This is a genomic window from Chitinophaga sp. SVR4-12A, from assembly GCF_056754765.1.
Genome location: NZ_JBPGWP010000001.1, coordinates 3437844 through 3495514 on the forward strand (window position 1 = coordinate 3437844; position 57671 = coordinate 3495514).

Annotated in this window: 49 protein-coding genes and 1 tRNA gene (2 of these 50 cut by a window edge); 29 read left to right on the top strand and 21 right to left on the bottom strand. The window is 48.9% G+C overall.

Annotated features, from left to right (window positions below; translation table 11 throughout):
- The 3 genes from ACR9Y8_RS14000 to ACR9Y8_RS14010 form a co-directional block, all read right to left on the bottom strand.
- Nucleotides 1-514, bottom strand: the 5' portion of a protein-coding gene (locus ACR9Y8_RS14000) for an SIP domain-containing protein (RefSeq protein ID WP_481213861.1). 200 nt of this gene lie to the left of the window's left edge; the window shows 514 of its 714 coding nt (coding positions 1-514); its start codon is at nt 512-514; its stop codon lies off the left edge, out of view.
- 90 nt (nt 515-604) lie between these two features.
- A complete protein-coding gene (locus ACR9Y8_RS14005) occupies nt 605-1462 on the bottom strand; it encodes a helix-turn-helix domain-containing protein (protein WP_481213862.1) in 858 nt (285 codons plus the stop codon).
- A gap of 152 nt (nt 1463-1614) precedes the next feature.
- Nucleotides 1615-2829, bottom strand: coding sequence for a T9SS type A sorting domain-containing protein (locus tag ACR9Y8_RS14010; protein WP_481213863.1), 1215 nt, complete (start codon nt 2827-2829; stop codon nt 1615-1617).
- Nucleotides 2830-2964: 135 nt separating this feature from the next.
- Here ACR9Y8_RS14010 and ACR9Y8_RS14015 point away from each other — a divergent pair, with 135 nt between their 5' ends.
- Genes ACR9Y8_RS14015 through ACR9Y8_RS14030 form a run of 4 tightly spaced genes read left to right on the top strand, consistent with a single transcriptional unit; the run spans nt 2965 to nt 6307 of the window.
- The gene (locus ACR9Y8_RS14015) at nt 2965-3093 is read left to right on the top strand and encodes a hypothetical protein (RefSeq protein WP_481213864.1); all 129 of its coding nucleotides are present in this window, start codon (nt 2965-2967) and stop codon (nt 3091-3093) included.
- Nucleotides 3094-3121: 28 nt separating this feature from the next.
- A complete protein-coding gene (locus ACR9Y8_RS14020; protein ID WP_481213865.1) occupies nt 3122-4612 on the top strand; it encodes a sensor histidine kinase in 1491 nt (496 codons plus the stop codon).
- A gap of 10 nt (nt 4613-4622) precedes the next feature.
- Nucleotides 4623-5603, top strand: a complete 981-nt coding sequence (locus ACR9Y8_RS14025; protein ID WP_481213866.1) for a DUF4407 domain-containing protein — start codon at nt 4623-4625, stop codon at nt 5601-5603.
- Nucleotides 5600-6307 (top strand): LytR/AlgR family response regulator transcription factor, encoded by a 708-nt coding sequence (locus ACR9Y8_RS14030; protein ID WP_481213867.1) that lies wholly within the window; start codon nt 5600-5602, stop codon nt 6305-6307. The genes ACR9Y8_RS14025 and ACR9Y8_RS14030 overlap by 4 nt, the downstream gene beginning before the upstream one ends.
- A 9-nt stretch (nt 6308-6316) precedes the next feature.
- Here ACR9Y8_RS14030 and ACR9Y8_RS14035 read toward each other — a convergent pair whose 3' ends face one another.
- Together ACR9Y8_RS14035 and ACR9Y8_RS14040 are read right to left on the bottom strand one after the other, a co-directional pair.
- Nucleotides 6317-6784, bottom strand: coding sequence for a YbhB/YbcL family Raf kinase inhibitor-like protein (locus ACR9Y8_RS14035; protein ID WP_481213868.1), 468 nt, complete (start codon nt 6782-6784; stop codon nt 6317-6319).
- A 44-nt stretch (nt 6785-6828) separates the two neighbouring features.
- Complete coding sequence (locus ACR9Y8_RS14040) at nt 6829-7077, bottom strand: hypothetical protein (RefSeq protein ID WP_481213869.1); 249 nt, start codon at nt 7075-7077, stop codon at nt 6829-6831.
- A 244-nt stretch (nt 7078-7321) separates the two neighbouring features.
- Between ACR9Y8_RS14040 and ACR9Y8_RS14045 the strand changes: the two genes are divergently transcribed.
- The 11 genes from ACR9Y8_RS14045 (at nt 7322) to ACR9Y8_RS14095 (ending at nt 21560) form a co-directional block, all read left to right on the top strand.
- Nucleotides 7322-7403, top strand: a tRNA-Leu gene (locus ACR9Y8_RS14045).
- A gap of 682 nt (nt 7404-8085) precedes the next feature.
- A complete protein-coding gene (locus ACR9Y8_RS14050) occupies nt 8086-11256 on the top strand; it encodes a sigma-54-dependent Fis family transcriptional regulator (protein ID WP_481213870.1) in 3171 nt (1056 codons plus the stop codon).
- A 202-nt stretch (nt 11257-11458) separates the two neighbouring features.
- Nucleotides 11459-13234: an amidohydrolase gene (locus ACR9Y8_RS14055; protein WP_481213871.1), complete on the top strand. Its 1776-nt coding sequence runs from the start codon at nt 11459-11461 to the stop codon at nt 13232-13234.
- A gap of 23 nt (nt 13235-13257) precedes the next feature.
- Complete coding sequence (locus ACR9Y8_RS14060; RefSeq protein WP_481213872.1) at nt 13258-14124, top strand: VOC family protein; 867 nt, start codon at nt 13258-13260, stop codon at nt 14122-14124.
- Between the two features lie 71 nt (nt 14125-14195).
- Entirely contained in the window at nt 14196-14825 is a 630-nt protein-coding gene (locus ACR9Y8_RS14065; RefSeq protein WP_481213873.1) for a hydrolase, read from the top strand.
- Nucleotides 14826-14846: 21 nt separating this feature from the next.
- A complete protein-coding gene (locus ACR9Y8_RS14070; RefSeq protein WP_481213874.1) occupies nt 14847-16229 on the top strand; it encodes an alginate export family protein in 1383 nt (460 codons plus the stop codon).
- Between the two features lie 19 nt (nt 16230-16248).
- A complete protein-coding gene (locus ACR9Y8_RS14075) occupies nt 16249-16989 on the top strand; it encodes a M17 family peptidase N-terminal domain-containing protein (RefSeq protein WP_481213875.1) in 741 nt (246 codons plus the stop codon).
- Nucleotides 16990-17019: 30 nt separating this feature from the next.
- Complete coding sequence (locus ACR9Y8_RS14080; RefSeq protein WP_481213876.1) at nt 17020-18915, top strand: amidohydrolase; 1896 nt, start codon at nt 17020-17022, stop codon at nt 18913-18915.
- 13 nt (nt 18916-18928) lie between these two features.
- Nucleotides 18929-19363, top strand: coding sequence for a DoxX family protein (locus tag ACR9Y8_RS14085; RefSeq protein WP_481213877.1), 435 nt, complete (start codon nt 18929-18931; stop codon nt 19361-19363).
- 4 nt (nt 19364-19367) lie between these two features.
- The gene (locus ACR9Y8_RS14090; protein WP_481213878.1) at nt 19368-20039 is read left to right on the top strand and encodes a YoaK family protein; all 672 of its coding nucleotides are present in this window, start codon (nt 19368-19370) and stop codon (nt 20037-20039) included.
- A 159-nt stretch (nt 20040-20198) separates the two neighbouring features.
- Nucleotides 20199-21560 carry a glycosyl hydrolase family 18 protein gene (locus ACR9Y8_RS14095; RefSeq protein ID WP_481213879.1) on the top strand — a complete coding sequence of 454 codons (1362 nt, stop codon included), beginning with the start codon at nt 20199-20201 and terminating at the stop codon, nt 21558-21560.
- A gap of 79 nt (nt 21561-21639) precedes the next feature.
- On the opposite strand, the gene ACR9Y8_RS14100 is transcribed toward ACR9Y8_RS14095, so the two are convergent.
- From ACR9Y8_RS14100 to ACR9Y8_RS14125, 6 genes are all read right to left on the bottom strand, one after another.
- Nucleotides 21640-22590 carry a hypothetical protein gene (locus tag ACR9Y8_RS14100; RefSeq protein ID WP_481213880.1) on the bottom strand — a complete coding sequence of 317 codons (951 nt, stop codon included), beginning with the start codon at nt 22588-22590 and terminating at the stop codon, nt 21640-21642.
- A gap of 80 nt (nt 22591-22670) precedes the next feature.
- A complete protein-coding gene (locus ACR9Y8_RS14105; RefSeq protein WP_481213881.1) occupies nt 22671-23612 on the bottom strand; it encodes a hypothetical protein in 942 nt (313 codons plus the stop codon).
- Between the two features lie 44 nt (nt 23613-23656).
- Nucleotides 23657-25693: a kojibiose hydrolase gene (locus ACR9Y8_RS14110; RefSeq protein ID WP_481213882.1), complete on the bottom strand. Its 2037-nt coding sequence runs from the start codon at nt 25691-25693 to the stop codon at nt 23657-23659.
- 111 nt (nt 25694-25804) lie between these two features.
- The gene (locus ACR9Y8_RS14115; RefSeq protein ID WP_481213883.1) at nt 25805-28018 is read right to left on the bottom strand and encodes a trypsin-like peptidase domain-containing protein; all 2214 of its coding nucleotides are present in this window, start codon (nt 28016-28018) and stop codon (nt 25805-25807) included.
- Nucleotides 28019-28522: 504 nt separating this feature from the next.
- On the bottom strand, nt 28523-29434 hold the full coding sequence (locus tag ACR9Y8_RS14120; RefSeq protein WP_481213884.1) for a hypothetical protein: 912 nt from the start codon (nt 29432-29434) through the stop codon (nt 28523-28525).
- Nucleotides 29435-29507: 73 nt separating this feature from the next.
- Complete coding sequence (locus ACR9Y8_RS14125) at nt 29508-30500, bottom strand: tetratricopeptide repeat protein (RefSeq protein ID WP_481213885.1); 993 nt, start codon at nt 30498-30500, stop codon at nt 29508-29510.
- A gap of 416 nt (nt 30501-30916) precedes the next feature.
- Here ACR9Y8_RS14125 and tig point away from each other — a divergent pair, with 416 nt between their 5' ends.
- The 4 genes from tig (at nt 30917) to ACR9Y8_RS14145 (ending at nt 34557) form a co-directional block, all read left to right on the top strand.
- Nucleotides 30917-32302 carry a trigger factor gene (tig, locus tag ACR9Y8_RS14130; protein ID WP_481213886.1) on the top strand — a complete coding sequence of 462 codons (1386 nt, stop codon included), beginning with the start codon at nt 30917-30919 and terminating at the stop codon, nt 32300-32302.
- Entirely contained in the window at nt 32292-32993 is a 702-nt protein-coding gene (gene clpP / locus ACR9Y8_RS14135; protein WP_298740742.1) for an ATP-dependent Clp endopeptidase proteolytic subunit ClpP, read from the top strand. The genes tig and clpP overlap by 11 nt, the downstream gene beginning before the upstream one ends.
- Nucleotides 32994-33119: 126 nt before the next feature.
- Nucleotides 33120-34352, top strand: a complete 1233-nt coding sequence (clpX, locus tag ACR9Y8_RS14140) for an ATP-dependent Clp protease ATP-binding subunit ClpX (RefSeq protein WP_481213887.1) — start codon at nt 33120-33122, stop codon at nt 34350-34352.
- A 1-nt stretch (nt 34353) separates the two neighbouring features.
- Nucleotides 34354-34557 carry a hypothetical protein gene (locus tag ACR9Y8_RS14145; protein WP_481213888.1) on the top strand — a complete coding sequence of 68 codons (204 nt, stop codon included), beginning with the start codon at nt 34354-34356 and terminating at the stop codon, nt 34555-34557.
- 98 nt (nt 34558-34655) lie between these two features.
- Here ACR9Y8_RS14145 and ACR9Y8_RS14150 read toward each other — a convergent pair whose 3' ends face one another.
- The 8 genes from ACR9Y8_RS14150 to ACR9Y8_RS14185 form a co-directional block, all read right to left on the bottom strand.
- Entirely contained in the window at nt 34656-35528 is an 873-nt protein-coding gene (locus ACR9Y8_RS14150) for a c-type cytochrome (RefSeq protein ID WP_481213889.1), read from the bottom strand.
- A 319-nt stretch (nt 35529-35847) separates the two neighbouring features.
- The gene (locus ACR9Y8_RS14155) at nt 35848-37479 is read right to left on the bottom strand and encodes an NADP-dependent glyceraldehyde-3-phosphate dehydrogenase (RefSeq protein WP_481213890.1); all 1632 of its coding nucleotides are present in this window, start codon (nt 37477-37479) and stop codon (nt 35848-35850) included.
- 164 nt (nt 37480-37643) lie between these two features.
- Entirely contained in the window at nt 37644-38765 is a 1122-nt protein-coding gene (locus ACR9Y8_RS14160) for an acyl-CoA dehydrogenase family protein (RefSeq protein ID WP_481213891.1), read from the bottom strand.
- A 125-nt stretch (nt 38766-38890) separates the two neighbouring features.
- A complete protein-coding gene (locus ACR9Y8_RS14165) occupies nt 38891-39601 on the bottom strand; it encodes a ComEA family DNA-binding protein (RefSeq protein ID WP_481213892.1) in 711 nt (236 codons plus the stop codon).
- A gap of 78 nt (nt 39602-39679) precedes the next feature.
- Nucleotides 39680-40444, bottom strand: coding sequence for an MBL fold metallo-hydrolase (locus ACR9Y8_RS14170; protein ID WP_481213893.1), 765 nt, complete (start codon nt 40442-40444; stop codon nt 39680-39682).
- Complete coding sequence (locus ACR9Y8_RS14175; protein ID WP_481213894.1) at nt 40441-40749, bottom strand: hypothetical protein; 309 nt, start codon at nt 40747-40749, stop codon at nt 40441-40443. The genes ACR9Y8_RS14170 and ACR9Y8_RS14175 overlap by 4 nt, the downstream gene beginning before the upstream one ends.
- A gap of 162 nt (nt 40750-40911) precedes the next feature.
- Nucleotides 40912-42465, bottom strand: a complete 1554-nt coding sequence (porX, locus tag ACR9Y8_RS14180) for a T9SS response regulator signal transducer PorX (RefSeq protein WP_481213895.1) — start codon at nt 42463-42465, stop codon at nt 40912-40914.
- Nucleotides 42466-42581: 116 nt separating this feature from the next.
- On the bottom strand, nt 42582-42971 hold the full coding sequence (locus ACR9Y8_RS14185) for a hypothetical protein (RefSeq protein ID WP_481213896.1): 390 nt from the start codon (nt 42969-42971) through the stop codon (nt 42582-42584).
- An 88-nt stretch (nt 42972-43059) separates the two neighbouring features.
- Here ACR9Y8_RS14185 and ACR9Y8_RS14190 point away from each other — a divergent pair, with 88 nt between their 5' ends.
- From ACR9Y8_RS14190 to ACR9Y8_RS14235, 10 genes are all read left to right on the top strand, one after another.
- Nucleotides 43060-44286 (top strand): HD domain-containing protein, encoded by a 1227-nt coding sequence (locus ACR9Y8_RS14190; protein WP_481213897.1) that lies wholly within the window; start codon nt 43060-43062, stop codon nt 44284-44286.
- A 92-nt stretch (nt 44287-44378) separates the two neighbouring features.
- Nucleotides 44379-45428: a UDP-3-O-(3-hydroxymyristoyl)glucosamine N-acyltransferase gene (gene lpxD, locus ACR9Y8_RS14195; protein WP_481213898.1), complete on the top strand. Its 1050-nt coding sequence runs from the start codon at nt 44379-44381 to the stop codon at nt 45426-45428.
- A gap of 29 nt (nt 45429-45457) precedes the next feature.
- Nucleotides 45458-46879 (top strand): bifunctional UDP-3-O-[3-hydroxymyristoyl] N-acetylglucosamine deacetylase/3-hydroxyacyl-ACP dehydratase, encoded by a 1422-nt coding sequence (locus ACR9Y8_RS14200; protein WP_481213899.1) that lies wholly within the window; start codon nt 45458-45460, stop codon nt 46877-46879.
- 4 nt (nt 46880-46883) lie between these two features.
- On the top strand, nt 46884-47684 hold the full coding sequence (lpxA, locus tag ACR9Y8_RS14205; protein WP_481213900.1) for an acyl-ACP--UDP-N-acetylglucosamine O-acyltransferase: 801 nt from the start codon (nt 46884-46886) through the stop codon (nt 47682-47684).
- Nucleotides 47668-48285 (top strand): ABC transporter ATP-binding protein, encoded by a 618-nt coding sequence (locus ACR9Y8_RS14210; RefSeq protein WP_481213901.1) that lies wholly within the window; start codon nt 47668-47670, stop codon nt 48283-48285. The genes lpxA and ACR9Y8_RS14210 overlap by 17 nt, the downstream gene beginning before the upstream one ends.
- Nucleotides 48286-48329: 44 nt before the next feature.
- Nucleotides 48330-49625, top strand: a complete 1296-nt coding sequence (locus ACR9Y8_RS14215) for an MFS transporter (RefSeq protein ID WP_481213902.1) — start codon at nt 48330-48332, stop codon at nt 49623-49625.
- Nucleotides 49626-49791: 166 nt separating this feature from the next.
- Nucleotides 49792-50625 (top strand): MBL fold metallo-hydrolase, encoded by an 834-nt coding sequence (locus ACR9Y8_RS14220; protein ID WP_481213903.1) that lies wholly within the window; start codon nt 49792-49794, stop codon nt 50623-50625.
- Between the two features lie 81 nt (nt 50626-50706).
- Nucleotides 50707-51087 carry a co-chaperone GroES gene (locus ACR9Y8_RS14225; RefSeq protein ID WP_481213904.1) on the top strand — a complete coding sequence of 127 codons (381 nt, stop codon included), beginning with the start codon at nt 50707-50709 and terminating at the stop codon, nt 51085-51087.
- 25 nt (nt 51088-51112) lie between these two features.
- Nucleotides 51113-52663 (top strand): helicase HerA-like domain-containing protein, encoded by a 1551-nt coding sequence (locus ACR9Y8_RS14230; RefSeq protein WP_481213905.1) that lies wholly within the window; start codon nt 51113-51115, stop codon nt 52661-52663.
- A gap of 87 nt (nt 52664-52750) precedes the next feature.
- The gene (locus ACR9Y8_RS14235; RefSeq protein ID WP_481213906.1) at nt 52751-53797 is read left to right on the top strand and encodes a Gfo/Idh/MocA family oxidoreductase; all 1047 of its coding nucleotides are present in this window, start codon (nt 52751-52753) and stop codon (nt 53795-53797) included.
- Between the two features lie 11 nt (nt 53798-53808).
- On the opposite strand, the gene ACR9Y8_RS14240 is transcribed toward ACR9Y8_RS14235, so the two are convergent.
- Nucleotides 53809-55713, bottom strand: coding sequence for a RecQ family ATP-dependent DNA helicase (locus ACR9Y8_RS14240; protein ID WP_481213907.1), 1905 nt, complete (start codon nt 55711-55713; stop codon nt 53809-53811).
- 13 nt (nt 55714-55726) lie between these two features.
- Nucleotides 55727-57671: the 3' portion of a heavy metal translocating P-type ATPase gene (locus ACR9Y8_RS14245; RefSeq protein WP_481213908.1), read on the bottom strand. 161 nt of this gene lie beyond the right edge of the window; only the last 1945 of its 2106 coding nucleotides appear in the window; the start codon falls outside the window, past its right edge — the gene reads right to left on this strand; it ends in the stop codon at nt 55727-55729.

The window sequence follows — 57671 nt, forward strand, 5'->3', positions numbered from 1 at the left end:
AGTCGCAGAAATATTCGGGGAATACCTGCAGGTGCTCAGGCGCTGAAAAAGCAATGGCGCCGGTAAGCGAGAGCGAGCGGTTGGCCAGCTGATGAAGGGCCATGAAATGGCCTACTGCGCTTTCATCCCCCAGGAACACCAGGTGCGCATTGTCTGCTGGTTTTTGCATAGACGAACCAATGCCCACATAAGAAAACAGATCTCCCCGCTGTAAGCCGCGGGCCCACCGCGCCCCTGCCCCATCATGACCGGTATGGATGATCAGCGTACAGGTAGCCGTTTCTGCATCCCATCCACAGGGCGTATAATCACGATATTCGAACTCCGCTACTTTACATTTAATATGCTGCGCCTGTGTCCATTTATGCATGCTGGCTCCGGGCAGGTGCAGATCCACCTCTACGACAGAGTCAGGCTCCCATGCACGTATTGCCAGTACAGTACCTGTTTTGGACATCCGCTGTTCAATCAGGGATATCGCTTTCTGTTTTATCAGCTGAAGAGTAGCTCCCATAAACGATGTTTATCTCTTGTATTGGAATTAATATGCAAAACAACAACATCGCCATCCGCGGGAAAGGGACAAAACATGGCAAAAAGAGGACTATTCGCGGTTCTGCCTGCGGTAGTCTCCGGGACTGAGCCCTACTACTTTTTTGAATAAACGGGAGAAATAGGTAGGGTCTTCATAGCCCAGCTGGTAGGCGATCTCCTTGATGCTTATCTTACTGTAATAAAGCAGGCGCCTGGCTTCCTGCATCGTTTCCTGCTGGATCCAGTAGCTGACCGGGAAGCCCGTATTAGCTTTCACCGTTTCATTCAGGTACGATAGCGAGAGGTTCATCTTACTGGCATAGTCTGCCGGGCTTTTCAGGGTTTTATACTGTGCAGACAACAGCTGGCGGAATGAGACCGTGATAGCGCTGCTACGGAGGAGCTGTTTACAGGCTCCCGCCTGCTCGGCATATAAGCCGGCCACCATACCGGCGAAGGCGCTTACCAGGGAATGCAGAATAGGTTTAAAGTAAGGCACACTGGTATCATTCCGTGCGCTCTCCAGTACTTTCAGGAGGCCGACGAGTGATGCCAGCTGCTCCTGCGTGATGGAAAGCGCCCCCAGGGTGGCTGATTCATGCAGCACCGGCTGGAACAGCTCTCCTATCCACATAGTATCCGCCGCCATGAACCAACCGCTTGCGTCGATAGAACCGATATACTCATGCACCTGGCCAGGCTGCACATACAACAGGCCGGGCGCTTTAAGACATTGCACCTGGAAGTCGACCATTATACGGCTCTCGCCTGTTTCCAGCAGGATAAAAATATAGTGATTGTCCCGGTGAACGCCCAGGCTTTCACCAGGCTTATCCGCGGCCATGCTCACCGAGCGGACCTCGAGCCCCAGGGGGGACATCTCTTCTAATGTATGTACAGGTATGGTTTGCTTATGGCGTAAAGGCATGACTGCAAAACAACAGCTTTTTGTTTATACAGTAGTGGACGAAAAGGGGGATGTCTATATTGTACAGCAAAAGAGAAAATAAAAAAAACCGGCGGGCTCCGCGTCGCAGAACCCGCCGGGACGGTTGCTTATCAGGAACAGTAAGGAACTGTTTATAGAATAAAGATTTTACGGGCAGTCTGTGTTACGTTACTGCTGTTCAGCACCTGTACCACATACAAGCCGCCGGAAATACCGGAACCATAGTTAATGGGAATGGTCTGGCGTTTGGACCCCAGCTTCACCGGCCTGCTTACAATCACCTTACCATCCATATCCACCAGCTGTACTATGTAGTCGCCTTTATCAAGCGAGTTAAAGGCTACATTGAAAGTATTGCCGGTAACCGGAACGGGATTGGGCCATACGGAAATATTGCTGCCATCTACATCCAGCTTTTCAGGAGCAGTAGCGATGTAGTTGTCCTTCTTGTTATCCTGGAAGAGCAGGTTGCCGCTGGCCAGATCTGAAGCGTTGTACACATCTGTGTTCTTCCCGGTAATGGCGCTGGCTGCCAGTGAAGATATATCCAGCAGGTAGTATCCCTTGCCGTAGGTAGAGCAGCTTAAGATCACCTTACCATTGTCATCTACAGCGGCGCCGTTGGTATAGAAGCCCGGCGGCAGGCCCTGTATAGTGCCCATGAAAGTGGCCTCGCGGCTGTTCACGTCTATCTTGAAGACTTTGTTGTAAATGTTGATCAGGTACAGATAACCATATTTATCTGCTACCAGGTCGCCACCCCAGCCGGTGCAGAAAGCGTGGACAGAATTCTGGCCATTGTCCGGCGCATCTTTCAGGCTGCCCAGATCCCTGAACTTCACCTGCTGACCGGTGGTAGCAAATGAGAAGAAGTGCTCTGCATCGTTGGTCAGCGCGTAGCCGTTGCCATCGGCGCCGATCACCATACGGCTGATGTTATTCTCTTCGGGATGGCTGATAAACGGATCATTGACCCGGAGATCGGCCACTTTTATAGGCGCGGCATTATTGCTGTTGAGATTCACGGCATACAGCTCGTTGGTATGCATGGTGGCAAAGAACAGGCGATGCGTGGTAATATCAAATGCAGCTGCAGCTACTTTGCCTGCATTGTTCTTTGCATTCTCTGCGGTGGTGGGAGACGGCGCCTTGCCCAGCTGGTGGATCGCTGATCCGTTGTTGATATCAATGAGGCGCAATACATTCCAGTTCAGACCACCAATAGTGTCTGCTGTAATGGCGTAGGCACTGCTGCCATGCTGCTGTGCGGCAGCACTGTAACAAGTCGCCATGAGGCAAACGGAGCTTAAGAAATAAGGGAATTTGCGTAAAGTTACGGTTTTCATATAAGGTTAATTTGGGTCTATAAAAGTTACGACAAATTTCAATTATTTCGCGGGTCTGTAACAAGCAAATAACATTATTTTTGCCTCGTCCCTAAACTCCTTTGCTAAATCACTAAACCCCAAAATGTTATGAAAATGTGGCATAGACGTAAACTGGCAGAAGCTATACGGATGGATCAGGCCGGTGGCCTGGCCGTGACCCGGCCGGGGTTCCATCCCATTTTCAGGACTGTTCGTCCCATTTTGAATATCGGCTTGCAATAGATCACTATCATTGTTGAAAGTTTCAACAATGATCCCTTTCAAAAAGCTAGAATTCGGCGCCGCTACCGCTATATTCCTGTTACTACTATTTCCGTTGTTGTATCAAAGCGTTACCTATAACGTGTTCGAGATGCAACGAGATTTTGGTTATAAATTCCATCAGTACCACCAGGTATTTGATTACTATATCCATTATCTGCTGCCATTACTGGCGCAGATCACTATTGTATATGCCGCCTTTCTTTTCCTGAATATGCTTGTGATCCCCAGGTTCCTGGAACAACAGCGCTGGCTGCCCGGTCTTTCACTGATCGTGGTAACGCTGGTGCTGGTGTTCCTGGTGATCATGGTGGCCTATTCTTACCGCTACGGGTACCTGCTGGGCGTGTATTCCTCTGTAAAGGGAGCGCATATGTACTTTGCCAAATCGGCATTCATTACGACGGCCTACTATTCCCTTATTTATGTGCTGTATTATGCGGTCAGGGGCATATACTTTCAATATTTCCATGGCAAGAAAAAGGTCCTGAATGAGCCCGTTCTGCTGGGCGTGATCTGGGCCATGCTGCTGGTATTATCATATGGCATGCGCTCCAGGGAATTTTTCGTAATCCTTTTATGCGGGGGGCCTTATTATGCGGCTGTCTTTTATGTTTGGTATTACCGGGTATTTCCGCATTATGATAAAGTACGTCACCGGAAGATTATTCTGTGGAGGAATATTATCCTTACCTCAGTGGCCGCCGGGCTGATCACCTTCTTTATCGGCCTTATTATGTGGCATCACAACCCCGAACCTATTATATTGATGGTGTTCTGCATGCTGCTGGTGCAGTTTGTTGCATTGCTGCCGCTTACCTGGTGGCTCTATACCACCAGCCAGACCCGGAAGAGCACCATGCTGAACCTGCAGATGGCACTGGGACGGTCGGCTGCTGACCTGGATTTTCTCCGGGCGCAGATCAATCCGCATTTCCTGTTCAATGCATTGAACACGCTCTACGGTACTGCCTTACAGGAGAATGCTGTGAATACCAGTGAAGGCATACAGAAACTGGGAGATATGATGCGTTTTATGCTGGATGAAAATCACCTGGAAAAAATTCCGATGCATAAGGAAGTAGCCTACCTGCAAAATTATATCTCGCTGCAACGCCTGCGTACACAAGGCGCTGCGGATATCCAGATCAATGTGAACATCGAAGAGAATTTCTGCGAACACGATATTGCACCTATGCTGCTGATCCCCTTTGTAGAAAATGCTTTTAAATATGGCATCAGTTTACGCAACCGTTCAAGGATCGCCATCTCCCTCTCCTGCGATGCAGAGAAGATCTATTTTGATGTGCATAACACCACTCATACAAGGCCGGAGCAGGATCGGGAAAAAGAAGGCCGTGGCATTGGCCTGAACAATGTGAAGAACCGCCTGGCATTGCTATACCCGGAACGGCATGAACTGAGCATCCGCCAGACGGCCACTGAATATTTTGTACACCTGACGATCCACGTAAAATAAAAATATCAGAATGGAACAGACACAAACGAATACCGCAACAACAACAGACGGGCTTAGTAAATTCCTGTGGTGGATGGCCGCTGCAGATGCAGAAGTATTGAAAGAATGCCGTATAGACCGCGAGCGGTACAGGATCATTGGTATATCCGTACTCGTTACCTGGCTGTTTGCTACCCTTGCCTGGGGATACTTTTTTTCTACCGTAGTAAATGATGAAATAGTTGTAGCAGGGCTGGCGCTTTTCTTTGGTTTCGCCATCCTCTCTATTGACCGTAGCCTGATAGCAGCCATGTCGGGCGCAGGCCGCCGGCAATTTCTACCGGTGGCCTTTCGTTTGCTCCTGGCTTTCACCATTGGCCTGTTCATTTCTCAGCCTATTGTGCTAATGCTTTTTCAGAAAGATATCCAGGCGCAGATGGTCTTGAACCGCCAGGGCAAGCTGGAGAAATTCCGGGAGGAGCTGGCCGTGCTGAATGCCCCGCGTAAAGCAGCGCTTGAAAAAGACCAGCAGCAATGGGAGCAACAGCTGCAGCAGAAAGAAGCACAGGTAAAAACCTACAAAGACGATTATATTAAAGAGACCGATGGCACCGGTGGCACGGGTAAGATCGGTGAATCCAGTATTGCACGCGTAAAGAAAACTGAGTACTTAAAAGCAGAGCAGGAGCTAAGCTCCATGCGCAGCGCACTTGAACCCCAGCTGCGGGAACGTCAACTGCAGCAGGAAGAGATCTGGAAAGAGAACCGCGTGAAAGAACAGGCTTATGTAGCTTCGCTGACAGACGGCTTCCTGGCGCAAACAGAGGCGCTGGGAGAACTGACGGATCAACATCCCGCTTTACGCCTGCGTTATCGCCTGATCGTATTGATCATTACCCTGATAGAAATTATGCCTTTGCTCAGCAAGCTGCTGATGCCTAAAGGAGAGTACGACAAGCTGATGGATCATAATAATGTTTATCTTGGATACCGGAAAAACAATGTGGTATGAAGCTGACCGCTATTGCCATAGATGACGAGCCGGTAGCGCTGTCTGTCATCAGATCGCATGCAGGAAAGGTGCCTTTCCTGGAGATGAAAGGATATTACACCAATGCCTTTGAAGCCGTGGAGCATTTAAGCAGGGAAAGAACAGACCTGCTGTTCCTGGATATCAAGATGCCTGATATTACGGGCATCGATTTCCTGACCAGTTTGTCTAACCCGCCGATGGTGGTGTTTACCACCGCCTATTCAGAACATGCGGTGCAAAGCTTTGAACTGGACGCGATCGATTACCTGCTGAAACCCTTTTCCCTTACACGTTTCCTGAAGGCCTGCAATAAAGCGCATTACCTGCTGCAGATGAAACAACAGCATATTGTCAGCGGTTATGTGCCTGAATACCTTTTCATCAAAAGCGGGTATGAGCAATACAAAATATTGCTGGATGACATCCTGTACCTGGAAAGCGCGGGCAACTATGTCAACTTTGTATTAAAAGACCGCAAGCTGCTTTCGCGGATCTCCATGCAGGAAGCGCTGGCATTATTGCCGGCTGCGCTGTTCACCAGGGTACACCGCTTCTTTATTGTAGCCAATAATAAAGTAGAACGTATTGACCGCAACTACCTGTATATACAACAGATGAGCATCAGCATCGGCGCTGCCTATGCTGATGCCGCGAGTAAAATATGGAACGGTAAGGACAGCTGACTGTAGCGATCAGTGCCCATTCTTCACCGGCTGTTCTGCGGCAGTGCATAATCCCTGTAATGCAGCCATTTCCAATACATGGCCTTGCATAGCCGCCTCTACGGCTTCGCGCTCAGATTCCGGCGGAAGATCAAGCATGATATCCAGCGCGTATAACCTGAACCAGTAATGATGCGTACCTGTGAAGTATTTGGGACAAGGGCCTTCATAGCCGAAGCTGTGGTTATTGGCCAGGCCTTCTACCCCACCCGGCGGGATGGTGTTCTCCGGCACTTCAGCAGTGCCCGGAGGGATGTTGAATACCATCCAGTGTGTCCAGGGTTTGGGCGTTGCGTCTACATCTTCAAAGATGAGCACAAGGCTGCGGGCAGCGGGTGGCACGTTATGGATCTGCAAGGGCGGACTGATGTTTGGTCCCAGGCAGGTATATTGCTGCGGTATGGTTTGCTGATGGTTAAAAACGCTGGTGATATTCATAATGCATGGTTTTACAGGAAAGGCTGTACAAAAAACATGCGGAGTTAGAGAAGAGCGGCCAGCTCATCGGGACTTGAAGATGATTCCATGGCACATTCATCTATTCCATCGCCGGAATTTATGAAATCAAGAAGATATTCATCCTGGAATACCTGCAGTGGGGAGGCTTTGAGTGGGTTGGGCAATGTGTCGTTGAAGTTACTGGCTATTTTGCCCTGGTTGTTGTATAAGTTAGCGGATATGTGATGCTCGAGCAGTGATACGGACCAGTATTGGGAGGCAGCTTGCTGCATGTAAAAGTAGCGTTCTTGTTTTGATCTAATACTTTTGCACCCCATTTTTCAGCAGCTATCTTTTCAGACAACATCTTCCCCACCCTCACATACTGTTATTATCTAAATAAATGGGGCATTTTAAAGATCTATGCTCAAACCTAACTAATTGATAAACAACACATGCTCACTTTTCTGTATAAACGTTGATCTTGCATTTTTTTAATTCCCAAAAAATAATACCTTTGCAGTCCTTCTAAAGTTTGCGGGTGTGGTGAAATTGGTAGACACGCCAGACTTAGGATCTGGTGCTTCACGGCATGGGGGTTCGAGTCCCTCCACCCGCACAGATGGAAATCAATAGTTAGAAAGGTCTCTCTAAGAGGCCTTTTTCTTTTTGGGCAAATCTGCAAATAACTTTATATGACAGCCTGTAGCTAAGGGTATGCCAATAGCTCCGAAGACACGTATATTCATAACCATATTTATTTCGTATCTTGCATAGGAAAGCACTTTATATGTGTGCCCCAAACCGCAGACGAGCTTGAAACTTTATGTTTATTCATGATACTTTGAAGGGTTATTATTAGCAAATCAATGTTGAGCAAAAGCTGTTGTCCCCCTTGTACTTTCTGAACAAAGGGTCTAATAGAAAACAAGGTCTATACTAAGCGGGTTGGCTTTACGGCACCATTCGAAACGGTCATACAATCTCTATGTTCCATGTATTTCATGACGGTAAAGGGATGCTGCAGGTATTTCCTGTCGTTTCTCACCAATCTGAGTGCAAACAGCTCCAAAAACCAATTGTAAGCTAAAAAGATCATCATCGAAAGGATAATACGTGATCTGCCTGGATAACAGTTTGTGCTGGCATTCATTATGGCGCCTTCGGTAGTTTATTAATAAGCCGGCTACAATATGTTAGCGTTGTCCAAATAAATAAAATTAATTTGGATGCCTGATACTGTTATCTGACTTGTCGTCCAGGATTGTTTTCCCCGAGAGCTAAACGAACAATGTATTATTATGGAGAAAACAATTCTCAGCAATGGTTTAACCGATGTGCCGGGGATATCCCTGTCTTTACTTCCCGAATATACCGGATTGCTGCTCCAGATTATCCAGGACATCCCCCTGGCAAAAGATAGAAAACAGATCCTCACCGTCATCAACGATAAGATCAGGCCAATACTGCGTTTTTGTAATCACTGTATACTGACAGTTGAGGGAGACAATGGCATAGAGGGCTTTGATATGGATGCAGACGGCCCTGCTGATCACTGTGAGCGTGAAGATCCTTTCTATGCGAAGCTGTTCCTGGCCTCATTAATACAACGGGGGAGAAAAGAAGGATTACCCTTTATCATTGATTATGCAACCGATGATCTCTGCGGCCACGCTGAAAAGGGATTAGCTATATTGAAAGCAAAGGGCTGCAGAAAAGGAATAGCTGAATTACTCACAACCAGGGGAAAAGTTTTTGGCTGCTTCATACTCAACTTTCAGCATGATGTTGATTTAACGGATCAAAACATACCATTATTCCAGACAATTGTTGCACAGCTGTCTGTTGCCCTTTCCAATAATTTATCCAATGAAAAGGTCCTGCAAAAGGAAAGGGACTTTAATAAACTGCTGCATTTAATAGAGGACCTGGTCAGCATCAGGCAAAGAGATGACCTGGCCAAAGTAATCAAGGATAAAATAAAGCCCATCCTGGACTTTGATGATGCTGTTATTGTAATATTTGATAAAGATAAAAATACCTGCAGGCACTTTTTGAATATTGCTACCGATGAAAGAAAAGCGCATCCCATTTACAGCCAGCTGGTGCAGCAGGAGCTGCCTTTTAAAGGATCTCCTGTCCACCAGATCTCCAGCTATCCTGAAGATATTCATTATTGGGATGTAGCCGGCTATTTACTTCAATACCCGGAATACCCCGCACTTTTACTGATGCAGCAAACGGGCCTGCACCACAGTCTGTCTGTAAAATTATGGTGGGGCGGTAACCTGATTGGCCTGTTTATGCTTCATTTTGGCCGCAGATCTCCGATCGATAAAATAAATCGTCACCTCATTAAAGCAGTAGGCAACCAGGTGGCCGTAGCAGTGGCTAACATACAGGCTACTGAAGAAATACTACAAAGGGAGCAGGAAAAGACAGTGCTGCTTTCTATTAGTGAAGCCATTAATAGTATCCGCAAGAAAGAAGATCTTTTATGGGTCATTTCTGAAAAAATAAAACCACTGTTTACATTCAACGATGTTGTTATTGCCCTGGCTAACCCTGACAAAAAGACGCACAGGGCCTTCCTGCTCCACACCAGCCATAAGAGGCAGGACAGCCTGCATTTTAAACCTACAGCTGACCAGGATTACCCGGTGGAGGATGGCGTCTTTAACCGGGCTTTAAACGCAAGGAAACCGGTGATCTGCGATGTGAAAGAAAGCATGGAAAAATTTCCGGCAGCCAGCTACCTGCAATTTATTTATGTAAATGGCATTAAAGAAATGGTGAGCGTGCCCATTTGCTATGGACCTGATGTAACAGGCATCCTGATCCTGCAATCAGAAAAAACGGGCGCTTTCTTTGAAAAGGATTTCAACCTGCTGCAGTCAATTGCGGATCAGCTGGCAGTTGCCGTGGCAAATATCCTGATCACGGAGGAGATGATCGGGAAGGAAGAGGATAAATCCATTCAGCTCTCCATTATTCAACATCTGACCACTTCTTTTGCCTGGGAGCAACGGTTTGGCCTGATCGCTAAAGAATTACAGAAAAGGATCCCCTTCAGGTTTGCTTATTTCTCATGTGAATACAAAAAAACCGACTGTGGATATGGAGACGGGTATTTACATGTAAGCAAGGACGATTACCAATATGTGAACAAAGATCAATTTTTAAGGCTTTTACACCTGGATGATCACCGCTTCAGGCGGTTAACAACACGTTCCGACAAAGAATTTTCCATACTGAAGTTAATCGCCGAAGGACTAAACCTACACTCCCAGGTATCGTTTACCCATACGTTTGCGGAATACGGGCTTTTTTACATCAGCCTGTTTAACACGGATCAATATGTATATCAACAGAAGGACATAGCATCCTTCCATCACATTTTATCAGGCATCATGCCGACCATAGAGAAGAACCTACATTCTGATGAGATCATACGCTTAAAAGAGAAACTGGAACATGAAAAAATCTACCTGGCGGATGAAATAAAGTCTACACACAACTTTGACGAAATTATCGGCTCCTCGAAAATCATACAGGAAATTTATAAAAGCATCAACCAGGTTGCGAAGACCGACGTGACAGTATTGATCACGGGTGAGACAGGGACGGGTAAGGAATTGCTTGCACGGGCCGTTCATAATTACAGTGATCGCAAGAAAAATGTAATGGTCAAGATCAATTGTGCAGTGCTTCCTCCGCAACTGGTGGAGAGTGAGTTGTTCGGCCATGAAAAGGGCGCCTTTACAGGGGCTATAGAAAGACGGCTTGGAAAGTTTGAGATCGCGAATGGCAGTACCTTATTCCTGGATGAAATCGGCGAATTGCCGCTTGAACTGCAGGCAAAGCTGCTACGGGTGTTGCAGGAAAAGGAATTTGAGCGCCTGGGCAGCAATAAAGTGATCAAAACAGATGTACGTATTGTTGCAGCAACAAACCGCAACCTGGAAAAGGAGGTGATGGAAGGCCGGTTCCGTAGTGATCTGTACTACCGCTTGTCTGTATTCCCGATGGAACTTCCGCCTTTACGTGAGCGAAAGGAAGATATACCGCTGCTTGGAAGGCATTTTATTGATAAATATAATCGCAAGTTCAATAAACAAGTGACAGGTTTCAGCAATGATATGATGAACGAAATGCTGCAATCGCAGTGGCCGGGTAATATCCGCGAAATGGAACACCTTATTGAACGGGCTGTAATGCTTTGCAGCGGGAAAGTCATTACCAGCTTTCATCAGCATAAAAAGCACCTGCACAACCAGTTCGGGTTTCAGCAAACCGGCGTTACGATCAAAAGCCTGGCACAAAGCGAAAAGGAGCATATCCTGAATATGCTTAAAATCGCAAATGGCCGGATACGCGGTGCAGGTGGCGCTGCTGAACTGCTCGATGTCAAACCAACCACCCTGGAAGCCCGGATGAAAAAGCTGGGTATAGAAAAGAAATTTACCGGATAGCATGTAAACCCCTCGTCCAATAAATTGAAATGCAGCCTGTGTACATCTCCAAAATAATGGAGATAGCTCCAATCATTTCTTGTTGCTCCTATTTGTGACAATCTCCCGCAAATTATTAATAATCAAATGATTATTGCGCCGCCATCCTACATTTATGGTACATGGCACTGGCTTTGCCATAAGCATTCATGGGGTCGCAATTATGAAAAGATTACTGGTGAGCTTTTATTGTGCTGCTATCTTTTTTTCTTCAGCAGTTGTCAGGGCACAGCATGATGCTTCTATTATCATTTACAATGGTAAGGTGGCCACACTTGACGAGCATGACTCATTTGCCCAGGCGGTAGCTATTTCCGGGAAAACCGTTATCGCCGCTGGTAGTAATGAGGCAATGCAGCAGTTTAAAACACCGTCAACAACGATGATTGATGCAGGCGGGCGAACCGTTATTCCCGGTTTATATGACTCGCATTTGCATGTTGTCCGCGAAGGAAGATTCTATAATGCTGAGCTCAGGTGGGATGGTGTAGAAACATTAGCCCGTGCTTTACAAATGCTTAAAGAACAAGCGGCCCGTACACCGAAAGGACAATGGGTAAGGGTAGTTGGCGGATGGAATGAGCATCAGTTCAGGGAAAAGCGCTTGCCTACGCTAAAGGAGATCAATGATGCTACCGGAGAGGTGCCCTGCTATATTTTATACCTCTATGACCATGCTTATGTTAACAGGGCGGGGATCAAAGCGCTGTCTTATGACAAGAACCCTCCACCGGCCCCCCAGGGCCTGGTGGAAAGAGATGCTGAGGGTAAGCCTACAGGCCTTCTTGTAGCAGCGCCCAATGCCTATGTGCTTTATTATACCTTAAGCCTGCTACCTCCACTTAGCAAGGAAGAAACCCTGAATTCAAGCCGGCAGTTCATGACTGAGTTAAACAGGTTAGGCGTTACTGCGGCACTGGATGCAGGCGGCGGTTTTCAAAGCTACCCGGATGATTACTGGGCGATGGATTCCTTATCAAAGCTCGGACAACTTACGCTTCACCTTCCTTACTACCTGTTTGCGCAAAAAGGCGGCCGGGAGCTGGAGGATTATAAAAAATGGATTCGGGAAATTGATATTGAACAACAACATTCCTCTCCAGCGTTAAACGATTATCACGTACAAGGCGCAGGCGAGAACCTGGTGATGACCGCTGCCGACTTTGAGAAGTTCGGCTCACCCAGGCCAGAGCTTCCTGCAGCTATGGAAGGGCAGCTGAAAGCCGTGCTGTCTGAAGTTATCTCTCACAAATGGCCTTTCCGTCTCCATGCTACCTATAATGAATCCATCACAAGGTTTTTAAATGTTATTGAAGAATTGAGCAGGCAATACAGCCTGGAAGGTATTACCTGGATCATTGACCATGCCGAAACGATCAGCGAAGAGAATGTGCATAGAATAAAAGCCCTGGGAGGCGCTTTGGCAATCCAGGACAGAATGGCCTTCCAGGGAGAGATCTTTGTGAACCGGTACGGATTGAAGATGGCTAACAATGCTCCTCCCATTCAAAAAATAAGAGCTGCCGGCGTGTCACTTGGCATGGGTACGGATGGCACAAGGGTATCATCCTACAACCCCTGGCTGGGTCTTTACTGGCTGGTAAGCGGGAAAACGATAGGTGGCATGAAAATACTCAGTGACAGCAACCACCTTTCGAGGAACGAGGCCTTAAAGCTGTTTACGCAAGGCAGCGCTTCCATTGTAAAAGAAGAGGGGAAAAGAGGCAGGCTGGCGCCTGGTTTTGCAGCGGATATCGTTATCCTCAACAAAGATTATTTCAGTGAGGACGAGGATGCTATTAAGAGCACTCAATCACTGCTTACCATATTCGATGGGCAAATTGTCTGGGGAGATGGTCCTTACAAAGCCATCGCTCCTGAAAAGGAAAAAGCGATACCAGCCTGGTCGCCGGTGAATTTCTTTGGCGGTTATCAATAAGACCTAAAAAACAACCTTGCGTTATGCCTTCATTAATGGCGCCGTTGATCACAGGTTTTCATCATGTAGCCGCACTTGCTGCTGACACGCAGCAGAACATAAATTTTTACGCTGGTTTTTTAGGCCTTCGGTTGGTAAAAAAAGTAGCCAGTTTTGATGTTCCTCATGCCTGCCACCTTTATTATGGTGATGGGCAGGGAACACCCGGTACACTGATCACTTTTTTTTGTGCTGCTACCAATGCTCCGGGCAGGGTGGGCAAAGGTGGTATTATAAAAATAGCTTTTTCAGTAGCCGTGAATTCATTGGAATATTGGCTGGGCAGGTTAAAGGACTATAATGTGGCACATAACAGCAGGATACAGTCGCGCAGGAACCAGCTCTTCATCGCTTTTGAGGACTATGATGGTTTACCACTGGAACTGGTTGGTGTTGAAGAAGACACCAGGACCGGCTGGCTGATCCCGTCTATTGCCCCGGAACATTGCATCAAGGAGCTATACCGCGTCACGCTGTGCCTGTCTTCACTTTCGTCCATCGCGGAATTGCTGACAAATGTGCTGGATTACAAACGTATAGAGAGTCATGAACACTACATCTTTGTGCCCAGGACATTGCCCACTGCATCTTTGCTCGAGATTGTCATTGATCCGTTTTTCAGAAAACGTACTGCTGGCGCGGGTACTTTTGATCACCTGGCCTTCAGGACCAGAGACACCAGTACGCAAATGAGAGTAAAAGAATTATTAGAGACCTGGAATACTGAGGTAACAGCCATTGTTAACGGTCATTATTTCCATTCAATTTATTTCCATGAAGCGGGAGGTATGCTTTGCGAAGTAGCCACTGAGCTTCCAGGCTTTCCGGCAGCAGAAGAAAACTGGCGGTAGCATATGAAGCACACCACGACCGGTAATAACAACATTACAAATATATATTCACCACAGTAAACACCGCAATTATGAAAATTTCTGAACGGCTATTAACGCCCACCAATCACCAGATGGTTTTGATCGACTTTGAAGGCCTGATGGCTTTTGCAGTAGGCAGTATGGATGTAGGCACACTAAGGACCAATTCCGGCATTATTGCTGCTGCATCCAAAATATTCAATGTGCCTACCACTGTAACAACGGTAGCGGAAAAAGCGATCAGCGGCCCCGTATTCCCCGAGATCATGGAAGTTTATCCCGACAACGGCAGCTATCTTGATCGTACCAGCATGAACACCTGGGAAGATGAAGCCGGCTATAAGGCTATCAGCGGCATTGGCAAAAAGAAGATCGTGCTGGCAGGGCTCTGGACCTCCGTTTGTATCGTAGGGCCTGCCTTATGCGCGCTGGAGGAAGGTTATGAGGTATACATTGTTGCAGACGCCTGTGCCGATGTGACAGTAGATGCACATGAAAAAGCGATGCAACGCATGATCCAGGCTGGTGCACAACCGATTACCTCAGTTCAGTACCTGCTGGAATTGCAGCGTGATTGGGCAAGAAAGGAAACCTATGACGCAGTTACCACGCTCATGCAACGCCTGGGTGGCGCCTATGGCATCGGTATTCAATACGGTTATGCCATGCTTCCGCACTAAAGGCCGATAATCACAGGCATTATGCGCTTGCATTGCATTTATGCTGCTTTTTATATCATCATAGGGCTGCTGGTTCTTCCCGCTGTAATCAGTGCACAAAGCTTTAAACTCCTAAGATATGAAGAGGATTACCGTTACCTGGCCAACGACAGCGCCTTGAACTGGTTTGAACGCACCAAATTCATACCGCTGAACCGGGAACGGTCCCTTATACTTTCTTTTGGTGGAGAAGCACGCTATGACATGGTCTTCACAAACAGGGAAAACTGGAGCAGGAAAGACGGAACTAATCATTCCCTGTTACAACGTTATGACTTGTTTGCCAATTTTCAGCTCGGACGGCAGGTACGTATATTCGGTCAGCTGCGCAGTGCACTGGAAAACGGTAACAAGTTCGGTGCTGCTCCTGTGGATGAAGATCACCTGGCTGTGCAAAATCTGTTCATTGACCTGTTGCCCTGGCAACGGGAAGACCGCAGCCTTACCTTCCGCCTCGGGCGGCAGGAGCTGAACTATGGAAGCGGCAGGCTTATTTCGGTGAGTGAAGGAACCAATGCACGGAGATACTTTACCGGGGCAAAAGCCATGTACCATGCTCCTAAGTTCGGGGTAGATGTGATGGCCATGGCCGATGATGATATACAAGCGGGCATATTCGATAATAAAACCAACAAACAGGTGAACCTATGGGGCGTATATTCATGGCTGATCATTCCCGCCGGGGGTAATTTCGACTACTACTACCTGGGCACCTATCACGATGCCGTAAGCTATCCCGAAGCGACTGCCAATGAAACCAGGCATACACTGGCTGTGAGATACTGGAAATACGGCGGAGGCTTTATTTATAACCTGGAAGCAGCTTACCAGTTCGGGAAGTTTGGGGCAGGTAATATCAGCGCCTGGACAACCGCCATAGACATTGGCTATACGTTTGAAAAGGCCAGGTTCAAACCCACGATCAACCTGCGGAACGATTATATCTCAGGCGATAAAACAAAGGGCGATGGGAGCCTGCAAACTTTTAATCCCCTGTATCCCAGGGGTGGCTATTTTGGCTTTAATCCGCGCATTGGGCCAGCTAACCTGGTAGATGCGCATCCATACGGCGCCCTTGATCTTACAGAGAAGCTGTCTGTTCAGTGGGATCTTGTGTTTAACTGGCGGTACTCCCTGGAGGATGGTATTTATACTCCTTCCGGGAAAATCTTCCTGGATGGGAACGGCAGCCGCAAGCGCTATATAGGCACTACCTACCTGCTGGGTGCAGATTATAACTTTTCGAAGTTCATCACGTTAAGCCTGGGTGCACAGTACTTCCAGATAGGCGCCTTTATTAAGGACCTAAACAGCGAAGCAGTCAATTCTCAATACTTCAACACTCAGCTGACCTTTAAATTTTAACTGTCAAAATGCAAAGAATATGAACCATACAGGTAAAAGTATTTCAAAGAAAAGAGGCCGGGTATTACTGCTGCCGCTGCTTTTGTTAGCGCTGCTGCCTGTTACACTCCGCGCACAAACCGGAACGCTGCCTGCAATAGGCACCAGCAGCATTGTGGGAACAGTGGACGGCGTTGCCATTGAAGCCAAAGTGCTGAGCCCTTCCGCACAGCCCACGCCGTTACAGGTGGTTTGTGTATTTGAATACACCGCCAATGATCTTACCACCCCTCCTGCCTTGCCGGCTAATCTCAACGGCATGCTGCATGTAGATGAAGCATTGAAGGGCCTCATTACAGACCTGCGTCAAAGCGGCAAATTTAAGGGCTACTTGTATGAAACCCTGCTGCTCACTCCTCCGCCGGGCACCATACCGGCTAAACAGCTGTTAGTGGTGGGGCTGGGCGCCCGGGATAAATTTGATCCTGCTATCATGACCACTGTAGGCGCCATTGGCATGCGGGAGGCATTAAGGCTGGGCGTAGCCAGCTATTCACATGCCAGCAACCTGAAAGACGCCGGTGTAGAATCGCCCACCGCGCTGGTGGCATCCAATGTGGTAAAAGGGGCAGTGGAAGCTTATCGTACCCAGGCCTACCTGAAAGACAAGCATATGTCTACCTACAAACCTCTGACTAAAATGACGCTGTTATCCGGTCCGGCCTTTTATGAAGTAAGCAGGCAGGCCGTGAAAGAAGCCATCGCAGCCATCAGTAATTAAGCCACATTCATTTTATCGAATCTTATGTATATGAAAGCGGACATGATCTTATACAACGGTAAAATCCATACCGGTAACAAGGAGCAAGCCCAGGCCACCGCTGTAGCCATCGGCCAGGGAAAATTTTTAGCAGTAGGTGATGATACCGCGGTAATGCAACTGGCAGGAACGGCCACCACACTGATAGATCTGCGAAAAAAACGTGCAATCCCCGGCCTGAATGACTCTCATACGCACCTGATACGGGGAGGCCTGAATTATAACCTGGAGCTGCGCTGGGATGGAGTGCCTTCCCTGGCTGATGCCATGCGCATGCTCAAAGAGCAGGTACAACGTACTCCACCGCCCCAATGGGTAAGAGTAGTAGGGGGATGGTCGGAATTCCAGTTTGCCGAGCGCAGGATGCCTACGCTTGACGAGATCAACGCCATTGCCCCGGAGACACCCGTTTTTATATTGCACCTGTATGATCGCGCCTTGCTGAACCGCGCCGCGCTCAGGGCAGTGGGATACACTAAGGATACCCCTGCTCCTCCCGGAAGCGTTCTTCAAAAAGACGCGCATGGAGAACCAACAGGATTATTGATTGCTACCCCCAATGCGCTCATCCTGTATGCCACTTTGGCTAAAGGCCCTGCATTGTCATATGAGCAACAGCTTAATTCTACCCGTCATTTTATGCGGGAGCTGAACCGTTTTGGCATTACCAGTGTAATAGATGCAGGAGGTGGATACCAGAATTACCCCGACGATTATAAAGTTATAGAAGAACTGAATGCAAGGGATGAGCTGACCGTCCGCATTGCTTATAATCTTTTTACGCAACGCCCCAAACACGAACTGGAGGACTTCGAAAACTGGACCCGTTCGGTACCATTGCACCGCGGAAATGATATGTACCGCCACAACGGTGCAGGGGAAATGCTGGTATTCTCGGCGGCAGATTTCGAGGACTTCATGCAGCCCAGGCCTGATCTCCATGAAAATATGGAGGCTGAGCTGGAAAAAGTGATCCGGCTGCTCGCAGAGAACCGCTGGCCCTTCCGGCTTCATGCCACCTATAATGAAAGCATTACGCGCTTTCTCAATGTCATAGAAAAGGTAAACCGCGACATACCTTTTGATGGAATGCACTGGATCATTGATCACGCGGAAACTATCGATGCACGCAATATCGAACGTGTAAAAAAACTGGGAGGAGGTATCGCCATTCAAAGCAGGATGGCTTACCAGGGCGAATATTTTACTGATCGCTATGGCGCGGTTAAGGCGGCCACTACCCCGCCCGTAAAACGGATGCTGGAAATGGAGGTTCCTGTGGGCGCTGGCTCCGATGCTACCCGTGTAAGCAGCTATAATCCCTGGGTAACGATGTACTGGCTCAGCGCCGGTAAAAGTGTAGGCGGGCTGCAGCTGTATGATGAAAGGAATAAGCTGGACAGGGAAACCGCGCTGGCCCTGCACACCCGCGGAAGCGCCTGGTTTTCTACAGACCAGGATAAAAAGGGATGCATTAAAACAGGCATGCTGGCCGATATAGCCGTGCTGGATACCGATTATTTCAGCGTTGCAGATGAAGAGATAAAAGGCATTGAGGCGGAATTGACGATCGTAGGAGGAAAAATCGTGTATGCCAAGGGGGATTTCTCTTCGCACTCCCCCGCGCCGCTTCCTGTTTCACCTGACTGGTCGCCTGTTACCAACTATAATGGATATTATAATGCCAAATATGCAGATGGCAGGACTGCGGCTGCAAACAGGATGGCTGAAAGCAGCACAGCTAACATCAGTAACCACGTACATGTTTGCGCGGGCAGCTGTAATGTGCACGGCCATCATCACGATACCGCAAGAATGAGCCGGGTGCCTGTGAATAATTATAATGCATTCTGGGGCGCCCTGGGGTGCTCCTGTTTTGCCTTTTAATAAAGAAAAGGATATGAAAACATTCATTGAACTGATACTGTTTTCGGATGCAGGCAATAACGCCAATAATATAGCGCTGCTGGTATTCCGCATCTTGCTGGCACTGGAATTATTCAGGGTACACGGATTGAAAAAATTCCGCCTGGAGAACGGGCAAAAAGAGCATGTGCCTAATCCGCTGCATCTGCCGGATAAGCTGAATGGGCTGATCGCTACTTTTTCAGATACAATAGTACCTTTCCTGGTCATACCGGGTATCATAACAAGACTGGTTGTTCTCCCGGTAATAGGCATCACGGCCGTCGGCTATTTCGTGGTGCACCGTAAAGACAAGGCTGAAATAAGGGACGTGCCTTACATGTACACCCTGTGTTTCCTGTTCCTGGCTGTTACCGGACCGGGTACCTATTCACTTGACTATTACTTGTATAACGCACTCACCGTTTAAGACCATGGAATCCAATAAGACCATTATTTACCTCAGCCTCGTGCTGTCCTTCAATGCAGGATTCTGCGACACATCCACTTTTGTGGGAGCGCATGAACTATTCTCTGCGCATGTAACGGGCAACTTTATCATATTTGCTTACCAGCTTGTAAAGGGTGCAGACCTCCGTGCCTGGCTGCAGCTGGTATCTTTTCCCGTTTTTGTTCTGTCTGTAATGATCGGCGGCCGCATTGCCGGTACAGGCTCAAACAGGCAGCGGATATTATTGGTTGAATCACTCTGGCTGATATTAGTTGGCGGTATATTCCTGGCACTGCAGTATACCACTGGTGTTTCACCCACTGCCAACTACCTGCTGTCTATGGGAGTTGTTTTCGCGATGGGCATACAGAACGCCTTCGGAAAAATATTTGCAAAGGACACCTTTGGGCCTACCACCATGATGACGGGAAACGTTGCGCAGTTGTCGCTGGATCTTGGCCAATTGATCCAGCCGGGCATCTCCCATGTGCCTCCCGCTGATAACTTCAAAAAACAAAGCATTACAGTGGCGGGCTTCCTGATCGGCTGTCTCACCGGCGCTGTGCTTACAAAAATGGCAGGACTGGGAGTGGTTATCATCCCGGGGCTGCTCACATTGCTGCTGTTCCGCTGGATGCCTGCACGGACGGCGTAGCAGCCCGGCCTCCTCAGTTGGAACTATAAGTTAAAAAGGTCGCAAAATGCGGCCTTTTTTGTTTTATCTTACTATTGCACTAATCTTGCCTTCCCCTTATACTGTTCTTATTTTTTTGATTGTACGAAAAACAATTATTCCACACCCAAAAACAATGTTATGAAAATCCAGTATTATTCGCTCGTAATATCCATCGTTCTACTGGGAGCGCTTAACTCCTGTACAAAAAAAGAGCAGACTATCCCATCTAAGGAGGAATCAGCCTTGCAGGGAAGAACGCCCCATACCGAGGCTTTACCACCGGTAGGGCAAAATAAAGTGGCTTACTATGCCTTTGACGCCACCCCGGTGAACCAGGGTATTCTTCCCCTTACCACTTTTACAGACAAAGCCAATATTGTAGTTGTTTTTGAAGGCACCTTATGGGAACTGGCTGATACCGTACATTACAATACGGGCTGGATGCAAAATGCCTACTATAAGAATAAAAAGCAGATCCTGACCGACATTCAGACACTGCGTTCACGGGGGGTAAAAGTATTGATGAATGTGGATGACGCCGCCTCATGGAGCACTGCTACGCCGTTTACCACCTACAACGGCACGGCTTACAACTATGTACAATTCGCCTCCTTTATTAATGATTGTGTCAATACCGTAGGATTTGACGGTATTTCCCTGGATGTAGAGCACGGGGCTACTGATAATACCAACTATCGGAACCTTATCAAAGAGCTGGGAAAATACTTTGGGCCCTTATCTTCAAGCCCTAATGATAAGATCTATACAGGCGCATTTTATTCCGGCGGAGCGCCAGGCCCCATCTTTAGGGAAACATCGCTCAGCCAGTACCTGAACTTTGTAATGGACATGGCGTATTTCAGCGACAACACCAGCCGGTTCAATTACTGGGCCGCTACGCTTGGGAACTCAAAAGTAATGGATGGCATGTCGTATCAATACAACAGCCTGAGTTCCGCGATAGCGCATGCACAGTGGCATCCTACGCCCGATAAGGCGGGGATCATGGTATTTGCCGGGAATGTGAACAAAGCCTATACCGATGCTATATTCGATGCATTAAGCAGCGGTACCGGCGGGTCACCGGATATTACCAACAATGGAGGAACGATATCAGCGCAGTACAACGACTCACCATCCGGAGAAGATATTACCAAATTGATTGACAACAGCACCAGCACCAAATACCTGACCTCTCATTCAGCTGCATGGATGCGGTTTCAGGCCAACAGTGCAGCTGTTGTGAAAAGCTATACGCTCACTTCCGCTAATGATGTGCCCAGCAGGGACCCGAAGAACTGGACACTACAGGGATCTAATAATGGCAGCACCTGGACCACCCTGGATACACGTACCAATCAAAGCTTTGCCAGCAGGTTTTTGAAGAAGACCTATACCTTCACCAATACTACTTCGTATACTTACTATCGTCTGAATGTAAGCGCAGTGCAGAGCGGCTCTGTTATGCAGCTCTCTGAATGGGAACTGCTAACGAATTGATGAATCTTTCATTAACAGGTAAGGGTAGGCAGATGCTTCAAAAGGGTTGTAAATTCAATATTTACAGCCCTTTTGCATATTAAAAGATCACAATAGCCAAGAGGGCAACCAGCCCAACGCTAACAAGTGTTGATCCGACAGCGTAATATGTAGATACCCTTATGGCTTTCCTTTCTTTTAAAAGCCATTTTTTTGCTTCATTATGCCCTTCAATCTTCATTAAGCCAGCGAATGCATGTTTATTATAGGCTCCGTAGCTAAGGATCACTGCTCTGTGTTTGGGTAAGTCCTCTGCAAGCCGAAAGAAATATTCGGGCCGTTGCAGCGCCACCGTATCAATCACTGTTCCATAGTATGTACCGCCGTACACATATACAGCGGGCAGCCGGGCCAGGCTATCTTTTAAAACAGTGTAGTCCCAGGAGCTAAAGTTTTCGAGCATATCATTTGTCAACCTGACGTATCTCTCCTGTGCGGCGCTGATGCTATCACTCATTTCTCCAATTCTTTTATCCACCAATGCCCTGAATTGCAGATAGGGCATGCTCTTTTCACTATCCGGGAGCGCGTGCCACCTGGCATAAGTATCCCTGTTGTCGAAGTAGCTCAAAGGGTACCGCTGATTCAGTCTATTGTACATCATAAAATAGCTGCCACGCTGCCAGGCTTCGTTCAGGCGATAATTTACAAGGTTTGTATCGCTGTCTGTATTGAGCCGGAACTTCCTGTTTTTCCCAGACACAGGCAGCAGGTACAACCTGTCTTTCTCCCGGATGATCCGGAAAGATCTGCCGCTATAGGAGCTGTCAGGCTGTTTTCGCAATGTATCTGTCGTGGTGATAGCCAGGCCTACCGACCCGCGACCCCAAAGATATTCTATAGTATAGACCATTGCGGCAGTGTCTTGCAGGTCAACATAATAAGGATGCGCTTTGCTGCCTGCTTCGAACAGCCGGCGGCCAGGGTCTCTTTGTGCGCAGGCAAGCTGGCAGTGCGCAAACAGCAGGATAGTTACAAACAAATGTTTCATACAGGCATAAAAGATGCTGCCGGGTGAAACTTTCCATACAAAAAATGTGAAAATATTTTCTGATATGCAAATGGCAGCTGCTACCTATAGGATTCGGCCTTTAACCAGAGACATAATGCACCGACAAGCAGCCCTGGTACAAACAAAACACGTCTCATTCGTTTTGCGGACCTCCTTTTCTTTAAGAAATCCTTTTTTGTTTCGTCATGGCCCTCAACGTTTGCTAAGCCGGAGAATGATCGTTTGTCAAAAAACTCGTTATGAAAGATCCAGGATCTGTGTTGGGGCAGATCTTCTGCAAGCCGGAAGAAATATTCGGGCCGTTGCAAGGCCACCGTATCGATCACGGTTTCATAGTATTTGCTTTTGCTATCCCGTTCATCAGGCAGCTGGATCAGGCTGTCTTTCAAAGCAGCGTAATCCAATGAGTGGATATTCTCAACAATATAGTTTGTAAGCCTGGCATATTTTTCCTGCGTAGCGCTGATACTATCGCTCATCTTTTTAAATCTCTTGTCGGCCAATACGCTGAATTGTAGATAGGGCATGTTCTTTTCATTATCCGGAAGCGAGCTCCATGCAGCGTAAGCATTCCCGCGATCAAAGGAAGTCAGGGGATAGAGCAGGTTCAATCTTTGGCACATCCTAAAATAGCTGTTAAGGTACCTGGCATTATTCAGACGATTGTTCACACGACTGGTATCCCTGGCTGCATTGAGCTGGAACTTCCTGTTTTTTCCAGACGTCCGCAGCAGGAAAAGCCTGTCTTCCGCCCGGGTGATCCGGAAATAGGCGCCGCTGTAGGAGCCGTCCGGCTGCATTTGCAATGTATCTGCCCTGACGATACCATCAACCACTTCTTCATCATCCCAATAAAATCCCATGGCAAAGACCCTCGCGGCTGAGTCCTGGAGGTCAACATAATAACCGTGTGCTTCGAGTAGCCGGTGGCGTTGATCTGTTTGTCCCCAAACAGCGAGGTGGTGTACAAACAGCAGGATGGTAATAAGTAAATATTTCATAGAGGGATAAAAGATACTGTTAAAATAGGTTTTTTTATGATATGCTATTTACCTTCCCGGCTATACGTTTTCTGTTCGGCCCCTATACCGGTGATTGTTAACTTTTTCCAGTTTGCAGGCAAGGATGATTTAACCTGGATAATTCCTTTGGGCGTAATTTCCAGGCCGCCGAAACCCATTAATACCGCCTGGAGTATGCCACCGGCGCCGGTGGCAAAATAAGGATTTGTGCCGCCTTTGGTTTCTGCAATTACACGGAAGGGCGGGTTTAAGTTGGGCAAATAAGCGTCTTTAAACCAATGGTATGCTTTGCTGGTATCTCCCAAACGGGCATACAGTAAAGTAAACACGGCTTGGGTCATGGCGGGAGTGCCTTCATTGGGCACTCTTGTTTCATAGTATTCCAGGTCTTTTTTAACCTGCGCTATATCTGTGATTTCTTTCAGGGGATAGGCGAGCAGATTGGCATCAGCCTGTTTGATGCCTTCGCCATGATAAGCTGCATGTTCCTGCGTAACACCGTCTGCCATTTTCAAAATGGGAATGTTATTGGCAACGTGCATCCAATCAGGGTTAGGGCTAAGGCCCAGGATCTTTGCCGCCTGTGTGGCATATTGTAAATTGGCTTTTGCGGCAGCGTTGGTAAAGGCGTTGTTGTCTACGTTCTCTGCCCATTCATCTGCTGCTACTACATTTTTAATATCGTAGTGGCCGGGGCCGTTTCTTTCCACGCGGCTTGTCCAGAAATCGGCGGTGGCAGCAAGCATGGGATAACCTTTCTCCTGCAGCCATTGTTTGTCTTGTGTTACCGCGTAGTAATTCCAGGCAGCCATGGCGACATCCGCGGTGATATGATGTTCAAAAGGGCCGCTCAATGCCCACACAGGTGTTTCTTCTGCGCCGCTTTCTGCGCTCTCCCAGGGATACATCGCGCCTTTGAATCCATTGGCAAATGCATTTCTCCGCGCGGCATCCAGTCTTTGGAAACGATATTCCATCATGCTTTTCGCAAGTTCAGGATGGAGCACGAGCAAAGCAGGGTACATCCATAATTCCGCGTCCCAGAAAACGTGACCGTTATAACCCAATCCGCTTAAGCCCATTGGAGAAGGAGAATAGGCGGTGCCTTCGCGGACGAAAGAATAGAGATGATACATCATGCTATGCACATCCTGCTGTGCCTGTGCGTCGCCATCAATGATAATATCGCTTTTCCAGAGGCTATCCCAGGCCTGCTGGTGGAATTTCAGGAGGCGGTCGCGGCCTTCGAGCTTCGCGTATATGGTTAAACGTTCTGCTTCGTTCAGTGGATCATCATGGTGAGCGGAAGTGATAGAAGAGCCGGCAATTGAAAAACGGTAGGTCTCTCCTGCTTTGATATTCTTTGAGAACTTCATCAGGTGCATGCTGTTATCCCACATTTCATGGATCACGCGGGGTTCCTGCCCGTGTGGCTCGCTGAATAAAAATGTATTGGATGCACACATGAGTAGTTTCCCGGTGGGCGATTTAGCGGAAGAAGTGAGTAAGCTGATCACCACATGCGGGCGGTCTATTTCGTTGTAATAATTCTGTACGTCTTTCAAGGCGTCAGGGGCTTCCATTACACTGGCGCTGTTGATGGCGATGTCTTTTTTTGCGGTGATGTTTACATCCATCAGGACGGTGTAAGGTAATTGGCGCAATGAATAATAGGTGTAGGTAATGGTGGCTTTATCTCCGTAATCAAAGGAGGTGGTGAAGGCGGCGTGGCGCATGTCAAGTTCCTGCTTAAAGCTGGTAATGGCTTTGGCATCGATGTCGTGACCGTCAATGCCGAGACGCATGTTCAGCAGGTTGAAGCTGCGGAGGAAATTGCTGACGCGGCCGCGGCCGTGGAGATCATAAGCTCCGGCGAGGACTACGTCTTTTACTTTGAAGGGCTCCGGGGAGGAGACGATGCCGATCATGCCGTTGGCGACGGTAATGCCGTAGTAGTTGGATGGGTTGATCTGGGTAGTGGTGATTTTCCAGGGATCCTGGGAGAAGGAGGCATTGGAGAGAAAGGTGAGGAAGATGAGAATGATGCGTGTGTTTTTCATGATGGCAGTCGTTGATCATAAAAGTAATATACGATATTTCACTCTTACATGAAGATGCGCCCTTTCTCGTCTGAAAAAGGGCGCATCCATCCGGTAAATGACCAAGCTTTCCTACTCAATTAAAATATGCCTGGACTCTTTATACTTTCCATACTCTATTCTTAGTATGTACTGTCCAGGTGTAAGGCCCTGTACATTCAGCACAGCGGTATTAGCGCCCTTTTCACTTTTGCCTTGCCTTACGAGGTTACTGGTATTGAATTCATATAGCTTTGCAGTAAATGAAGCGTCATTCTTCCCTGTCATATGCGACCTCATCACGTTGTTATCACTTTTTGCAGTTACGGTCAAGCTGGTTTTTACAGGATTAGGTCCGACAGTGAAGAGCCCCGCGCCGGTGGCATTGGCGCCTACTCCATAAAAGTAGAACTGGTTAAGTACGGTACCACAAGGACTGGTGGCCGTAACATCAAAACCTGCATAGTTGCCGGTAGACAGGTAGAGGTTCAGGATCGTTCTTTCACCCGCGGGAATGCTGGAGAAACCGGCGGTGCCTGCAATCAGTTTAAAACTAATAGATGTTGCTCCCGGATAGTAGAAATCAATATCCGCATATTCCAGGTTGATATCATTGTCTGTATATAATGTTTTAGGATCATACCCGTTTTGCCGGATGGTTCCTGTTATCACATTATCCAGGATGGTCAGGTCTTTTTGAAGAGTCAGGGTCCTGCCGTCCCCCGATCCTTTTGAATCGTTGATCACTACGCGGATCCAGCCCGCACCGGCGGTGTTTTTTGTGATAGTGATGACGTTTGTTGACTGTCCGCTGTTGATAATGATATTGGAAGAAGCGGTCCATGCAAAAGTACATCCTGTAAGGTTTGGAACGGAATAGGTACCTGTGCAACCCAGCGCGCTGTTGCCTTTGATCGCAAGGCCAAACAGCGGGAGGGCATTCATAGCCGACAGGTTCTGCGAAGGAGACAACCAGGATTGCATGTTGCCATAGGATCTTTCCAGCTTGCCATAGCGGTCGCTGAAATCTGTCCAATTGCAGCTGCTCCAGCCACCTTTCAATTGACCAACTACCTGGTTTTCTCCGTTAAACAAGGCACTGCCTGAAGAACCGGGCGCTACCACCCCGTTGCTATAAAAGGCTTGCCAGTAATTGCTGTTGAAAAGATAGGTCCTGACATTGCGGGTGGATGTATAGCGCATATCTTCCCCACTGGGATGATGAATAATAAATGATTTATCATTGGGAGGAGAGCCACTGTTCCTGTTCCAGCCAGCGTAGGTAACGCCATCCCCAACGCCGGGAGGATTGGTTAGTTCCAGCAGTACCATATCTGATTCCCGCCTTTGAGCGCGGAGCACTGCTCCCATGAACCTAAGCGCTTTTGCGTTACTGCTTCCGGTACATCCATTCCTCCAGAACTGGAAGTCGAAATCTGCAACTGACAGCGCGCTTATTTCATTTGCATCCAGGTTTTTATCGTCATTGGCATCAATACAATGATAAGCTGTAAGAAAGAGCGCCCGGCCATTATTCTGCTCGTTGTTAAGCAGGGTACCGGAGCACGCTGCCAGTTTGTTGCCCCGTGGTATTGTTATACGGGCCACTGCTCTTGCTGTTTCCATCTTGTCGGGGTAGCATACCACTGAAGGAATGCAATTGATCGTTGCCCCGAAAATGCTCACCCCTTCTGATAATGCCAGGGCAGCTCCACCACCGCCCACCTCACCAATGCTGCTGTAGCCCAAAGCCAGCTTATCGATGGCCAGGTTGCTCTGCATGGCGCCGTGGTTGCCAGACTCCACTACGTAAATAATGATGTCATTACTGCTGATGGGAGGGATGTTCAGTTTGGTAGCACCAGGGAATAATTTTTTAGTAATCACACCCTGCAGCACCGTCCTGGACTGATTGAAGATATACATCTTAGCGCTGTCAGAAAGCGCGAACTGGCTGAAATTAACGCCGATGCTTAAGGCATTGGGAACAGTGATACGTAATGTCCATACAATACCGGCGCTTGTGTTAGTGATGTTACCATCTGCTTTGGCTATCGTCGCCGGAATAAGATCTGCAAATGTATACGCTCCGTTCCCTTCCGTGGTAGTGTCTCCATCCACGGGCGTGGGGTTCTGCACAGGCGTTGAAGGTGTGTAAGAAAAAGTCTTTGTGTTAAAACTGGTGACCGATGAATACCCGGGGATCTTGGTGGCAAGATAGGCAGGGCTTGCTGATTCCACCACTATCTGGGCACGGGTTGTTAATACCCAAAGGCATAACAGGGATAGTAAAAGTAATGGTTTCATAATATAGGTTTAGGCATGAAGGGTTTTATAGGGTTTACATGCATGTATCCGTTTTGATAATGGGTTAAAGCTACAAGAATTCCGATTTGTATGTCTCATGATAAATGGACATAACAATTAGATAACAGTGAAGGCGTGTACAGGTTACCGGATCATTACCTGCAGGAAGCTGGTACCTGAAGTAAGGGCTTTGTAAGCGTATAGTAGGGGGTAAGTAGAACTAAGGGGTAATTGGACGTGAGGTGGACTTGATCAAGAGTTGAAGGCGAGTTGATGCGGGGAGGGATTTGAGGCGTGGACGGCAACATTCGGTGGACGGACACTCGTCCGCGTCAATGCGGGGAGCTGCGGAAGGGGAGCGCGTGGGGCGACGAAGCAATTTTTTAGTCCAATTTTCGTGGAAAAGATTGCTTCGTCGCCCCACGCACAAAAAGCTTAACCCCTCCTCGCAATGACGGAGGAGGAAGACCCTTGACGCTCGACTGATTGTGCTTGAGGATTGTGTTAGAAGATGGCTTCGTCGCGCTCGCCCGGTGGCCCTGCGGCGCCTCGTGCTGACGGGGATGGAGGCCCTTGGTTGTTGACGGAGGATGGAGACCCGTTTGCCGTTTGGGAGATTGCTTCGTCGCCCCCCGCACGGTCTCTATTGCTCCTGGCAATGACGGGGATGGATGACGGAATGGAAGCGTTACGGAAGGCAAAACGTTTACGCGTTGTTTTTGCTATGAGCGCGTCTGGTATGAGCACTTGGTCTATAGGTACTGCAAGATGGATAACATCGGCGGCTACGTAGCGGCGGTCGCAGGAAGGATATAAGACGCCGTTAGTAGCTTTGCAGGCGCGGCATTGCAAGGTAACCATTAGTACGCCTTCTCCTTCAGTAGGAACGCTTAAAGCCAGGCCGTTGAAAGGGATATCGGGGTTAAGGTCGATGATAGCGGTGGAAGATTCGGAGCTGAGCACACGTTGCGTACGGAAGTCGATCCGCGCGGCGATGAGGCGAACTTGCAGGTGTGTGTTGGCGCCTTGTGGCTCCAGTTCCTGGGCGGGGATATGGAGGGTACCGTTTACTGTGAATACGGGCGGAATAATGAATAGTTTTTCCAGTCCGGTGTGGCGGTTAAAATGGAAACCCTGGAGATCAGGAAAGTTGTTGCGGCCAGCTTGTATAAACAGCTTATTCAGGCGGTTCACCAGGCCATCGTCACGGCGTAGGCCAAGGTAAGGACGGAAGGCGGTGCGAATAAGCTTTCCTTTCCGGCTGGCAATGCCGAAGTTACGGGCAGCGCGCTTAGTGGCAGCTGTCTGTCTTACTTTGTCCGGCATGCTACGCAGGAAATATTTACCATTTCTGCGATAGCCTATGACGTTATCAAGTCTGCCGGTGAACTTGTGAATGCCGACTTGAAGGGCCATGATAAATGATTTTATATGAAAATACAGTAAACATTTTGATCATGGCGCAAGAGTAGCAATTTCTTGATTTAAATCAATTATTTGTGGCGGAAATGGCGGAATTGGCGGAAATGGCAGCGTTGCCGGATGCTTTGCACAATGTCTTTATCAGCTCATTTACTTCTGTGCCGTGGTATCTTGCAAAACCCAGGCTCAGTGCTTTCTGAAAGTCGGTACAGGCGTCACTGTTCCTTTTCAGGGCAGCGTATATGAGACCCCGGTTCTTAAAAGCGTAGGCATTTACGGGTAAAACGCTGATGGAGTTATTGATATCTTCCAGCGCTCCCTGGAGATCATTCAGCATGTACTTTATATAACCACGGTTGTTCAGCGCGTAGGCTTCACCGGGCTTAAAGGAGAGCAGCTTATTGCTGATATCAAGGGCTTTCTGGTATTCCCCCTGGTTGGAGTACAGACAGGCGAGGTTGCCATAGCCGCCTTCAAAGGTAGAGTCCAGCCGGATGGCTTTTTCCAGGCAGGCGATCGCCTCCTGTGGCTGGTCCATATGCGGGAGCAGTCCGCCCAGGTTTTCCAATGCACCGATGCAGTTGGGATTGTATTTGAGCGCTTCGCGGAAATCTGCCGCAGCGCCCTCATGGTCGTTTGAAAGTCTTTTGGCCACGGCCCGGTTCAGCAGGATCGTCTCTTTACAGGAAACGCTGTCGGTGTAGCGGAGGGCGCTATCGTAATTCCGGATGGCATCTTCAAAGTGTTCCAGCTCCACCTGCAGATCGGCCCGCCAGCCGTAGGCCTGCCAATAGCGCGGATCTGCGCTTAGGGAGAAAGTATAGTCCCGCAGGGCGCTTTCATAATCCTTCATTTCAGCGTAGGCATGTCCTCTCAGGGCATAGACTTCGGCATTTTTAGCATTAGTGGCGAGGATGCGGGAGTAGATGTTGATGGCCGCTCCGTAATTTCCGGCGTCAACGTATGCGGCAGCGCTGTCAATTCGGGAATCATGGTCCTGGGAACGGGCATAACAGATGGACGCGTACATCAATAGGGATATCAGGACTATTTTCTTCATGTGTTTGTTCTTAAAACAAAAGCATTTAGCACGGCAAGTTAGGAAATGGCGATGGAATGCGCAAGGGATAAATGATGAACGCAGCGCTGGTGAAGGATGGATGGAAAGGCGCTTATTGCGGGTGTACCCGGGCTCCCGGCCAAAATTTTGCAAACATTTTGCAAGCAAACTTCAGCTAAACGCACTATCTTCGCGCTTCTGAAAAGACTGTTATTTTTCTATAACTACTTGACAGAGAGATTTTTACCAGGGAGATTGCAAGGAACTGCAGGGATACTTTAACCGCCATAAAGGCGCCGGCTGACCAAGTTTATATCTTCCCCGCTGCCATTCCTTCGTGCCGCGTGACTTCATGGCAGAAAAAACAATTCAGGAACTATTATTGCACATACAGAACACTTTATTTAATAATTATTATGGCAACCGTTACCAGAGAAAACATTGGTTTATTGAACGATAAGATCACTGTGAAAGTGAGCCAGGAGGACTACCTTCCTAATTTTGACAAAGCAGTAAAACAATTCAGCAAAGCTGCTAATATTCCCGGTTTCCGTAAAGGAATGGTACCGGCTGGTATGGTTAAAAAGATGCACGGTCAGGCGCTGTTTGCTGATGAGGTACTGAAAACCGTGGAAAAAGAACTGTCTGGATACCTCCAGAACGAAAAGCTGGACATCTTCGCCCAGCCCCTGTCCCTCGAAACAACTTCCAAAAACCTGGACTTTAACAAACCCGAAGAATATGCCTTCGATTTTGAAGTGGGCCTGAAACCTTCTTTTGAAGTAACTCCCCTGGAATCCGGCAAAACCACCCTCACCCGCTATAAAATAAAGGCTACCGACGCTGAAGTGGACGAGGAAGTAAAGCGCATGCAGATCAAAGGCGGTAAAATGACCGACCCCGAAACCATTGATAACGAAGATAATGTGCTGAACGTGGTGTTCGAAGAAAGCGACGCTCAGGGCGATGTGATCGAAGGCGGTATCAAGAAAGACAATTCCCTACTGCTGAAATACTTCTCCGCTCCCCTGCAGGAACAGCTGAAGGGCAAGAAAGCAGGCGACACCGTAGTTTTCCAGCTGGCTCCCTCCTTTGACGCAGAAAGACTGGGCTGGATCCTGAAAGACCTGGGCTTTGACGAAAAAGACGAGGCTGCCGCCCAGAAATACTTCAAGCTGACCATTACTAAAGTAGGCCTCATTGAAAAGCGCGAGCTGAACGAAGAGTTCTTCAAAGAGATCTACCCGAACGAAAATATCACCACAGAGGAAGCTTTCAGGGCTAAACTGAAAGAAGAAATCGAGAAATACTGGGATTCCGAAAGCCGTAACCGCCTTCATAACGACCTGTTTGAAACGCTGGTACACGAAACTTCCATGGAACTGCCCAAAGATTTCCTGAAACGTTGGCTGCAGACCGGTGGCGAAAAACCTAAGACCGCCGAAGAAGCCGAAAAAGAATATCCGAACTTTGACCACCAGCTCCGCTGGACGCTTATAAGCGATAAACTGATCCGCGAAAATAAACTGGAAGTTTCCTTCGAGGAACTGAGAGAAGGCGCTAAACAGAAATTACTGGGCTATTACGGTGGCGCAGGCGCGGCCCTGGACGGCGCCGATTGGCTGGATAGCTACCTGGACCGCCTGATGCAGGATGAGAAATTCATCGACCAGACCTATCGCGAAATGGTGACCCAGAAACTGTTCGAGTGGGCAGAAACCAAGGTGGATCTTAAAGAAGAGGAAATAACAGCCGAAGAATTTGCTAAATTACCTCATAAACATCACCATCATGAACATTAATAACGAATTTAGAAAATATGCGATCCAGCATCGCGGAATCAGCAGCCTGGTAGTAGATAGCTATGCACGCCATCAGATCAACGCATTGACGCCCTACATCATTGAGGAGCGCCCGATGAACGTTGCTACCATGGACGTTTTTTCCCGCCTGATGATGGACCGGATCATATTCCTGGGCGACCCGATCAATGACTACGTAGCAAATGTGGTAACAGCACAGCTGCTGTTCCTGGAATCAACAGACCGCAACCGTGATGTACAGATGTATATCAACAGCCCTGGTGGTAGTGTGTATGCTGGTTTAGGTATCTATGACACCATGCAGATCATCGCCCCTGATGTAGCCACTATCTGTACAGGTATGGCTGCCTCTTTCGGTGCAGTGCTGCTGGTAGCAGGTGTAAAGGGCAAACGTACCGCCCTGAAACACGCCCGTGTAATGATCCACCAGCCCCACGGCGGCGCAGAAGGCCAGACATCCGATATCGAGATCACCGCCCGCGAATTCGTGAAGCTGAAGAAAGAACTGAACGAGATCATCGCTACCCATTGCGGTCAGCCGTTCAAAAAAGTGGAAAAAGACTCCGACCGTGACTACTGGATGACCGCCGATGAAGCCAAAGAATACGGCATTATCGACGACGTGCTGGACAGGAATCCGAGGAAGAAACAGGAAAACACGCCGCAGTAAGCTCATAATCAGAAAGGAGAAACGGAGGAAGGGCGACCGCCTTTGCTCCGTTTCTCCTTTTTTCTGTTTTTCCTATTTTACCTAACTTTGTAAGCTTAGCTGCGAAATAAATAAACTACATCACGGATGAAAGAATCCAAAATACGTTGTTCCTTCTGCAACCGCTCCAAAGATGAGGTGCAGATACTGATTGCCGGTGCGGAAGGCCATATTTGTGAGAATTGTGTCGCGAACGCCCAGGAGATCATCGAACAGGAGCTGTTCCAGCATAATAAAAAGGCGCCCTCTCACTTTGTACCCAAAGTGGCGAAGCCGGTAGAAATCAAGAAATTCCTGGACGAATATGTGATCGGACAGGATGACGCGAAAAAAATACTGGCCGTAGCGGTATATAATCACTACAAACGTCTTAACCAGCAGATCGGCGAAGATGAGGTGGAAATAGAGAAATCCAACATCATTATGGTGGGCGAAACCGGTACCGGTAAAACCCTCCTGGCTAAATCCATCGCCAAGCTGCTGAACGTACCTTTCACGATCGTGGATGCCACCGTATTCACGGAAGCAGGCTACGTAGGGGAAGATGTGGAAAGCATCCTGACCCGCCTGCTGCAGGTGTGCAACTATGACGTAGAAGCTGCCGAAAGAGGCATTGTATATATCGATGAGATCGATAAGATTGCCCGTAAAAGCGATAATCCTTCCATTACCCGCGATGTGAGCGGCGAAGGCGTACAGCAAGGCCTGCTGAAACTGCTGGAAGGTACCGAAGTGCTGGTGCCCCCGCAAGGCGGACGTAAGCACCCGGAACAAAAGCTGATCAAGGTAAATACGCAGAACATCCTGTTTATTTGCGGCGGCGCTTTTGACGGCGTGGATAAGATCATCAGCAGAAGGGTGCAAACACATTCCATCGGCTTTACCGTAGACAAAGAGAGAGAAGAAGAGACCAAAAAGCACATCCTGCGCTATGTGAACAGCCAGGACCTGAAGTCTTTCGGTCTCATCCCTGAGCTGCTGGGCCGTCTGCCGGTGGTGACCTACCTGAACTCCCTTGACAGGGACGCGCTGAAGGCCATCCTCACCGAACCCAAGAACGCACTCATCAAACAATACAAGAAACTGTTCAAGGTAGAAGGCATTGACCTGACCGTGGACGAAGCTGCAGTGGACTATATCGTGGACAAAGCCATGGAGTTCAAACTGGGCGCCCGCGGCCTCCGTTCCATCTGCGAGGTGGTAATGAGCGACGCGATGTTCCACCTGCCGTCTACCAGCGAAAAGGTATTCTTGCTCACCAAGTCATATGCCCAGGAAAGACTGGAGCAGTCAACACTTGTGAAACTGAAAGTAGCTTAATATGCAGGAACTCATTCAACAACTCCAGGAGAAAGCAGGGCTTAACACAGAGCAGGCTGCCAAAGCGATCGAGGTGATGAGAGATTTTGTGAAGAGCAAAGTGCCGCCCTTTATAGGCGATACCGTTGATAAATGGTTTGCTGGTATGGGCAGCCCCGCTAAAGAGAAAGAAGCAGAGCAGAACGATGATTTCCTGGACGGGTAATAAAATAAAAAGTAAAAAATAAAAAAGAAAAAGACGCGAAAATCCTCGCGTCTTTTTTCTTTTTGGCTTTTGTAATTTCCACTTTACATTCCACTCCACTACAGGCTTCTCAGATAAAGGTATAGCGCTTGTAATTCTTGCTCCGTGTACTGGGCCGTCATCTTCCAGGGCATGTCATCATTGTTCAGCTGCTTGCCTTCCGGCGTTTTGCCGGTGCGCAGCGTAGAGACAAACTGCTCGGGGGTCCAGCTTCCTACATGCCCTTTGCCCGTAATATCTGCTACCGGTGTTTTGCCTGGTACCGGGTTATCGCCTCCCCGCAGATCGTGGTGATGACAACCGGTGCAGGAGGTGGAGAGATACTTGCCATATGCCACTGATACCTCCTGCTTAACCACTGCCGGGGCCTGGTAATGGTGATCCACCTTTTCTGCGGGCACCAGCGGCAGCTTACCTAAAGCCGATAGTACACGTCCCAGGGGCCCGATCTTTATGGAAGGCGGTTCATTATCCACCGGCGGCTGCGCCTTACACCAGGCAATGATGCTGGCTACGTCATAATCTGCCAGTCCATTGAACTGGTAAGAAGGCATCACGATCAAAGATTTTCCATCGGGTTTCAATGCATGCCGCAGGGCCAGAAGCCAGGCTTTATCGTCAAAATCAGCCGGCAGGCCACCCTTGCCCCTGGTAAGGTTAGCACCACTGAAACGCCCAATCATAGGGTCGTCTACAAATACTCTTCCGGCCAGGTTGCTGCCATGACACTCTGCACATCCTTTCAAGGTGTAGAGCCGTGCGCCGTAAGCCAGCATGGATGAATCGGCGCGGAGCGATATAGGCTTTACCGTTACCGCATATTGTTTGTTTAAACGCCCGGATACATTCATCCAGGCAATGAGATAGGCAATTAACAACAGTACCAGGATCGCACACACAACAATGCCCGTCCACTTTAATACTTTTCGCATGGGGTTAAATTATTTCACGCAAAAATATAAGGCAGGCCTGCGATGTTTATCAGTAGAACTACGGAATTATAAAAAGGAGTATTTGTACGGGGCACAAAGAAAAAGCATCCCGATTGAGACCGGGATGCTTTTTAGATTGCGTAAAAGTGTTTCAATCTTGTGTTTTGGGTTTAGGTTGATAAAAGGTAAAGAGTGATTGACTTAACCCAAATTTAACATTCCTTTTTCAAACTTCCATCACACAAAAGGGTTAATATTCATTTTTTTGTCAAAACCCATAAATGGTCACACAGTATGTATTTTTTTACATTATGCGTGATTAGAATATATACTTAGTTGAAAGGAAATTGGATGTTTGGTCGCTCACGATCTTATTGATGAGCGCTTTGTTCTCGTCCGTTTGTTTGGTGGCTACCATAGAACGGATAGAAAATGCCCTTAAAGCATCCGGAACGCTTAAAGTAGCCTCTGCGCTGTCCTTACGGCCGGTGAAGGGGAAGGTGTCCGGACCCCGCTGACACTGGCAGTTAATGTTCACACGGCTTACCTGGTTCACCAGCGGATCTATCAGCGAAGCCAGTTCTGATGCGTTATTGGTGAAGAGGCTCACCTGTTGTCCATGCTCGGAATGGATGAGGTACTCTATCGGTGTATTGATATCATCGAAAGGCAGCACGGGGATCACTGGTCCGAACTGTTCTTCGCTGTACAGCTTCATCCGCTCATTTACGGGATATACGATCGCGGGGAATACCATTGACTCATACGCATCGCCGCCATGCGGATTCACCACGGCAGCGCCATTGGCGATGGCATCTTCTATACATGCTTTCAGGTAGCCGGGCTTCTGCGGCTCAGGCAGGGGCGTAAGGAACACATCCTTCTCCCAGGGCATCCCTATTTTCAGCTTGCCTACCGCTTCGCTTAATTTGTCGAGAAAGCTTTGTGCAATGCGGCGGTGAACAAAGATGATCTTGATCGCGGTACAACGCTGACCATTAAACGATAATGAGCCCAGCACACATTCTTTTACGGCCAGGTCTATATCTGCCTTATCTGTGATGATGGCGGCGTTCTTGGCGTCGAGGCCCAGGATAGCGCGCAGGCGGTTCACCTTGGGGTGCATCTTCTTCAGCTGGTTGGCCACCTTGCTGGAACCGATCAGGGTGAGGACATTGATCTTGCCGGATTCCATGAGGGGCTGAACAATTACATTACCACGGCCGTAGATGGTATTGACAACGCCCTTGGAGAAGCAGCTGCGGAATGCTTCGAGCAGGGGGTAATGCAATAAGGTACCGTGCTTGGGAGGTTTGAAAAGGATGGTGTTACCCATGATCAGCGCGGGTATCAGTGTGGTAAAGGTTTCGTTCAGCGGGTAGTTGAAAGGCCCCATACACAATACTACGCCCAGGGGGGAACGACGGATCTGGCCGATGATGCCCTGCTGGATCTCGAAGCGGGATGAGTTGCGGTCAAGATCTTTCAGTGCGTCTATAGTGGCGTGGATATATTCTACCGTACGGTCAAATTCCTTCACGGAATCAGTGTAGGATTTTCCTATTTCCCACATGATGAGCTTTACTACTTCCTGCTTGCGCTCGATCATTTTGCCGGTGAATTTCTCTACACAGGCGATCCTTTCGGACACCGGCATGGTGGGCCATTCGCCACGGCCGTCGTCGTAAGCGGCCAGGGCATCATCCAGCGAAGCCATTGCTTCTGCTGCGCTGCATAGCGGATATGATCCGATCACTTTTCGTTCCAGTCCGTTGGCTGTTCTGATACCGATGGGGGATACTACGGTGTGCACGTCTCCGTTCCAGGGCCTCATTTCACCACCGGAAAGGTATTCACGCTGATGGATCTCCGCTGGCAGACGATACTCGGCTGGCACTGCCGCTTCCGTTTCAGGAAACAGTTTTTCTAATTGTTCTGCAAAGGCTGTCATAATAATGAACAATGAATAATGAATAATTAATAATCGCGTAGTGGAGTTCTTTCATAACAGTAGCATCTCGACCAGGCTGATTAGTTTCCAATAAAGTACCTGAGTGAATGACCACTCGTAATTACCGGACACAAATTAATTATTCATTGTTAATTATTCATTATTTAGCCGCGCAGGGCTTCACGGGCAATAACGATCTTCTGTATTTCTGAAGTGCCTTCGCCGATAGTACAGAGCTTGGCGTCGCGATAGAACTTTTCAACGGGGAAGTCTTTGGTATAACCATAGCCGCCGAAGATCTGTACGGCATCGTTGGCAGTCCTTACTGCAACTTCGGAGGCATAGTATTTAGCCATGGCTGCCTGTTTGGTGCATTTCTCTCCGCGCTGCTTCAGATCGGCGGCCTGCATGGTGAGCAGCTCTGCGGCGGCAATCTGGGTGGCCATATCCGCCAGTTTGAAAGAGATGCCCTGGAAGTTGGCGATGGGCTGATCAAACTGGTAACGTTCTTTGGAATATTTTATGGCGGCTTCGTAAGCGCCTTTGGCGATGCCCAATGACAGTGCGGCAATGGAAATACGGCCGCCATCCAGCACTTTCATGGACTGGATGAAGCCCTCTCCTACCTCGCCCAGCATCTGGGAAGCGGGTATACGGCAATTGTCGAAGATCATCTCCGCGGTTTCGGAGGCGCGCATACCGAGCTTGTTCTCCTTTTTACCACCGCTGAAACCGGGGGTGCCTTTTTCTACTACAAAGGCTGTCATGCCGTGGCTGTCGCGCACTTCGCCGCTGCGGGCGATCACTACGGCAACGTCGCAGCTTTTACCATGGGTGATCCAGGATTTGGTGCCGTTGATCACCCAGTGGTCGCCATCCTGCTTTGCTACGCATTTCATGTTCATGGCGTCAGAGCCGGTGTTGGGCTCTGTAAGGCCCCAGGCTCCGATCCACTCGGCAGTGGCCAGTTTGGGCAGATATTGCTGCTTTTGTTCTTCGTTGGCAAATTGCAGGATATGGCCGGTGCAGAGCGAATTGTGGGCGGCCATGCTTAAGCCAATGCCGCCGCAGAATTTAGCGATCTCACTGATAGCGGTCACGTATTCGGGGTATCCGAGGCCGCTGCCCTTGTATTGTTCTGGTACGAGCACGCCCATGAGGCCCAGCTCTCCCATTTGCCGGAAGAGGGCTTTGGGGAATTCCTGGCGTTCGTCCCAGTCGATCACGTTGGGTTGTATATGCACTTTTCCAAAGTCGCGGATCATTTGCGCAATCTGTTGTTGCATTTCTGAAGGCTGAAAATCCATAAAATGTAATCTTTTTGAGGTGGTTTAGCGGTTAGCTGCTGGCTGCTGGCTTTTAGCTAATGCGGCAAAGCAGGAGCTAGAGGCCAAAGGCTAATAGCTAAAAGCTACAAGTCGATGTATTTTTCAAGTTTACGATAAATACTATCATTCACCAATGGAATGTTGTAGAGGTCTTCCGGGCGGCTGAAAGGCCCGTGGTTACTGCGGTACTGCACTATTAAGCGGGCTAATTTATAGCGTATGTATGGATGTTGGCCTAAAGATTTCTCATCCATCTGATTGATGTTAAGTTTTTTTAGTGAACCGCTATCCAGGCGGAGGGAAGCTTGAATTTTTTTAAATGTGCTATCAGGCAAACCATAGGTTTCTGCTACCTGGGCGATGGAATAGAAGCCGCCCAGCTTCTCGCGGAAGCGTACCAGGCGGGCAGCCAGCGTGGGACCAATGCCCGGGAGGGCCTCCCAGGCGGAGGAATCAGCGGTGTTGATAAAGATGACGAGGGGTTTGCGGACAGGGAAGCGGGCAGGGAAAGTATCCCGGTGAAAGCTATCCGGCCTTTTAGGCCAGGGCTTTTGCTCCCGGTAATGGGTATAAGACCTGCGGCGGACATTAACAGTATCTGCGGCAGCCAGCTGTTGCTGAAAGGCGCTTACTTCGGCCTGGAAAGTACTATCCATAGGGATGGAGGCAGGGATCAGGCTTTCCCGGAGGCGGGGAACGCAGACGGTGATGGCGATGAGCACCAGTAATACCAGTATACCTGTTTGTTCCTGCTTTGTGAAGCTTAGCTGGTCTTTCAACAAACGTTTCTTCATAAAAGCCGGCAATTTAACGGATAGCCCGAAGCTTTCGCGTTAATCAGATACTAATGCCAGGGATGATCTGCAGGAGGCTTACATGTCCAGCTGGAGACCGTCGTAAGCCAGTTCCATACCGGGGGGCAGCTCCTGGTTCACTTCCTGGTGGCGGCCCAGCTGATGGCTGATATGGGTGAAATACACCTTGGGCACTTCCAGCTCCTGTGCCAGGGCGATGGCTTCACCAAGCGTGAAATGGGAGATGTGCTTTTCTTTGCGCAGCGCGTTCAGGACCAGCACCTGTGAGCCGCGGATCTTTTCCTTTTCTTCATCGGCTACGAAGTTAGCATCGGTGATATAGGTGAAATCACCGAAGCGGAAGCCCAGCACCGGCATTTTATGATGCATGACCTGGATGGGGATGATGGGAAAGCTTTTAACGCTGAAAGGTTCGTCTGTAATGGTTTTGAGGTTCAACTCAGGAATGCCTGGATATTTAAAGTCGGCGAATGCGTAGGCGAATTCGCGCATGATGGCATTCTGCGAGAACTCGGTAGCATAGATATCGATGGGCTTTTGCTGAAAGTAGTTGAAGGCCCGGATATCGTCCATACCGGCGATATGATCTTTATGGGAATGGGTGATCAGCACTGCCTCGAGGTGCTGCACGCGGGCCCGGAGCATCTGGTAGCGGAAATCCGGCGTGGTATCTACCACGATATTGCCGATCTCCGATTCAACAAATATGCTGCTTCTTAAACGTTTATCCTTTGGATCTGCAGAGGTGCACACCCGACAATTGCACGCAATGACGGGTACTCCCTGCGACGTACCTGTACCAAGAAAAGTGATCTTCATCATGCTGATTCTTCAGAGGAAGGGTTTTCTGTGTCTGCAATATTCCTGTTCTCCTGTACCTGTGTGTACAGTTTCAGGGAGTCCGGGCTGAGCAGCGTGGTGTCCAGCTGCAAGGTGGACAGGATATCTATCAGGGTATTGATACGGCCCTCCAGGTTCAGGAATTTATTGATCACCACCACTTTCTTATGCTCTAACACACAGTAGCCGGAGGTGAAAGTTCCTTTTTCGAAGCGGAGCATATATTTCCCCTCTTCGAAGATCTTTTCCAGCCGGTTGAGATTGGCTTGTGTGATTTTGATGTTCATCGTGCAAAAATAAACAATCCAGTTGGTTTGAGGTTTGAAGTTTGAGGTCTGAGGTTCGTTAGAGGTTGAAGGTTCAGATTAGTAGCCCTGGTTAAGGCAACTGCCTGAAACCTCTAACTTTCAACCAACTTTAAACCTCAAACTTCAAACCTCAAACTATAGTTATTTACTTACCAACCTCGCCACCGGCACGATCATCTCTTCCAGTGAGATACCGCCGTGCTGGAAAGTGTTCCGGTAATAATTCACGAAGTAATTGTAGTTATTGGGATAGCAGAGGTATCCGTCCGCACGGGCGAAGATATACGATGAATTCACATTCGGTTTGGGCAGGCCCGCCTCTTTAGGATCGCGGAAAGCCAGGACTTCCTTGGGATCGTAGTTAAGGTTACGTCCGTGCTTATAACGCAAATTAGTAGTGGTTTGCTTGTCGCCTATCACTTTCACCGGTGTTTTTACCCGTACGCTGCCATGGTCTGTAGCCACGATGAGGTTGATCTTCCTGTCTGCGATGCGTTTGAGGGCCTGGTGCAGCGGGGAGTGCTCAAACCAGCTGGCCGTAATGGAGCGGTAGGATGTTTCATCGCCTGCCAGCTCTTTCAGCACTTCCATTTCGGTACGTGCATGGCTCATCATATCCACGAAGTTGTAAACTACTACGTTCAGCGGATAGTCCAGCAGGTTATGAATATTATTCACCAGGTGCTGGCCATCAGCATGGTTGATCACCTTGGTGTAGGAAAAGCGGCTATCTGCTTTCAGGCGGGAGAGCTGTGCTGCGAAGAACTCTTCTTCGTAGAGGTTCTTCCCTCCTTCCTCATCATCGTTCTTCCACTGTACCGGGAATTTCTGTTCGATATCCACGGGCAGCATGCCGGCGAAGATGGCGTTACGGCTGTATTGGGTGGAAGTAGGCAGTATGCTGTAGAAGGTATCTTCTTCCAGCAGCCGGAAAGATTCCAGGAAGATAGGCAGTATGGTCTTCCACTGGTCGTAACGCAGGTTATCGATGAGAATAAAGAAATTAGGCACATCAGGATCGAGGTTAGGCACCACTTTATCCCTGAAGAGCGTATGAGACATGACGGGACCATCTTTTGATTTAGGGTGCACCCAGTCAGCATAATTACGGCTGATGAATTTGGCGAACTCCGTATTGGCCTCTGCTTTCTGGGTATTGAACACTTCCAGCAGCTCAGGGCTGTTGGCTTTGCTCATCTCTATTTCCCAGTACACCAGTTTTTTGTAGATGTCCATCCATTCGGCATGATCGAGGTTGGAGCTGAGGGCCATGAACAGGGAGCGGAACTCCTGCTGATAGGCGCTGGTGGTCTTTTCGGCCACCAGGCGTTTATTGTCGATGATCTTTTTAAGGGAAAGCAGCACCTGGTTAGGGTTAACCGGTTTGATAAGGTAGTCGGTGATCTGGCTGCCTATGGCGTCGTCCATTACATTCTCTGCTTCATTCTTTGTGATCATGACTACGGGGATCTGCTGATCGATCTCCTTGATCTTACCCAGGGTTTCCAGGCCGGTGATGCCGGGCATGGATTCATCCAGCAGCACCACATCCACCACCTGTTCCTTCAGGAATTCAAGGGCGTCGTAACCATTGGTAAGGGCAGACACCTTGTAACCTTTGTTCTCCAGGAACAGGATCTGGGACTTCAACGATTCTATTTCATCATCTACCCACAGTATATTTATTTGGCTCATCTAAATCAATTAACAATTAAGGAATGTATCAAACCAGGAACAATTTAACCTTTTCCGGCAAGAATCATTCCCCCGACCGATCAATGATTTGTTAAAAGACTTATTGTTGAAGGCATTCAATAAACTTTGCTCACATCTGCAAGTTTAGCGGGAGGGCCCGGGGCGCGGTAGCAGGTGCTTTGTACTTTGGGCGGATTAACGGGCTGTATATCAACATAGTACTCCTGGTTAATATTGAGAGGATCCAGTAATGGCTGTCCTTCTATGATGGAAACACCGTAGTATGCCTGTGCGCCCAATTGGTAATCTGCCTGGCCCCAGCTGGTATAACGGGGGTCCAGAATGGCCAGAATGTATCCCATACAGTCTTTATTTAATAATTTCACCTTTACGTGTGAGCCATTTATTGGGGATTCCGTGCTTTTTTTGCGGCAGGCGGCCAGGGTAGACAATACCAGTATAAAAAACGCTGCAAAACAGAAAACAGATCTGGTTGAGTGTAACATATAGGGGTATTTTATTCGTTAAACGTCTATACATTAGAAAAAGTTACCGTTTGAAACCGTAGTTTTGTAGATAGCTAAAGCGAGATTAATGACGGAGCGCAAGCGAAAGATCATAAATGACCCGGTATATGGATTTATTACTATCGATCATCCTTTGATCTTTAACCTCATTTCCCATCCCTACTATCAGCGATTACGCCGTATCCATCAAATGGCCCTAGCCCACTTAGTATACCCGGGCGCCATGCATACGCGTTTTCATCATAGTATGGGGGCCTACCACCTGATGTGCTGGGCTTTAAGCGAGTTACAGGGAAAGGGGGTGGCTATTTCAAAGGAAGAGGAGGTGGCCGCTAAGATGGCCATCCTGCTGCATGATATCGGGCATGGACCTTATTCGCATGCGCTGGAGACGGATATTATCGAGGGGGTGTCTCATGAGGCGATCGGCAGGTGGCTGATGGAGGACCTGAATCACCAGATGAAGGGGGATCTGAGCCTGACGCTGGATATTTTCAATGACCGGTACCATAAAAAGTTCCTTCACCAGCTGGTAAGCAGCCAGCTGGATGTGGACAGGATGGATTACCTGAACCGGGACAGCTTTTTTACGGGTGTTTCGGAGGGGGTGATCGGCTATGACCGGATCATCAAGATGCTGACGGTGCACAACGGGGAGCTGATGGTGGAGGAGAAGGGCATTTATTCTATTGAAAAATTCATTGTGGCCCGACGATTGATGTATTGGCAGGTATACCTGCATAAAACGGTGCTGAGCGCCGAAAACATGCTTGTCAAGATCTTATGCCGGGCTAAGGAGTTAGCGTTAAAAGGGGTGGAGCTTTTTGCTTCGCCGGCGTTACAATACTTTCTGTATCATACGATTACGGCAGATAATTTTGAGCGGGAGCCTGCCTGCCTGCAACAATTCTGCCTGCTGGACGACTATGATATCATGGGCGCTGTGAAGGTTTGGGCGCAGCATGATGACAAGGTATTATCACTCTTATGCAAATGGCTGATAAACAGGAACTTGTTCAAATGCATCCTGAGTAACGAGGTGTTTGACGAGACTGCTGTAACCCTGTTACAGCAGCAGGTACGGCAGCGTTGGGGCATTGAAGGGAAGGACCTGGAATACTTTGTATTCACCGGAACAGCCAGTTTACGTGCCTATAACGTTCTAGACGAAAAAATTAACATTCTTTTTAAGGATGGTACTGTGAAGGATATTTCCAGTATAGACAATGCTTTGGTGAGTCATACGCTGGCTATACCCGTAAAAAAATTCTACATTTGTCATCCAAAAATATAGGTAAGCAACGTTTTATAAGTAATTAAAATGTTACAGAATAAGTTTATACGATCCGGTGATGGCCTAATAGGTAACTTTATTAATCTTTAACTATGCAATTTAGCGCAGTACAATTGGCTACCATGTTAGATGGTAAGCTGGAGGGAAACCCGGAAGTTAAGGTGAGCAATATCGCGAAGATAGAAGAGGCCGGTGATGGCATGCTCAGCTTTATTGCCAATCCTAAATATGAAGAGTTCATATATAGCACACAGGCATCGATCCTGATCGTGAATGAAAGCCTGGTGACAGAACGGCCTGTGAAGCCCACGCTGATCCGTGTAAAGGACGCTTACAGCAGCTTTGCACTGCTGCTGGAGAAGTACAAGCAGCTGGTGGGCAATAAAACCGGTATACAGCAACCTTCGTATATACCAGCATCCGTGAAGATGGGCGCTAATGTTTTCGTAGGCGCATTTGCGTACCTGGGCGAGAATGTAGTGCTGGGTAACAATGTAAAGATCTATCCCGGCGTATACCTGGGTGATAACGTGATCGTGAACGACGACTCGGTGATCTACCCTGGTGTGAAGGTATATGACAACTGTGTGCTGGGTTGCCGGGTAATATTACATGCGGGTTGTGTGATAGGCGGCGACGGGTTTGGCTTTGCGCCGCAGCCGGACGGTTCTTACAAGAAAGTGCCCCAGATCGGTAATGTGGTGATCCATGACGATGTTGAGATCGGCGCCAATACCACTATTGACCGTGCCACCATGGGCTCTACGGTGATCCGCAAGGGGGTTAAGCTGGACAACCTGATACAGGTGGCCCATAACGTAGATATCGGCACTAATACCGTGATCGCTGCACAGACGGGCGTTTCCGGCAGCACCAAGATAGGCAAGAACTGTGTGATCGGCGGCCAGGTAGGCATGGTAGGTCACATACATATTGCAGACAATACCAAGATCAATGCTCAGAGCGGTTTGTCCAAGTCCATTACGGATCCAAACACTTCCTGGAATGGCTCTCCCGCGTTTGATTATAAAAGTTCGCTAAAAAGTCAGGCAATTTTTAGAAATTTGCCGGACCTTGAAAAACGCGTGAAAGAGCTGGAAGACATGGTAAAACAACTTCTCTCGGAACGAGAGGGGGTTTGATGGACATATAGACAAACTTGTTATATATTATGATTGAAAATCAAGAGTCGCAGAACCAACGTACACTTAAAGGGCCTGTCACCATATCAGGCGTTGGTCTGCACACGGGAGCTCAAGTAAATATGACCCTGAAACCGGCCCCTCCGGGCTTTGGTATAAAGTTCCAACGGATAGATCTCCCCGAGCAACCTGTTGTTAAAGCAGACGTAGATTACGTAGTGGATACCACGCGCAGCACCACCCTGGAGCACAACGGCGCACGGGTAAGCACCATAGAACATATTATGGCCGCCCTGGCTGGGACAGGCATTGATAACGTGCTGATAGAGTTGAACGGCCCGGAAGTACCTATTATGGACGGCAGCGCGGCTCCCTTCATGGAAGCGCTGGATGAAACAGGCGCCCAGGAGCAGGACGCGAAAAAGATCTATTATTCCATAGATACCAACATATCTTATTACGATGAGGTGAAGAAGGTGGAGATGGTAGCCCTGCCTGCAGTGGATTACCGGATCACCTGCCTGATCGATTTTAACAGCCCGGTACTGGGCACCCAGCACGCCAATTTAAAAGGCCTGCATGAGTTCAGGAAGGAAATAGCAGGCAGCCGTACCTTCTGCTTCCTGCACGAGCTGGAGTACCAGCTATCGCTCAACCTGATCAAGGGAGGCGATATTAACAACGCCATCGTGGTGGTAGACAGGCCGGTGACCGAAGAGGAGCTGCAACGCCTGGCCAAAGCCTTCAAGCGTGATAATATCTCTGTACAGCGTGAAGGGATCCTGAACAATATCCAGCTGCGCTATCCCAATGAACCGGCCCGGCACAAGCTGCTGGATGTGGTAGGTGATCTGAACCTGATCGGCTTCCCCATTAAGGCGCATATCATCGCCAACCGCCCGGGACATGCTTCCAACGTAGAATTTGCCAGAAAGATCAAGCAATATATCAAGAAGAACAGGCACGCAAAGGATATCCCTATCTATGATCCTAACCAGCCTGCCATCTTTGACCTGCGCCGTATAGAAAAAATGCTGCCGCACCGTTATCCTTTCCTGCTGGTAGACAAGATCATCGATCTGTCTGACACGCAGGTGGTGGGTATCAAGAACGTAACATTCAACGAATACTTCTTCCAGGGGCATTTTCCCGGTAACCCGGTGATGCCCGGCGTGCTGCAGATAGAAGCCCTGGCGCAGACAGGCGGCATACTGGCACTGAACACCGTGCCTGATCCCGAAAACTATGACACGTACTTCCTGAAAATCGACAACTGTAAATTCAAACAAAAAGTATTGCCGGGAGATACCATGATCCTGAAGATGGAGCTGTTAAGCCCCATCAGGAGAGGGATTGTGGAGATGAGAGGTACCGTATTTGTCGGTAGTAAAGTTGTAACTGAGGCCGACCTGGTTGCTCAAATCGTTAAAACAAGAGAAGGCAAGAACTAACAGCATGATCCACCCGCTCACGTACATTCACCCGGACGCCAAAGTGGCGCCAAATGTAAAAATCGATCCCTTCACCGTTATTCATAAGAACGTAGAAATAGGGGACGGTACCTGGATAGGCTCCAACGTTACTATCATGGAAGGAGCCCGGATCGGCAAGAACTGCCGTATCTTCCCGGGATCTGTTATTTCAGCAATTCCACAAGACCTGAAATTTGCAGGAGAAGATACGATCGTTGAAATAGGTGATAACACCACCATCCGCGAGTTCGTTACTATTAACCGCGGCACCAAGGACCGGTGGAAGACCGTGATCGGCAAGAACTGCCTGATCATGGCTTATTGCCACGTTGCCCACGACTGCGAAGTAGGCAACCACTGTATCTTCTCTAACAATACGACGCTGGCAGGTCATATCACTGTTGGCGACCACGTGGTGCTGGCGGGCATGGTGGCCGTTCACCAGTTCGTTAAGATAGGCGATCATGCCTTTGTAACCGGCGGTTCGCTGGTGCGCAAAGATGTGCCGCCTTATGTAAAAGCTGCCCGTGAACCATTGTCTTATGTGGGCGTGAACTCCATAGGCCTGAAACGGCGCGGTTTCTCTCTTGAAAAGATCAATCACATCCTGGATATCTACCGCGTGCTCTTTGTGAAAGGGTATAATATATCTAAAGCCATCAGCATTATCGAAGCGGAGTTCCCCGCCACAGATGAGCGTGACGAGATCCTCTCCTTTATCCGTGATTCCGGACGGGGTGTGATGAAAGGATATACCACCCGTAACAATGACGATATCGCTTAACCAGGCAGGCAAGCGCTTTAACTACGACTGGATCTTCCGTCGGGTTAGCTACACCTTCCATGAAGGCGGGCGCTACGCCATACTGGGGCCTAACGGATCGGGAAAATCCACTTTATTACAGGTTATCAGCGGTCACCTTCATCACAACGAAGGTACCGTTACATATAGCAATGCGGAAGAGCCCATCGAAGGCGATGCGTTCTTCCGCTATTGCGCTATTGCCGCCCCTTACCTTGAACTGGTAGAGGAATTTACCCTGGCGGAGAGCATTGAATTCCATTTACAATTCAAATCATTCCTACCTGGCGTTACTGCCAAAGATATCGCCGGCATTGTTGGCCTGGAAAAAGCATGGGATAAACAGATCCGGTATTTTTCCTCGGGCATGAAACAGCGTGTGAAGCTGGCGCTTTCCATTTTTTCTGACGTACCGGTACTGCTGCTGGACGAGCCCTGCACCAACCTGGATGCGGCCGGCGTACAATTATACCAGCAGCTGGTAGAAGCACATTGCGGCAAGCGGTTGCTGATCGTGAGCTCTAATGATGAACAGGAGTACTATATGTGCCCGGAGCGGATCAATATCGTGGATTATAAATAGATCCTGCATAAAAGATCATAACTTGTCACGCGTAATAATGTTCTATGCAAACTGCCAGTAAAAAGGTGATCAACGGCTGGGCTATGTACGACTGGGCGAACTCGGTGTACAACCTTGTTATCACTACTACTTTCTTCCCTATCTATTTTACAGAGATCACTAAATCTGAGTTTAAAGGCGAGATGATTCCTTTCTTCGGCGCCACTTTCGTGAACTCTGCCTTGTATGATTATGCTTCTGCAGCGGCCTACCTGCTGGTAGCGCTGCTCTCCCCTATCCTTTCCTCTATAGCGGATACCCGGGGCAACAAGAAACGCTTTCTTTTATGTTTCACCATGCTGGGCGCTGTAGCATGCAGCTCCTTATACCTGTTCACCGGCAGGAACGTGGAGTTTGGCACTATCTGCTTCCTGTTGGCAACGGTAGGATACTGTGGCGGATTGGTGTTCTATAATTCTTACCTGCCTGAAATAGCCATACCGGAAGACCGTGACCGTGTCAGTGCTAAAGGTTTTGCGCTGGGCTACATTGGCAGCGTGATCCTGCAGCTGGTAGGCTTTGCATTGGTGGCGCTGAAACCTTTCGGCATGGAGGGCGCAGAGCCCGTAAGGATCACCTTCCTGCTGGTAGGTGTGTGGTGGCTGGGCTTTGGCTTGTTTAGCCTGAGCCGTTTACCGTCATCGAAGGCAACCGTACAAACACACTACGCCGGCGCTTTTACAGAAGGCTTTACCGAGCTGAGAAAAGTGTATGCACAGGTAAAAGTAATGCCGGTGCTAAAACGCTTTCTGCGTGGCTTTTTCTTTTACAGCATGGGCGTGCAGACCGTAATGCTGGCGGCTACGCTGTTTGGCAGCAAAGAGCTGAACCTTCCTTCTACCAATCTTATCATCGCAGTAGTGGTGATACAGCTGGTAGCCGTATTAGGCGCATGGGGCATCGCCAAGCTGTCTGGCAAATTCGGCAACCTGCGTGTGCTCATTGGCGTTATCATTGTATGGCTGGGTATCTGTATTGCGGGCTACCGTATGCAAACCGCCATGGATTTCTATATACTGGCTGCTGCAGTGGGATTGGTAATGGGTGGCGTGCAATCACTAAGCCGTTCTACTTATGCCAAACTGATGCCGGAAACAGAAGACACCACCTCTTTCTTCAGCTATTATGATGTAACGGAGAAGCTGGCCATCGTAGTAGGTATGTTCAGCTTCGGGTATATAGAAGAGCTGACCGGTAGTATGCGTAACTCGGTGCTGGCGCTGATGGCATTCTTTGCGATAGGGCTTGCATGGATCATTTCAGCATTGGTTAAACAACAAAAAGATAGTTTGAAAGTTTGAGGTTTGAAGTTTGAGGTTCGTTAGAGGTTGGAGGTTTGAAGTTTGAGGTTTGAGGTTCGTTAGAGGTTGGAGGTTTAGATTAGTATACGTGCTTAAGGTAACTGCCGGAGACATCTAACTTTTAACTAACTTCAAACCTCAAACTTCAAACCTCAAACTATTAAACATGGAATTATTTTCGATAGATACCGGCTTCTTCAAACTGGATGGCGGGGCGATGTTTGGCGTAGTGCCAAAAAGCATCTGGCAGAAGCTGAACCCGGCAGACGAGAACAATATGTGCTCCTGGGCCATGCGCTGCCTGTTGATTAAAGATGGCAAGCGGCTGATCCTGGTGGATAACGGCATCGGCAACAAACAGGATGCAAAATTCTTCAGCTATTATTACCTGCACGGCGATGCCACGCTGGACAGCTCACTGGCGGCACACGGCTTTCACCGGGATGATATTACCGATGTATTCCTGACCCATCTTCATTTTGACCATTGCGGCGGCAGCATCATACGCGAAGGCGATCGCCTGGTACCTGCGTTTAAGAATGCCGTATACTGGAGCAATGAAGCGCACTGGAAATGGGCCACCCAGCCTAATGAGCGGGAGAAAGCCTCTTTCCTGAAAGAGAACATCCTGCCTATACAGGAAAGCGGGCAATTGCAGTTCATACAAAACCCTGCTTTTACAGAAAATATTTCCATCCGCTTTGTTCATGGCCATACCGATGCCATGATGCTGCCACAGATACGTTACAAAGGCCGTACGCTGGTATTTATGGCAGACCTGCTGCCGTCTACAGGGCATCTTCCAGTTCCTTATGTAATGGCGTATGATATGTTCCCGCTCACCACCCTGCAGGAAAAGAAAAGCTTTTTACAGGAGGCGCTGGAACAGCAGTATATGCTCTTCTTTGAGCATGACCCTAAAACGGAATGCTGTACGCTGCAGCAAACAGACAGGGGAATACGGGCAGGCGAGCTTTTCACTGTAAAAGACATTCTATAGGAGCTGTCAGAATGGCACCTGTTTTCCTGGCAGCACACAATTTGCTATACCTTTGTTCTGAATCTGAAAAAGGAGCAAATAATGTCCATCCATCTCACACCTGACAATAAATTGAAAAAGCTGATCGTAGTGGGCGACCGTGTACTCATTAAGCCTACTCAACCAAATGAACGTACCGAGAGCGGATTGTATCTGCCACCCGGCGTACAGGAACGGGAGAAAGTACAACAGGGCTATGTGATCAAAACAGGGCCCGGCTATGCCATTCCGGTTCCGGCAGAAGAAACGGAAGCCTGGAAACCGGAGGAAGAGAAAGTGAAATATATCCCATTACAGGCCAAAGAAGGCGATCTGGCCATCTTCCTGATCAGCGGCTCCACCGAGGTATTATACCAGGGAGAAAAGTATTTTATCGTGCCACAGGGCGCCATCCTGATGCTGGAAAGAGAAGAAGAACTTTGATTATCTTCAGGAAAAATTTCACACCATGGCAAATCAAGCAGCCTTCCTGGAAACCATTAAGAACGGGTACACCTTCAAGGGCGAACATTTCAAACTGGGTTGCGCTATACTCGATGGTGCAGTAGTACCAGGCGCAGATATATCCCTGCCCCTGAAAACACTGAACAGGCATGGTCTTATTGCCGGCGCCACGGGTACCGGTAAAACCAAGACCCTGCAGGTAATAGCCGAAGGACTGAGCGATGCCAGCGTGCCTGTATTGCTGATGGATATCAAGGGAGACCTGAGCGGGATTGCCGCTGCAGGGGCCAGCAATGATAAAATAAAAGAACGTTACCAGAAGATAGGCGGCGAATGGTCGCCGGCAGCCTATCCCACCGAACTGCTGTCGCTCAGCAAGGAAAAAGGATGCCGCCTGCGCGCTACTGTCAGCGAGTTCGGACCGGTGCTGCTATCTAAGATCCTGGAGCTGAATGATACCCAAGCCGGGCTCGTATCCATGATCTTCAAATACTGCGACGATCATAAACTCCCCCTGCTGGACCTCAAAGATTTCAAAAAGGTATTACAATTCGCCACCGCAGAAGGCAAGGCGGAGCTGGAAAAAGAATACGGTAAAATATCTTCTACGTCTGCTGGCACGGTGCTGCGCAAAGTAATAGAACTGGAACAACAGGGCGCTGATCTCTTCTTCGGAGAAAAATCTTTCGAGGTAGACGACCTGCTGCGCATCAGCGACGACGGCCGGGGCATGATCTCCATTGTACGCGTGGCTGATATACAGGACAGACCTAAACTGTTCTCCACCTTCATGCTGTCGCTACTGGCAGAACTCTACGCCACCCTGCCCGAAGAAGGCGACCTGGACAAACCCAAGCTGGTGATGTTTATTGACGAAGCGCACCTCATCTTCCAGGAAGCCAGCGATGCACTGCTGCAACAGATAGAGACCATCATCAAACTGATACGCTCCAAAGGCGTAGGTATTTTCTTCTGTACGCAGAACCCCATGGACGTACCGCCTTCCGTACTCGGACAGCTGGGCCTGAAAGTACAGCATGCCCTGCGGGCCTTTACTGCCAACGACCGTAAGTCTATTAAACAAACTGCCGAGAACTATCCCTTATCGGACTTCTATAAAACAGATGAGCTGCTTACCCAGATAGGCATTGGCGAAGCGCTGATCACCTGTCTGAATGAAAAGGGCACGCCTACCCCGCTGGCTGCTACCATGCTGGTATCTCCCCGTTCCAGGATGGATATCCTGACAGATACGGAAATGAGTGAGATCTTAAGCCAGTCTAAACTGGCGAAGAAATACAACCAGGAGATCGATAATGAAAGCGCTTATGAGATACTGACCGCCAAGCTGGAAGAAGCGGCTGAAAAAGGTGAAGAACAGGCGCCGGCTAAAAAAGGCAGACAGAAAGAAGAAAAGAGCGTACTGGAAAGCGTACTGGACAGCCCCGTAGCAAGGCAGGTAGGACGCACTGCAGCCAGTATGATCACACGCAGCCTGTTAGGTGCACTGGGATTGGGCGGTAAGAGCAGGAAGAGCAGCAGCAGCTGGTTTTAATACCTTGCATTTACGGCATTGCCGCTCTATCTTACAGCACTAAATTTAAAAGTCAATTCGGACAACACCAGTAATCACTTAACTGATATGGAAAAGATCATTAAAACAGGCGTATGCTCTTACGGCATGTCAGGCACGATATTCCACGTTCCTTTTATTCATGTACACCCGGGCTTTGAATTCACCGCCGTAGTGGAAAGAAGCAAGAACCTTGCAAAACAGCAACATCCCAACGTTAAAGTATACAGGAGCCTGGAAGAGATGCTGCAGGACAGCTCCCTGGACCTTATTGTAGTGAACACACCCAACTATACCCACTACGATTACGCCAAAGCTGCACTGGAAGCAGGTAAAAACGTGATCGTAGAAAAGCCCTTCACCGTGCACAGCGCAGAAGGTGAAGAGCTGATCGCACTGGCAAAAAAGAAAGGGCTGTTCCTGAGTGTTTACCAGAACAGGCGCTATGACAGTGATTTCAGGATCAGCAGGGAAGTAGTGCAATCAGGCGTGCTGGGTGATATACTGGAAGCTGAGATCCATTATGACCGTTTCAAGGAAGAGCTGAGCTATAAGAAACATAAAGAAGTAGCTAACCCGGGTACCGGCTCCCTGTACGACCTGGGCTCACATATCATTGACCAGGCGCTCCTGCTCTTCGGTATGCCGAAAAGCCTGTGGGCCGATATCCGCATCATACGGAAAGACTCTCTTGTAGATGATTATTTTGAGCTGGTGCTTTTCTATGAGCAGCTGCGTGTAAGGGTTAAGTGCAACTACCTGGTAAGAGAGCCGCTGGCCTCCTACCAGTTCCATGGCCGCACAGGATCTTTCATCAAAACAAAATCCGATATACAGGAAGCCCAGCTGCAAAAGGGATTGCTGCCCGGCACGCTCGACTGGGGTGTTGAAGGCCCGCATGAATGGGGACTGCTGCATACAGAAAAAGACGGTAAAGTGCTGAAACAGTTCCTGCCTTCTCCCAAGGGTAACTATATGGATTACTACCAGGGCGTGTACGATGCACTAGTGAATGGCGCACAGCCGCCGGTACAGCCTGAAGATGGCGTACGGATCGTAAAGATCATTGAAGCAGCGTTCAAAAGCAGTAAAGAAAGAAAAGTGGTGGACCTTTAAGGGCGGGCAGTCTATGAGCTCATTCTTAAGATGCCGTCTTTATCACGGATGATCTTTTCTTCGGAAACGAGGAATTGCAGTACATCCATCAGGCGGTCCTCCGGGATATCAGGCAGTTGCTGCAGCAGCGAAGAAAGCGATATTGGCTGCTGCAGCTGCTGTATCACCCTACCGGCTATATGATCTACCGCGGTATTATCAAGCGGCCGCGTTTTATTCTTTACACATACATCGCAGATACCGCAGGCCGTATCATTCTTTTCTCCAAAGTAAGCTACCAATGTTTGTGTACGGCAGCGGCCAGTGTTACGGATGTAGCGGAACATGGCATTCAGCCGGGTAATATAAGCCTGCTTTCTTTCTTCCACCCTCGCCATATTGATCCGCAGGTTTCCTGCCTGCAGTCTTTCCTGCAGAAAACATAATTGCGGTTCATCTCTTTTAGGCCGGTAACGGATGATACCCTGCTGGTGCAGTTGCCAGAGCTTTTCCACCACCTGCGTTTCTGTTTGCCGTAATATGCGGCATAGCTGCTTTTCGAAGATGCGCACCTCATTATCAAAGATGCCTTCATAGTTGCGCAGCAATGCTTTTATCAGCGGTTCCAGGGCCGGCTGTGCATCCTCCACTGCATATAATGTTTCTTTATTTGTGATGAACATCGCCCGCGAAGGCAGGTATACGCTCTCACTCAGCTGCAGCATGCCTTCCTGTTCCAGTATGCGGATGGCGCTGTAAGTAACCGTGATATTCAGCTTGAACTGCTTTACAAATTCATTAATGTCGAAATTGAAATAAAGCCCTTCTGCACTGCCTACGGGTAGCTGCAGATAGTTCACAATGCATTGGTATACCTGCTTTATTTCGGGCAGGGAAGGGAATTGCAGGGGAATCCGGTCTTCCATATCGGCGAGCTCCTGTTCATCGTACAACAGTACTGCATACGCCTTTTGCTCATCACGACCCGCGCGGCCGGCTTCCTGGTAATAGGCTTCCAGGCTATCCGGCACGTCGTTGTGGATCACCACCCGCACATCAGGTTTATCTATGCCCATACCAAATGCGTTGGTACAAACGATCACACGGACCTCGTTCTTTATCCAGGCTTCCTGCCGCGCTGTACGTTCTGCAGGTGATAATCCTGCATGATAGTAATCTGCTGAAATACCCAGCAAACGCAGTCTCTCTGCCAGTTGCCGGGTGCGTATGCGATTGCGGCAATATACAATGGCGGAGCCTGGCACACGGTCAAGTATATGTTTGATCTTGTCCAGGCGGTTCTCTTCTTCCTGCACACTATAGGAGAGATTAGCGCGGGCGAAGCTTTTGGCAAACACCTGATGCTGCTGAATTTCCAGCTTTGCGCAGATGTCCTCCTGCACCAATGGAGTAGCCGTAGCCGTTAGTGCCAGTACCGGTACTTTGGGAAATAACTGGCGGATGGTGGCTATCTGTAAATAAGCCGGACGAAAATCATAGCCCCATTGAGAGATACAGTGAGCTTCGTCCACGGCCAGCAGGTTCACGGGCATGCCATCGCAATAGTCCAGGAAACGGCGGCTTTGTAATCTTTCAGGTGATACGTAGAGAAATTTATAGTGACCGCGGCGGGCATTTTCCAGGAGCTGTTCCACTTCGCGGGTGGTCAAGCCGGCGTAAATGGCTACTGCTTTAATGCCGCGCTTTTCCAGGTTATCGACCTGGTCGCGCATCAGGGCGATGAGCGGCGTAATAACCAGGCATACTCCTTCTTTCATCATAGCAGGCACCTGGAAGCAGATAGATTTTCCGCCGCCGGTAGGCATTAATGCCAGCGTATCGCTGCCCGCCAGTATGGCTTTGATAATATCCTCCTGTAAGGGGCGGAATTGGGAGTGCCCCCAGTATTGGCGCAGTATGGAGCCTGGATCAGTCAAACTTATTTTTCCGCTAAATTACCCGTTTATATCTTAACCGCACGGAGTTAACAGCCAGCACCACATCAGACACCGCCATGATACCAGCGCCGGTGATGGGGCTCAATACGCCCAGTGCCGCCACCGGCAGGGCTACCACGTTATAGATAAAGGCCCAGAAAAGGTTCTGCTTAATAGTCAGGTAAGTATGTTTGCCAAGGCCCATGGCCAGCGGTAAGGTGGCCAGGCTGTTATTGAGCAGCACTACGTTGGCGCTCTGCATGGCCACATGGGTAGCATCGCTGAGGGATACGCCGATCGTGGCTTTGGCCAGTGCGGGCGCATCGTTGATCCCGTCGCCTACCATGGCTACCGGCGCTTTTTGCATGAGCGCATCTATTTGCTGCAGTTTCTGTTCGGGTGTTTGTTCTGCGTAAACTTCTTCGATGCCTACTTCCTGTGCCAGGGCTTTGCATTTACGCAGCGTATCGCCGCTTAAGAGCACAGGCGTGATGCCGGCTTGTTTTAGTACGGCTACCGCTTTGGCGGCATCCGGACGCAGCTCGTCTGTAAAGTCGATCCAGCCGGCCAGTTTACCGTTGCGCAGCAGGTAAATATTGTGGCTGTCATCTGTAGTGGCATCTTTGACCATCATGTAGGAACCCAGCTGCCACTGGTTACCTTCTTTATCCTGGGCCTGCATGCCCCTGCCCTTGTACTCACGTACCTGCTGCAGGATCACTTCGCCATTTCCTTTCCATTGGGCTGTAACGGACCTGGCTATAGGATGGGAGGAATATTTCTCCAGGCTGTAGACGATCGCCTTAAAATCGGCCTCCTGCATATCAAAGCACTGGAAATTTCCCATCTGCAGCTTGCCCGTGGTGAGGGTACCTGTTTTATCAAATACTACGTAGCGAATGTTGCGGAATGCCTCCAGCGTTTGCGCGCCTTTGATCAGGATACCATTGCGGGCCGCACGGCCGAGCCCTACCATGACGGCCGCTGGCGTTGCGAGCCCCATAGCGCAGGGACAGGCGATCACCAGTACGGCTATACTGCGCATCATGGCGTTGCCGGCTGTATCGTGGCCAATGAGCCACCAACCCAGGAAGGTTAGGATCGCAATACCCAGCACCGCCGGTACAAAAATGGCGCTGATGCGGTCTGCCAGTCTTTGCATGGGTGGCTTGCTGCCCTGCGCCTGCTTTACCAGCTCTATGATGTAAGACAGCACTGTGTCTTTACCGGTAGCGGTCACAAACATTTTCAGCGTGCCTTCTTCCAGTATGGTGCCGCCGATTACTTTATCTTTCTCTTTTCTTGTAACGGGCGTGCTTTCGCCGGTGATCATGGATTCGTTGATAGTGCCGCCGCCCCAGTAGATAGTGCCGTCCATCGGGATCTTGTCGCCGGTGTTCACCAGTACTTTGTCGCCGGTGCGAAGGGTCTGGTTATCCACTTCGTGAATATGTTCGTGCCCGTGATCATCGTTGATCAGGCGGGCGGTTGTGACCTGCATTTTAGCCAGGGCGGTGATAGCGGTGGTGGTTTGCTTAACAGACTTTTCTTCCAGCAAATTGCCCAGGAATACCAGGGTGATGATGGCCGCAGTTGTTTCGTAGAACATATAATCAGGGCCCAGGTGCTGCAAGGTGCCTATCAGGCTGTAAACGTAAGCGGCTGTGGCGCCCAGGGTGATCAACACATCCATATTGGTCATACGGTTTACCAGGGAACGCCATGCGCTGCGGCCAAAATGCCATAGCCCGATAGCATAAACGGGGGTGGCGAGCATCAGCTGTACGTAGGGGTTATGCAACCAGGGCCATTTTACCCACATATGCAGCAGCAGCGGCGCCGTAAAAACCGCGCATACCAGGAATTTGAAGTACAGGCTTTGAAAGAAGGCCCCTTTAGGCGCTTCCTCATTGGGCAGCACTACCTGGTATCCCAGCTCATTGATGCCTTTCAGCACT

What these genes read in the sequence shown, in the direction of transcription:
- porX (WP_481213895.1), bottom strand. Translation starts at nt 42,465, where the DNA reads ATGAGCCAAATAAATATACTGTGGGTAGATGATGAAATAGAATCGTTG.
- ACR9Y8_RS14150 (WP_481213889.1), bottom strand. Translation starts at nt 35,528, where the DNA reads ATGCGAAAAGTATTAAAGTGGACGGGCATTGTTGTGTGTGCGATCCTG.
- ACR9Y8_RS14075 (WP_481213875.1), top strand. Translation starts at nt 16,249, where the DNA reads ATGAACCATACAGGTAAAAGTATTTCAAAGAAAAGAGGCCGGGTATTA.
- ACR9Y8_RS14025 (WP_481213866.1), top strand. Translation starts at nt 4,623, where the DNA reads ATGGAACAGACACAAACGAATACCGCAACAACAACAGACGGGCTTAGT.
- ACR9Y8_RS14215 (WP_481213902.1), top strand. Translation starts at nt 48,330, where the DNA reads ATGCAAACTGCCAGTAAAAAGGTGATCAACGGCTGGGCTATGTACGAC.
- ACR9Y8_RS14020 (WP_481213865.1), top strand. Translation starts at nt 3,122, where the DNA reads ATGATCCCTTTCAAAAAGCTAGAATTCGGCGCCGCTACCGCTATATTC.
- ACR9Y8_RS14115 (WP_481213883.1), bottom strand. Translation starts at nt 28,018, where the DNA reads ATGAAACCATTACTTTTACTATCCCTGTTATGCCTTTGGGTATTAACA.
- ACR9Y8_RS14200 (WP_481213899.1), top strand. Translation starts at nt 45,458, where the DNA reads ATGATTGAAAATCAAGAGTCGCAGAACCAACGTACACTTAAAGGGCCT.
- lpxD (WP_481213898.1), top strand. Translation starts at nt 44,379, where the DNA reads ATGCAATTTAGCGCAGTACAATTGGCTACCATGTTAGATGGTAAGCTG.
- ACR9Y8_RS14005 (WP_481213862.1), bottom strand. Translation starts at nt 1,462, where the DNA reads ATGCCTTTACGCCATAAGCAAACCATACCTGTACATACATTAGAAGAG.
- ACR9Y8_RS14105 (WP_481213881.1), bottom strand. Translation starts at nt 23,612, where the DNA reads ATGAAATATTTACTTATTACCATCCTGCTGTTTGTACACCACCTCGCT.
- lpxA (WP_481213900.1), top strand. Translation starts at nt 46,884, where the DNA reads ATGATCCACCCGCTCACGTACATTCACCCGGACGCCAAAGTGGCGCCA.
- ACR9Y8_RS14055 (WP_481213871.1), top strand. Translation starts at nt 11,459, where the DNA reads ATGAAAAGATTACTGGTGAGCTTTTATTGTGCTGCTATCTTTTTTTCT.
- ACR9Y8_RS14170 (WP_481213893.1), bottom strand. Translation starts at nt 40,444, where the DNA reads ATGATGAAGATCACTTTTCTTGGTACAGGTACGTCGCAGGGAGTACCC.
- ACR9Y8_RS14235 (WP_481213906.1), top strand. Translation starts at nt 52,751, where the DNA reads ATGGAAAAGATCATTAAAACAGGCGTATGCTCTTACGGCATGTCAGGC.
- ACR9Y8_RS14160 (WP_481213891.1), bottom strand. Translation starts at nt 38,765, where the DNA reads ATGCAACAACAGATTGCGCAAATGATCCGCGACTTTGGAAAAGTGCAT.
- ACR9Y8_RS14155 (WP_481213890.1), bottom strand. Translation starts at nt 37,479, where the DNA reads ATGACAGCCTTTGCAGAACAATTAGAAAAACTGTTTCCTGAAACGGAA.
- ACR9Y8_RS14080 (WP_481213876.1), top strand. Translation starts at nt 17,020, where the DNA reads ATGAAAGCGGACATGATCTTATACAACGGTAAAATCCATACCGGTAAC.
- clpX (WP_481213887.1), top strand. Translation starts at nt 33,120, where the DNA reads ATGAAAGAATCCAAAATACGTTGTTCCTTCTGCAACCGCTCCAAAGAT.
- ACR9Y8_RS14210 (WP_481213901.1), top strand. Translation starts at nt 47,668, where the DNA reads ATGACGATATCGCTTAACCAGGCAGGCAAGCGCTTTAACTACGACTGG.
- ACR9Y8_RS14165 (WP_481213892.1), bottom strand. Translation starts at nt 39,601, where the DNA reads ATGAAGAAACGTTTGTTGAAAGACCAGCTAAGCTTCACAAAGCAGGAA.
- ACR9Y8_RS14010 (WP_481213863.1), bottom strand. Translation starts at nt 2,829, where the DNA reads ATGAAAACCGTAACTTTACGCAAATTCCCTTATTTCTTAAGCTCCGTT.
- tig (WP_481213886.1), top strand. Translation starts at nt 30,917, where the DNA reads ATGGCAACCGTTACCAGAGAAAACATTGGTTTATTGAACGATAAGATC.
- ACR9Y8_RS14185 (WP_481213896.1), bottom strand. Translation starts at nt 42,971, where the DNA reads ATGTTACACTCAACCAGATCTGTTTTCTGTTTTGCAGCGTTTTTTATA.
- ACR9Y8_RS14065 (WP_481213873.1), top strand. Translation starts at nt 14,196, where the DNA reads ATGAAAATTTCTGAACGGCTATTAACGCCCACCAATCACCAGATGGTT.
- ACR9Y8_RS14050 (WP_481213870.1), top strand. Translation starts at nt 8,086, where the DNA reads ATGGAGAAAACAATTCTCAGCAATGGTTTAACCGATGTGCCGGGGATA.
- ACR9Y8_RS14125 (WP_481213885.1), bottom strand. Translation starts at nt 30,500, where the DNA reads ATGAAGAAAATAGTCCTGATATCCCTATTGATGTACGCGTCCATCTGT.
- ACR9Y8_RS14095 (WP_481213879.1), top strand. Translation starts at nt 20,199, where the DNA reads ATGAAAATCCAGTATTATTCGCTCGTAATATCCATCGTTCTACTGGGA.
- ACR9Y8_RS14060 (WP_481213872.1), top strand. Translation starts at nt 13,258, where the DNA reads ATGCCTTCATTAATGGCGCCGTTGATCACAGGTTTTCATCATGTAGCC.
- ACR9Y8_RS14175 (WP_481213894.1), bottom strand. Translation starts at nt 40,749, where the DNA reads ATGAACATCAAAATCACACAAGCCAATCTCAACCGGCTGGAAAAGATC.
- ACR9Y8_RS14120 (WP_481213884.1), bottom strand. Translation starts at nt 29,434, where the DNA reads ATGGCCCTTCAAGTCGGCATTCACAAGTTCACCGGCAGACTTGATAAC.
- clpP (WP_298740742.1), top strand. Translation starts at nt 32,292, where the DNA reads ATGAACATTAATAACGAATTTAGAAAATATGCGATCCAGCATCGCGGA.
- ACR9Y8_RS14145 (WP_481213888.1), top strand. Translation starts at nt 34,354, where the DNA reads ATGCAGGAACTCATTCAACAACTCCAGGAGAAAGCAGGGCTTAACACA.
- ACR9Y8_RS14030 (WP_481213867.1), top strand. Translation starts at nt 5,600, where the DNA reads ATGAAGCTGACCGCTATTGCCATAGATGACGAGCCGGTAGCGCTGTCT.
- ACR9Y8_RS14230 (WP_481213905.1), top strand. Translation starts at nt 51,113, where the DNA reads ATGGCAAATCAAGCAGCCTTCCTGGAAACCATTAAGAACGGGTACACC.
- ACR9Y8_RS14100 (WP_481213880.1), bottom strand. Translation starts at nt 22,590, where the DNA reads ATGAAACATTTGTTTGTAACTATCCTGCTGTTTGCGCACTGCCAGCTT.
- ACR9Y8_RS14035 (WP_481213868.1), bottom strand. Translation starts at nt 6,784, where the DNA reads ATGAATATCACCAGCGTTTTTAACCATCAGCAAACCATACCGCAGCAA.
- ACR9Y8_RS14040 (WP_481213869.1), bottom strand. Translation starts at nt 7,077, where the DNA reads ATGCAGCAAGCTGCCTCCCAATACTGGTCCGTATCACTGCTCGAGCAT.
- ACR9Y8_RS14090 (WP_481213878.1), top strand. Translation starts at nt 19,368, where the DNA reads ATGGAATCCAATAAGACCATTATTTACCTCAGCCTCGTGCTGTCCTTC.
- ACR9Y8_RS14220 (WP_481213903.1), top strand. Translation starts at nt 49,792, where the DNA reads ATGGAATTATTTTCGATAGATACCGGCTTCTTCAAACTGGATGGCGGG.
- ACR9Y8_RS14190 (WP_481213897.1), top strand. Translation starts at nt 43,060, where the DNA reads ATGACGGAGCGCAAGCGAAAGATCATAAATGACCCGGTATATGGATTT.
- ACR9Y8_RS14110 (WP_481213882.1), bottom strand. Translation starts at nt 25,693, where the DNA reads ATGAAAAACACACGCATCATTCTCATCTTCCTCACCTTTCTCTCCAAT.
- ACR9Y8_RS14070 (WP_481213874.1), top strand. Translation starts at nt 14,847, where the DNA reads ATGCGCTTGCATTGCATTTATGCTGCTTTTTATATCATCATAGGGCTG.
- ACR9Y8_RS14085 (WP_481213877.1), top strand. Translation starts at nt 18,929, where the DNA reads ATGAAAACATTCATTGAACTGATACTGTTTTCGGATGCAGGCAATAAC.
- ACR9Y8_RS14225 (WP_481213904.1), top strand. Translation starts at nt 50,707, where the DNA reads ATGTCCATCCATCTCACACCTGACAATAAATTGAAAAAGCTGATCGTA.
- ACR9Y8_RS14015 (WP_481213864.1), top strand. Translation starts at nt 2,965, where the DNA reads ATGTGGCATAGACGTAAACTGGCAGAAGCTATACGGATGGATCAGGCC.